Genomic DNA, 55,759 nt, shown 5'->3' with positions numbered 1-55,759 from the left:
GTCGCCCAACGGCCGCTACGACATGACGTATTTGCGCAACTATGCGGTGCTCAACGTCAAGGACCGGCTGGCGCGGATCGACGGCGTCGGCGACGTCCAGCTTTATGGCGCCGGCGACTATTCGATGCGGGTCTGGGTCGATCCGCAGAAGGCGGCCGAGCATGGCCTGACCGCGAGCGACATTGTGCGGGCGATCCAGGCGCAGAACGTCGAGGCCGCCGCCGGCGTGGTCGGCTCCTCCCCGAACGTCAGGGGTATCGACCTGCAAATGTCGGTCAATGCGGAAGGACGGCTCGCGAACGAGGAACAGTTCGGCGACATCGTGGTCAAGACCGGCACGCGCGGCGAAGTCGTGCGGCTGCGTGACGTCGCGCGCATCGAGCTTGGCGCCTCCGAATACGGTCTGCGCTCGCTGCTCGACAACAAGCAGGCGGTCGCGATCCCGATTTTCCAGGCGCCCGGCTCCAACGCGCTGGAGATTTCCGATCACGTCCGCGCCACCATGGCCGAGATCAAGAAGAACATGCCGGAGGGCGTGTCCTATCAGATCGTCTACGACCCCACCCAGTTCGTGCGCTCCTCGATCGAGGCCGTGATCCACACGCTGCTGGAGGCAATCGCGCTGGTGGTGCTGGTCGTGATCCTGTTCCTCCAGACCTGGCGGGCCTCGATCATCCCGCTGCTGGCGGTGCCGGTGTCGATCGTCGGCACGTTTGCGGTGATGCATCTGTTCGGCTTCTCCATCAACGCGCTCAGCCTGTTCGGCCTCGTGCTGGCGATCGGCATCGTCGTCGACGACGCCATCGTCGTGGTCGAGAACGTCGAGCGCAATATCGAGGGCGGGCTGTCGCCGCGCGACGCGACCTATCAGGCGATGCGCGAGGTCTCGGGCCCGATCATCGCGATCGCGATGGTTCTGATCGCGGTATTCGTGCCGCTCGCCTTCATCTCGGGCCTTACCGGGCAGTTCTACAAGCAGTTCGCGCTGACGATTGCGATCTCGACCGTGATCTCGGCCGTCAATTCGCTGACGCTGTCGCCAGCGCTGTCGGCGCTGCTGCTGAAGGGCCATAACGAGCCGAAAGACCGGCTGACGATCATCATGGAGAAGAGCCTTGGCTGGTTCTTCCGCGGCTTCAACAAGGCGTTCACACGCTCCTCGGAGAATTACAGCGGCACCGTCACCAAGGTGATCTCGGGCAAGGCCGCGGTGATGGGCCTCTATGTGATCCTGGTCGGCGTGACCGCCTTCCTGTTCCAGCAGGTGCCTGGTGGATTCGTGCCGGGCCAGGACAAGCAATATCTGGTCGGCTTCTCGCGCCTGCCCGATGGTGCCGCGCTCGACCGCACCGAAGAGGTGATCCGCAAGATGAGCGACATCGCGCTGACCCAGCCCGGTGTGGAAAGCTCTGTCGCATTCCCCGGCCTGTCGATCGCCGGATTCACCAACTCGTCAAATGCGGGCATCGTGTTCTCGACGCTGAAGCCGTTCGACGAACGCAAGAGTCCGGCCCTGAGCGGAAATGCCATCGCGGCCGATCTCAACAAGAAATACGCTGGGATCCAGGAAGCCTTCATCGCCATGTTCCCGCCGCCGCCGGTCAACGGCCTCGGCACCATCGGCGGCTTCAAGCTGCAGATCGAGGACCGCGCCGGTCTCGGTTATGACGCGCTGAACGAAGCGACCAAGGCGTTCATGGCGGCGATGCAGAAGGCGCCGGAGATCGCCGGCGTGTTCTCGAGCTTCCAGGTCAACGTGCCCCAGCTGTTCGCCGACATCGACCGCACCAAGGCGCTCCAGCTTGGCGTGCCCGTAACGGAGGTGTTCAACACGCTCCAGATTTATCTCGGCTCCTACTACGTCAACGACTTCAACAAGTTTGGCCGTACCTACTCCGTCTATGTCCAGGCCGACGCGCCGTTCCGCGCGCGTGCCGACGACATCAGGCAGTTGAAGGTGCGCTCGTCCTCCGGCGACATGGTGCCACTGTCGGCGCTGCTCAAGATCCGCCAGAGCGCGGGGCCTGAGCGCGCGATCCGCTACAACGGGTTCCTGTCGTCCGACATCAACGCGGCCGCGGCGCCCGGCTTCTCGTCGGGCCAGGCCCAGGAAGTCGCGACGCGGATCGCGGCGGAGACGTTGCCGCCCGGCTTTGCCTTCGAATGGACCGACCTGACCTATCAGGAATTCATCGCCGGCAATTCCGGCTTGTGGGTGTTCCCGCTGGCGATCCTCTTGGTGTTCCTGGTGCTGGCCGCGCTCTATGAGAGCCTGACCCTACCGCTCTCGATCATCATGATCGTGCCGATGGGCCTGCTCGCGGCGATGTTCGGCGTCTGGATCTCCAAGGGCGACAACAACGTCTTCACCCAAATCGGCCTGATCGTGCTCGTCGGGCTCTCGGCCAAGAATGCGATCCTGATCGTCGAATTCGCGCGCGAGCTCGAATTCGCCGGTCGCACGCCGATCCGGGCCGCAATCGAGGCGAGCCGGCTGCGGCTGCGCCCGATCCTGATGACGTCGATGGCGTTCATCATGGGCGTGCTGCCGCTGGTGCTCTCCACCGGCGCCGGCTCCGAGATGCGGCGCGCGATGGGCGTTGCCGTGTTCTCCGGCATGATCGGCGTCACCGTGTTCGGCCTGTTCCTGACGCCGGTGTTCTATGTGCTGCTGCGGACCGTCACCGGCAACAAGCCGCTGGTGCATCATGGCAGCGACATCAGCGCGGCGCCGGTGCAGGAGCTACGCCACGAGGGCGCGGGGCACTAGATCAGGGAAATCCCCGAGATCAACAACAGAACGAGCACGGTCTTGCGAAAGACCGTCTCGTTGACCCGGTGAAAGGCGATCACGCCGAGCGCAGATCCTGCAAAGAGAGCCGGCAGGCTGATCGCAAGGTCGACGAAGACCTTTGACGACAGATCCTGGTGTCCGACCAGCAGCGCGATCGCGAAGACCTGCATCGCCGCAATGAAGGGCTGCACCAGGCCACGCTGCTCGCTCTTGGGCATGCCGCGCATGTCGCACCAGATCGTCGGGATCGCGCCGGGCATGGCCGTGAGACCACCGACCAGCCCTCCTCCGAACCCGATCAAAGCGACCCAGTGTCTGCCGACCGCTTCCCCCGCTGTCACCAGCGTTGGCCGCAACAGCATATAGGCCGCATAGAGCGCGACGATGACACCAAAACCGCGGCGGAGCAGATGCGTGTCCGTGCTCTGCAACAGCGAGACAGCGATGGGCACACCGATCAATCCGCCGACGATCAGCAGCAGGCTGCCTTCCCAGCGGATGCTGCGCCGGAGCGCCCACAGATTGGTCGCCTGCACGCCGATGCTGCACGCCATCATCAGCGGCACGGCCTCCAGCGGCTGAAACACCCGCAGCAGAATGGCGCCTGCCACCGCGGAGAACGCGAAGCCCGAGAGCCCCGAAACGAAGGCGCCTGCAAACACGGCGACACTGAGCAGAAGGCTGGTTGCGATGTCAGGCACGATGCATCCTCCCGGATCAATCGTAAGGCGATTGTGGGACCGGGACCTCGGCGCTGCCGGTGCAGAGCACGGCGTCGCCTTGATACACCTGCGACGGCGAGGCCGGCTGCGCGTGCGACCGCTCCAGCATCGCGAGCCCGAACAACTGAAGCGTGACGAGTGCTGCGGTCAGCGCGACCGCGACGATGTTGGCGTTACGCACCTTCGAACGTGGGGTGGCCGGCGGCGCGCTCGCGCGCATCAAATCCGTGGGCATGTCCTGAAATATCCTCTTCGTTGCTGACCGGACCAATTTCCTTCAAAGGCAATGTTTCGTGCGGTTGCTCCAGCAGATGGCGGTAGCGCCGCAATGCGCGCCGCGCCTCGATCTCGCGCTGCTCGCGGAACGCCGCGCCTACGCGCGCGACGATGTTGCGGAACTTGTCAGCCAAATTCGGGAACCTCGTTCGCATGACAATCTCCTCTCAACCTGCACGAGAGATTGACGGGATTCAGTTTCGCTTGCAGTGAGTTGCTTCACACAGGGATCGAACGCATCGAACAAGAGACCGTGTGACGTCTCGTAAAAGAGAACGCGTCACATCGCGTCATTCAATCGAATGACGCGCGATAACTTTCTGATGATGCTGCTGTTTGAACCTATTGCGAGCTGCAGCGACCAGCCCGCGCGCGTCGATGGCGCGTCAGTGCACGAGCGGATTGGAGAATCCGGCTGCAAGCTTGACGAGATCGGCTTGGCGGGAGACACCCGTCTTGGCGTAGACGCGATGCAGATGCGTCTTCACCGTCGTCTCGGCGATGCCGAGCGCAATCGCCGTCTCCGGCACGCCGCCGATGTCGACGATCGATTGCAGAACCCTGAGTTCCGCAGGCGTGAGTTCGAACGTGCGGTCGATCATATCAGCGCATGAGCGGCCGTCGAGCTCCGCCTTCCAGACGAACAGGGCTCCGACGGCCGAGGTGCGCTCCGCGGCGCCTTCACGCAGCACCGACGGCAGCGCGATGACATGCGCGACGTAGTGGGAACCATCCTGGGACATCAGCGAAATCTTCTGGCCCGAAGCCGCCGCCAGGGCGACCTCCCCAGCGTCGCGGAAGATCGCACGCAGGGCCGAATTTGCCGCGGCAGGCCTTGCCACCAGCCGGCCCGCGACGCGCCTTAGAAAATCATCCGCCGCCAGCAACGTCTCCGCGACCGGATTGCTGTGGACGATGTTGCAGGCCGTATCGAGCAGGATGACGCCGGCATTCAGCCGGTCCACGACATCGGCGAGCGCGGTCGCGCGCTGCTGCTTCCGCTCGATCGCCCGATTGATCATCAGGGCCCGGCTTGCATGCGGGACGACGGCCTGCATTTTCGCCCGCTTCTCCACATCGAGCATCTCCCTGCCCGGGATCACGGTCAGCAACATCGGACAGGGTGACTTCGACTGCTCCAGCACCACGTTGGCGACATCGGCGCAGCCCTGTGGCCGAAGCCATTCCTGATAGAAGCGGCCCCGGCGATACTCGTCGAAATTCACGAGATCCGGAATGTTGCGCACCTCGCCATAGCGAGGAAGCCGTGCGAGCGGATCGTATTGGGCGTAAGTCTCGGCATAGAGCTGGATGTAGTGCGGATCGACCCCGCAATAATAATGCGTCGCGCCTGATTTGCTGACCGGGTCCTTCGAAATCAGGCCGCAGGCCTGACTGCCGATGAACGCGTTAAGCATGACGACCACGTCGCCCCACAACTCAGGATGGAGACCGGCGTCATAGATGCTCTCGATCAGCTCGGAATGTTTTGGAGGTCGGGGCATCGGAAGAGCCAATGGTCAAACACGGAGATGGCGAAATGTTCTTCATGCCCGGCGGCATAGGTGAGTCATTCGCGGAAGCAAAAGGTTCAGCTCCGACCGCGATTTTACCTGTCAGTTGACGAGCGGATTTGAAAATCCAGCCGCTAGCTTGACGAGATCGGCCTGCCGGGACACGCCGGTCTTGGCGAAGACGCGGTGCAGATGCGTCTTCGCCGTCGTTTCCGCGATTCCCAGCGCTGCCGCCGTCTCCGGCACGCCACCAACTTCTACGATCGACAGGAACACGCGCAGCTCGGCCGGCGTCAGATCGAAGGTCCGCGCGATCAAGTCGCCATAGGACTGTCCGCCGAGCGACACCTTGCGCAGGAGCAGAGCCCCAACGGCATCCGCCGCCCGCTCACTGCCGTTCCGAAGCACGGAGGATAGCGGCAGGATATGCGCGACGTAACGCTCGTCGCCGGGTGAAAGCAGCGGAATCGCCCGATCTCTTGCCGCAAGAAGGGCAACGTCGCTGCGGGTCGCAAACGCTTCGCGCAGAGTCTGATTGGCCTCCGCGCTGCAGGTTACGAGCTGCCCGGCAACGGACCGGACCAAATCGTCGGCCGCCAGCAAGGCGTGCCCCGCGGAATTGGCGTGTACCAGGCGGCAGGACGCATCGAGCAGGAAGATGCCCGATGCCAGATTGTCCAGGACGTCGGCCAGCGCCGTCGCCAGCGTCAATTTCGAATCGATGGCGCGGTTGATCAGCAGCGCACGACTGGCGTGCGGGACAATCAGCGAGAGACGATGCTTCATCGCGGGATCGACCATGCGCCGGCCCGACAACACCGTCATCATCACCGGGCAGCTCGCATTCGACTTGTCGAGCACGACATTGGCCGCGTCGCTACACCCCTGCGGCCGCATCCATTCCTGGTAGAAGCGCCCGCGCCGATACTCATCGAAATTGACGAGCTCCGGAATGCTCACAATCTGGCCGTGTGGCGGCAGCACCGTCAGCGGATCGAACTTCGAGTGGGTGTCGGAATAGAGCTGGATGTAGTGCGGATCGGCCCCGCAGTAATAATGAGTGACGCCGAACTTGCTGATCGAATCCTTGGAAAACAACCCGCAGGCCTGTCCGCCGACGAAATCGCGGATGCCGGTGACGACGTCCTTCCATAGCGAAGGATCGAGCCCCGCATCATAGATGGACTCGACCAGTTCCGGCAGCTTTCGAGGACCGTGCATGGCTGTGAATGGCCTGAGTGATAATATCACCAAGCGTACCACAACCACCGCACGCGGCATCCTCCGATCGGAGGAGGCGCCGGCCGGGCGGATCGTGCCCGGCCGGCGGGCGTCGCGTTCAAGCCGCCAGGGCTGGGTGCCGGCTCAGAACGCGACGCGAACACCTCCCCTCGCTGTGCCGGTGCGGCTCTGGTCGGACATCATCATGCCCTCGACCGCGCCGAACACGGACACGTTCCTGATCGTGCGGTAGTCGAAGCCGAATCCGGCGACGGCGCCGACCGTGCTGCGGCTGCCGGGCGTCACGAAGGACAGGCTCTGGCCGAGCAGCACCGTGTTGATGGTGGTGTCGCCCACACGCTGAAGCGCGATGACACCGCCATGGATGTTGGCCTTGAGCTCGCCGCCGGCCAGACTCGTCACCCGGGAGAGATCGACCTCGCCGCGCTCCTCGAAGTCCTGGAGCGTGCGGGCGCCGACCGAGAGCCCCTGCGCCGAGCCGGTTTCGCTGTAGCCGTCGAACCGGCCGGCGACGTAGCGCAGCCGTGCCGTCGGCGTCAGCAGATAGCCGTTGCCGATCTCGAGCTTGGTGCCGTAGGCGACCTCCGGGCTGATGTACCAGCCGCTGTAGTTCGCACTCGCCGTCTCCATGCCACCGACCGCAGCATTGTTCAGCACAAGGCGGCGCGATCTGTTGTCGGCATTGCCGCCCTGGATCGTGAAGTCGAAGAACTGCGCGGCCCATTCGAACCGGCTGTAGGCGCCGACGAAGACATAATTCGTATCGACCGATTGCGAGTTGAGAGCCACCGAGAGACCACCCTGCCCGCCGCCGAGGAAAGCGCCGACCAGCCAGTTCGGCCGCACCTTGCGATCGACGCCGATGGCGCCGCCCCAGGCGGTCGAGCTCGCGCGCAGCGTTGACGTGGTTTCGTCCTGGATGCGCTGGCCGCCAAAGCTGTTGGCCCAGACCGTGATCGGCGCAGGATTGGTCCAGAGGCTGCGCGGCGCCTTGGTGAAGGGACCGGCCTGCGAGGTCTCGGGTGCGTACGCCATCGCCATCATGTTGCTGCCGGCTGGGCCGGCACCGCCGTTCAGGCGGCCCTGCACCAGAGAGGACACGCCGCCGGTGAAATCCATCAACGTGCGGTCGGTTTGCGCCAGCGCGGTGGGGTCGAGTGTTGCAAGTGTGAAGCCGGAGACGACCGACGGACCGTTGAAGCCGCCCCCCGACGTGATGGTGTTGATGGTGCCGTTGAAGTTGGCGAAGGTCGGCAGCGTCACACTCGTCAGCGACGATACCTTGCTGCTCGGCGCGAGATTGACGTTGACGACGTCGTTACCGGAGCCGAAATCGACCACGCCGTTGATCTTCGAGCCCGGCAACAGCGTCAGCGTGTCGGCCGCGTTCGACAGCTTGACCGCGGTGCCGCCGGTGCCGGTGATCGTACCGGAGTTCGTGATCGTCGCCGCATCGCCCGAGAAGATGCCGATGCCGCCGATGATCGCGCCGGCGTTGTAGATGTTGCCCCTGCCCACCGTGACGATGGCAGTTCCTGCGGTGGCCTGAATGAGACCGGTGTTATTCACGGTGGCCTGGTTTGCATTGATGCCTTGACTGAATCCGGTAATCGTTCCGGAATTGTTGACGGTCGCCGCGGCCGCGCTGATCGCCTGGATTCCGGTTATTGTCCCTGAATTGTCGAGATTGAGCGTGGTGGCGCCCACGCCGACACCGGAGATTGACGAAATCTGGCCCGCGTTGGTCAAGTTGAGCGTCGGGACGGAGATCCCGATGGACGTGCCATCGATCGTGCCGCTGTTGACAATGTTTGCGGTCAGGCCCGCGCGGATGCCATACGTGCCTCCGCCGATCATGCCGGCGTTGGTGATCGTCGCGGTGTCGTCGGCGAACACGCCGTCGACGGTGCCGGAAATCGTTCCGGAGTTCACCACAACGGCCATCCGACTGGATATGGCTACGCCATCAACGCCGGTAGCCTGGATGATCCCGCCGACGGTGTTGGTCACATTGGCGGAGTTCGCGCCCCGGATGCCGAATGCCGGTGCATCGATCAGGCCTGAGTTCGTGATGGTGACTGCGTCAGCGGACACGCCGACACCCCCAAGATTCATCGCGCGGATGGTGCCGTTGTTGGTGAGGGTCACGGAGTGGGCATCGATCCCGAAAAAGCCATTGCCTAGAATCGTGCCAAGATTCTCGACCGTGCCGAAGCTGAGAACCAGGCCGTCGTTGCTACCCGTCAACGAGGCGCCCTCACCTATCCTGTAGGTGTTGCGCATATCGTTCACGCTACCGTAGCCGTTGGTACCATTGGCATTCAGGGTGGCCCCCGTGCAGACGACGGTTGCATCGTTCACCGGTGCCGCCGGTGTGCATGCGGCTTCCGCGGGCCCGGTCATAATCCATGGCGCTATCATGAGCGCAGTCGCGAAGACCCGCAGCAGACGGTGGCCGACGGTCGCCAGAAGCCTTCGTTTCATTTTCGTCCCCCGGTCGAGGCCCTGGCCCAGTGGGCATGCAGACTTGTTGCGCCGACCTCCTCCGATTGGAGGAGGACGGCGCGGCGGCCTCTGAATCGCCAAACGCCAAGGTAGAAAGACACCCTTCATCCGACTTGGACTGATACGACCGGATCACGGCCCAGAACGAACCGAACGCGTTTCGCTGGGAAGTGGTGCTAAGTTGCGACACCACCCGCACTGCTCACACCTGGTCCCAGCCCGCCCTCTCCGTGCTTTCGGCCCACACCGCGGCGCGATAGATCTCGCGCCCGCTGTTGTCCCTGACGCGAATCCAGGCGTCGCGATCACGCAGATCGTCACGCCAGACGAACAGATGCCGCGCCATCTCGTCAGCAACGACGATGGTCGCCTTGGCATGTTCGAACACCATGCCGCCCGGGTCGATCTTCACGACATTGCCGACCAGGAGGTCGAAGAAGAAACGGCGCATTCAAGACTCCGGCTTCGAACGCCGGCGCCGCACGTCACGCTGCATCATGATCTACTCCGCGCGCCAGAAGACGTAATCGGCCGAATACGGCACGCTGCGATAGGCGCCTGCCTGCGAACACGATCCCCTCGCCATCCCGCCTTGCGTGTTGATCCGTTGGACGTGGGTCACGCCGTAGAACAGGCCGTTGCCGGTCTGGGTGACGGCGCCGAATTTGAGCCAGGGAAGATCGTCCTCCGTGCGGTCCGCGGCGCGCGCCACGATCCTGGCTTTGACCGAGCTGCCGTCCTTGTGCTCCCACACCAGCGTGCGTGCGTCGACCGTCTCCCAATGCAGCGCGGCATAGTGGCGCCCGACCGAATTGTCGCCATCCATCAGCGTGGCGGCAGGCTCGCGCGCCTGCCAGACGAGCTGGTTCGCGCCGTCGGGCAGGCACTCATAGATCTGCGCGCCCTCGGCGTGGAGCGCGGTGCCGGGAATTTCGCCGGCAACCCTGATCTCATCGGGCGTTGCCGCCAGGACGGACGATCCCTGCAGCAGGCTCGCGAGAACGAGACCGCGAACCCATGCCCGCGCAATGGTCACGACTTGTCGATCAAGGATCATGTCAAATCCCTTTCGCCTGGGTGAAATGGCAGTTGATTGGAATTCAGCCGGAGCCCGCTACAACGCCTCGCCGCTCCTGACATTGCTTGGCGTTGCACCATAGGCGCGCCGGAAGCAGCGGTTGAAATAAGAGAGATCGCCGAAGCCGACGTCGTAGGCGATCGAGCTCACCGGCCGCTCGGCGAAATCGGGCTCGCGCAGCATGCGATGGGCACGCTTGAGGCGCTGGTCGGTCAGGAAGGACGAGAAGGTCTTGCCGTCGGCCTCGAACAGACGCTGGAGATAGCGCGGGGTCACGCCGAGCTCATGGGCAACACTTGCCACTGAAATATCCTGCTGCCAGCAATTGTTGACGATGATGAATTTCGCCTTCTGGAGACGCGCCGCCTTGATACCGCGCCGTCCGGTCGATTCCCGGGCGTGATCCGTGGCGCCGAGAACGAGCGCCAGGAGATCGTGCAGATGTGCGACGCCGAGCTGCCGCATCGCAGGATTCGCCAACGCCTTCTCGTGCACCAGCGCCATCGCGTAATCAACGAGTAACCGAAGCCCGGTGGCGCGCGCCGGGATGACGCGCATCACCGCATCGTCGACATCGACGATCATCGGGGCCAGCACGCGTCTCGGCACGCGTAGTGAGAAACCACTTCCCAGCGAGAGACGCTCGAAGGTCGTGACGTCCTCCGCGCTCGTCAGGACCGCCTCTCCCGCCTGAAGCCTCAGATCGTGTCCTCGCTCGGATATCCCGAGAACGCCGGACCTGTTCACGATCAGGGCGAGACTGTCGTCGCCATCCGCAACCAGCTGCTTGGTGCGAATGACCCGCGCTCCGCATAATCCCCCGGCCAGCAACTGGGCTTCCGGCAAGACGTGGGACGTGAAGCTCGCCGCGGCCGGCTTTCCCTCCCTTGGCTCGACCTCCGCCTTCAGCACGCCGCGGCAGTAGAATTCGCGCAGGAGCGGCACGCGCTCGTCTTCGGGAATGTGGTCCGTTGAAACACTGAATATGGAAAATTCATCCTTGGCGCTCACTGCAATCTCTCTCCAACCAACGAGCAAGCCCGGCCATGCGCCATGGTCCCGTCACGCGCGCGTTCGCTACGCGTCGCGCGTTGTCTTCGTGGCGTGAACGGCCCTTCGCATTTCGGGTGTGGCGCATATACGAAAGTATCAAATGACACGCGTCATACGTTCGGAGGACGGACGGATCTTGCTCATCACAATGGATTGAGATTGCGCGGCGGCGGGTTTCGCGATGTGAACTGGATCACACCGCGTCGTTGCCGCCGCCGGTTCGCTGAACGAACGGCGCGGCAAAGCCGGCGGCGATCTTGACGAGATCGGCCTGCCTGCCGGCGCCGGTCTTTTCGAACAGCCGGCCGAGATGCGTCTTCACCGTCGTCTCGGCGATGCCGAGCTTGGCCGCAATGTCGGGAACGCCGCCGATCTCGACGATCGCCATCAGCACGCGCAATTCGGACGGCGTCAGCCGGAATGCTGCGGCGATCGCGTCGGGCACGAGCGATGAGACCATCGTAGCCCTTTGAACGAAGAGCACGGTAGCCGCAATATCCCGCGGCAGATTGCGTTCCCGCTTCAACGAAAAAGCGTGGAGCAGATAATGGTCACCGTAGGCCGACGTCACGAGCTCGATCCGGCGACGGCCGGTCGCATGAGCTCCTGTATCCGCGACGATTTCGAACAGGCTGCGGAATATTTTGTCGGCCTGGGTGTTACGGGCCACGATCCTGTCGCCGACCATTGCGAGAAGACTGGCGTCGGCGAAGAGCTGACGGCATGCGGCGTTGGCATGGACGACCCGCCCCTCCGCGTCGAGCAGGCAAATCGCCGTGCTCAGCCCGTCCAGAACATCGGCAAGATCGTCCACCGTGTGCGAGCGCGCCCTGATCTGACGTCCCATGATCCTGGAACGCTGGATGTGAGGCGCGAGCAGCCGCATGCGCTCGCGCATCGCCTCGTCGACGGCCCCGCGGGACCGATGCCGCAACACCTGCAGGATCGTGGTACGCGCGTTGGATCTCTCGAGCGCGACGGTTGCGAGATCAATCGCGCCCTGCGGTTCCAGCCAGTCGCGATAGAAACTGGTCGCCACGAAGTCCGCATGAGGCATGATGTCGGTCACGCCGACGGTCTGCTCCGTAGCGAAACCGAGATGGCGGTCGAGGAGCGGATCGAGCTCCACATACTTGTCGCGATAGAGCTGGAGGAATCGAGGGTCCGCGCCGACGTGCTGGTGGATCTCGAGCGAGAGCCTGGCTTCATCCCTGGACAGGATGGTCGCGGCGCATCCGCCGACGAAATTCGAAACCTGCTCCAGCGCCGCGCTTCGCAGCGCTGGATTGACCGCCGCATCGTAGATCTCGCCAACGACGGACGAAAAGCGGTTTGCCTGGAGGATCGTCATCGGCCGGACGAGGCGATCTGCGTGTTGCCCCGGGGACGGATGGCGCTCGCGATCCGGGAACTGTCGACGGCGACGGGCCGGTCAACCGTCGCCTTCGACGAGGAAAAAACGCAAAAGCGAAATGCTGGAATATCGAACATCGTCCTTGCGTAACGTCAACCGCAGGATGCGGCTTGGACGTTTTCGCCAAACACTAGGATAAATACGAACAGCGATCGGGCTGCGTGTCGTGGATCACGCGCGCTCGCCGCGGCGAGGTCTTATCGGTGCCAGATATTCCCGACCTCGCGGCGGGCGACAGCAATTTACTTCCGGTTCTCCTCGCAGAATTTCAGCGCGGCGAGCGCCTCGCCGGCGCGCGGGACCTGCATCTCGATGCTGTCGTCGTCATCATCCTCGAAATCGAGCGTCAGGCGCTTGGCCTTCGACAACCGGTCCATGATCGCCGGATCGAATTCGAAGATGCCTCGCACGGTGGTCTTGTCCATGACCTCCCACTTCGCCTTCTTCATGATGTCGGCGTCGTCGGTGCCGACATCGGCGCGGAGGATCTCACCGACATTGTCCCACTCCCAGCCGTCATAGATCATCACGATCACGATCGCCTTCTCGGAATAGGTGATGACGATGACGTAGTCGCGGTTCTCGTCGTCCTTGTCCTTGTAGCCGCGACTCGCATTGCAATGCGTATCCTGCGTGCGCTTCTCGATGGTCCAGTCGCCGACCTTGGATTGTTGCGCAAGCACGGGTCCGCTCAAGACGCCTGCGAGCATTCCGGCGACGAGAAGAAATCGTCTCATGTCAGCCTCCAGCGTGTTCCCCACGCCGAGATGACCACCTCCGCCGGCGGCCCGCAAGGGTTTCGGGCGCCGGGCAACGCCTATGGCGAACGGTCCGTGCTCTCCCCCCGCCGCGGCACGATCGCGATCGGAGTGAAGGTGTAAACCTCCTCGCCGTTCTGGTTGAACATCGTCCATTTCACCAGCGCGATGCCCTGCGGCTTCGACTTCGACGGCGTCAGGCTCATGACCTCACCGACCAGATGCAGGCGGTCATTGGGCCGCACCGGAATGGTCCAGCGCAGACCGTCGACGCCCGCGCCGATCAGCGGATGCGGACCGAACGGGCGGGTCTGGATCGCAAGGTTCATGGCAATCGCAGCGGTGTGCCATCCTGACGCGGCGAGCCCCTTGAACAAGGTCTCCTTGGCGGCCTCGTGATCCATGTGCATCGGCTGCGGATCGAACTCGGCCGCGAAGCGCTTGATGTCGGCCTCGGTGACCTCGACCTCAGGCGATTTGAACCGCATTCCGACGGTGAGATCGTCGAACCACTCGACCTGCGCCATGATTTTGCCTCGCAATGCGATTGCCGCCCGCCGGGAGCGCGCGGCGAAAGGGATGGATTGGACGGCGGATGTAGCGGCTTCGCGGTGCACAAACCAGCCCCCCGGGTTCCCGCGAAACCCGTTTCCCAGAACGACGAAACACGCTTGAAACAGATGGCCGTTTAAGTGGTTGTTAAAATAAATACAGGGACGGCCACCATGCAATTCCTCCTGGAACTGATCTACGAATATTCCTGCTGCCAAAATCTCGTCGCCCAGCCGGTACGGGAGACTGAGCTATGATCGAGCTGATCTCCGCCCTGCTCGTCCTTTGCAGCATCGGCGTCTTTGCGGCGCATGCGCTGGATGCCTATCGCACCACGCATTGGTGAGCACTTCGCCCCGCTAGAACGGCCGCCGGTAAAAATGCTCCGAATGCGTTGCCGGCGGAAAGCGGTTGGCAAGCGCGAGCGCGGCCTTTTCCTCCGTCTCGAGCGCGATCTTCTGCGCCAGCATCACGTCGCCCGGCACGAGAAATCCTGACGGGACGAAGCACCAACCCATCGTCGCGATCCCGGCATCGTCGATCTCGTGGACGTTGGCGGCGGTGCCATAGTGGATGCGATACCTCTTGCCGGTGTCGCAGCCGATCACATCGAAATACCTGTTCTGCTCGAACTGCGCGCGCTGCGCCGGTGACAACCATTCGGACAAAAGCCGGCGGCCGCGCGCATCCGGCGTATTCTCGCCGAAGAAGCGTCGGTAGAGTTCGCGCAGCGCATGCAAACGCGCACGCGCGGGCGCGCGGAACCACAGTGCCGCGAACATGAGCAGCTCAGATCAACCGCCGACCAGGCGGGGATAGAACAGCGTTTCCTGCGCGGTCGGGTCGAACGATTTGATACGGGTCACTTCGCCGGGCCCGGTGCGGAAGGCGGCGGTGAAGCCGGCTCCGGTCAGCTCCCGAAAACGCTGTTCGGCCCGCGCCAGCGCTTCGGCATTGCCAGGATCAAACTCGTGGCGGGTATCGCCAGTTTGGTCCATCACGATCTGGGTTGCCATAGTTGAGTCTCCTCATGCCCAGCCCTGAATCGATCAAAGCAAACCTCATGCCGTCGGTTCCTGATGGCAACAACTTTCTCGCACCGGCGCATCACGCCTTGCTGAACTCCTCAGCGCGACGCCGCCGCTCCGCCCTCATCGATCTGCCGCCCCATCAGCGCAATTGCCTTCTGGTACACGCCTGCCGCATTCCAGGCCTCGATGGCGGAGAAGTTCGGCTCGCCCGGCTGGTAACCGGCTCCCGCCTTCCAGCCATGGGCCCGCAGGAAATTCGCCGTCGAGTTCAGCGCATTGGCGGCAACCTCGAGATTGCCGGTGCCATAGGCCAGAATGTTCTTGGGCATGAACTGGGTCTGGCCGACCTCGCCATGCATGGAGCCGCGGGTCGCGCCTGACAGCGTGCCGCGGTCGATCAACTTCAGCGCGGCATAGAGCTGGTCGGTGAAGAATTCGGGACGGCGGCAATCATAGGCAAGGGTTGCAATGGACGAGAGCATGTTCTGGTTGCCGCGCTGGCTGCCGAAACCGGTCTCCATGCCCCAGATCGCAATCAGCGGACCGGGCGGGACGCCATAGCGCTGCTGGATCGAGGCGAACAAGGCGCCTTGCGAGTTCTTGAGCTGCCGCCCCTTGGCGACGATGGTGGTGGCACCGCGCTTGGCGAGGAACTGATCGAGCGACAGCTGGAAGCTGCGCTGGCCGCGGTCGGCCGCGATGGTGGCGCTGGCGTAGTTTGTCTGCATCAGGGCCGAGAGCGCGGTCTGGCCGATACCCTTCCCCTGCGCTTCCGCGCTGAACTCGCGCTTCCAGGCCTCGAAACCCGCCGGCGAGCTGCCGCATGTGGCGGCGTGGGCGGCGGGCGCCAGAGAGAGAAGCAGCGCAGCAGCGCCAATCATGGCCGTCGCAACGGTCCTGCCCTTGGTCATTCCTCGTTCCTCTCACTTGACGTGCGCGACCGGCTCGCGCGGGCGCATGATCCTACGTCGGCCCTGATGGCTCAAGCCCTACCAGCCGCTTTGGATGGCTTGACACCGGGAAGGTCGCCTACCCTTCACGGTCCGTTCCGAGCAGGAAATCGACCATGATGCTCTGGTGCTGCTGATACATGTCGGTGCCGGTCCCCGTGACACAGCCGAGCTTGCGGGCGGCTGCTATGAAGGGCGAGATTTCCGGCTTGGTGATGACGCAGCCGCAATAGGCCGACGGCGCGAGCCGCGTGACATCGACCGGCAGCGGGTCGCCGTCCCTCATCCCGGCGGGTGTGGCGTTGGCAACGAAATCGAAACCCGAGGGATCGGCGGAGCCGGCCAGCGCACGGCCCTTACCGAGCTTGTTCAGCTGCGCGATCAGAACGTCGCGGCGCTCCGTCGCTGCGTCGTGGATGGCTATCTCGCTGACACCGGTCTCGACCAGTTCGAGTGCAATGGCCGAGCCCGCGCCGCCCGCCCCGACCAGCAGCGCACGCATACCCTTGGGATCGATGCCCTTGGCGCGCGCGGCGCCAACGAAGCCTAGTCCGTCGACCATGTCGCCATGCCATGCGCCGTCGGCGCGCCGGCGCATCAGGTTCACGGTGCGCAGGAAATGTGCCCGCTCTGTCGCGCTGGCGCAGGCCTGGTAGCAGGCGAATTTGTGCGGGATGGTCACGACGATGCCTTCGAGGTTCTTCAGCCGCCCCGCCACCGAGAGGAAATCAGGCAAATCCACCGGTGCCACCTGAACGGGCACGAGAATGCCGTCGTGCCCCCGGGCGGCAAAGGCGGCCGATACGCCCGCAGGCGAGCGCACCTGCGCGATGGGATCGCCGACAATGACGTAGAGCCGCGTCGCGCCCGTTGGTGCCGGGATCATGCCGCTCAAGACGGGACCTCGGACGTCAATTCCAGTCCGTCCAGATTGCCCTCCTTGCGCCATTTGTCCAGCAGCCGCAGGAACGCCACCGGTCCGCGCCAGTACTGGCTGTTTCTCGCCGCGATCGGATCGAACACGCCTTCATTGTTGTAATAGCCGGGCGTGCATTCGGCGAGATAGGTCTGGCGGCCAATCGCGGCCTTGACGACCTCCTCGACCCAGGCGTTCTCGGCAGCGAGCGTCGGCTCGAGCGTTTTGGCGCCACGTTTGCGCGCCTCGGCGATCACATAGGCGATGTGCTGCGACTGCTCGTCGATGATGTGCGGAAAATTGGCGCTCTGGCCGGCCTGCACCGTGACGATCAGGAAGCAGTTCGGAAAGCCGCGGCTATAGAAGCCGTGCATCGTCTTGACGCCGCCCTGCCAGCGCTCGGACAGGCTCATGCCGTCGCGGCCATAGACCTCAAAGCCCATGCGGCGGGCGTAGTCGGTGCCGACCTCGAAGCCGCTGGCATAGATCAGGCAGTCGAGTTCATAGGCCTTGCCGTCGACGACGACAGCGTTCTCCGTGATGCGCTCGACGCCCTGCCCTTGGGTGTCGACGAGATGCACATTGGGGCGATTGAAGGTGTCGAGATATTCGTCGTGGAAGCACGGCCGCTTGCAGAACGCCTTGTACCATGGCTTGAGCGCCGCCGCGGCCGCCTCGTCCTTCACCACGGCGTCGACGCGCGCGCGGATCTCCTCCATCTTGCGGTAGTCGGCCTGCTCGATGACCTTCAACGCCTCCGCCATCGAGGTCACCGGCTGCGGTTGGCGACGCGGCGCCAGCAGGATCTCGCCGAGCAGGCCGGTCCAGCCGTCCTGTACCAGATCCTGCTCGAACGGCTCGCCCGAAATCACGGCGGTGAAATTGTCCATGCGCTCACGCTGCCAGCCGGGCTTGAGGCTCTCCGCCCAAGCCTGATCCGTCGGCCGGTCGTCGCGCACGCCGATCGCCGACGGCGTGCGCTGAAAGACATGGAGCTCTTTCGCCGAGCGGCCGAGATGCGGCACGCACTGCACGGCGGTGGCGCCGGTGCCGATGATGCCAACGCGCTTGTCGGCAAGACCGGTAAGACCTCCCTCGGCGGTGCCGCCGGTGTAGCCGTAATCCCAGCGGCTGGTATGGAAGCTGTGGCCCCTGAAACTTTCGATGCCGGGAATGCCCGGCAGCTTCGGGCGGCTCAGCGGTCCGCCGGCAAGAATGACGAAGCGTGCGCGGATGCGATCGCCGCGATCGGTCTCGACCAGCCAGCGCGCCTCCTGCTCCTGCCATTCCATCCGCGAGATGACGGTCTGAAACAGCGCGCGCTCGTAGAGACCGAAGTGACGACCGATGCGGCGGGAGTGCTCGTAGATTTCCGGTGCCCGCGCATATTTGCGCACCGGCATGTAGCCGGTCTCCTCCAGCAGCGGCAGATAGATGTAGCTCTCGGTATCGCAGGCAGCACCGGGGTAGCGATTCCAGTACCAGGTGCCGCCGAAATCGGCGGCCTTTTCCACGATACGAAAATCCTCGATGCCGGCCGCGCGCAGACGCGCTCCACAGAGCAGGCCGCCGAAGCCGCCGCCGACGATGAGCACTTCGGTCTCTTCGCTGACAGCAGCGCGGGTAAATCCGGGATCGGCCCAGGGATCGTCGAGGTAACGGCCGAAATCGCCGGCTACTTCCACATATTGCGCTTTGCCCTCGGCGCGCAGACGGCGATCGCGCTCGTCACGATAGCGCGCGCGGAGTGCGGAAATATCGACCGTAGATTCGCCTTCTGTGCGGGTCTTGTGTCTTTCCGCTGACATCCATTTCCTCCACGGCAGGCGCTGCTTCACCGGCAGCTCACCATACGTTAGCCCCGAAAAAGTGACGCGTGCAATCACATCCCGCGCTTTTTGCGTGAACGCCGCGTGACGTTCCGCTAACCTCGCGCGCAAATCACAAGCATACGCGACGCAACGACGTGGCGATCCGGAGGAAACGATGCAGGGATTGATGATGGACATGCCGCTCCTGATCAGCGGCCTGATCCAGTATGCCGCGGACTATCACGGCGAAGCCGAGATCGTCGCGCGCGAGATCGAGGGCGACGTCCATCGCTATACCTATGCGGATGCCCATCCGCGCATCAAGCGCATGGCGCTGGCGCTGAAACGGCTCGGCATGAAGCAAGGCGACCGCGTCGGCACACTGGCCTGGAATACCCACCGCCATTTCGAGATGTTCTATGCGGCGCCGGGCATGGGCTATGTGCTGCACACCGTCAACCCGCGACTGTTTCCCGAGCAGCTCGTCTACATCATCAACCACGCCGAAGACCGCCTGCTGTTCATCGACCGCGCCACGCTGCCGATCGTCGAGGCGATCGCGCCGCAACTGAAGACCGTCGAGGCTTACGTCGTGATGTCATCGCGCGAGCGGATGCCCGAGACCAGGCTCGCCAATGTGCATTGCTACGAGGAGCTTCTCGACGAGGAGAGCGACGCCGGCTTCACCTGGCCGGAGTTCGACGAAAAGTCCGCCTCCACCATCTGCTACACCTCGGGCACGACGGGCAATCCGAAGGGCGTGATCTATTCTCACCGCGCCGCGATCCTGCAGACCATGACCTGCTGCAATTTCGACTTCCTGCCTGGCCATGTCGAAGGCGTGCGCGAGGTGATGATGCCGATGGCGCCGCTGTTCCATGGCAATGGCTAGAACATGCCGTTCACCGCGCCCTATACCGGCTCGAAGCTGGTGCTGCCCGGCCGCAACTACGAGCCCGACAAGCTCTATGAATTGCTCGAAGGCGAGAAGGTGACGCTGTCGGCGGGCGTGCCGAGCTTCTGGCTGATCCTGCTCGACTGGCTCGACCGCACCGGCAATAAATTCACGACGCTGCGCGCAACGCTGTCGTCGGGTTCGGCCCCGCCGCGCGCGATGGTCGAGAAGCTCAAGCGCGAGTACAATGTCGACTACATCCAGGCCTGGGGCATGACCGAAGCCCTGGGCTGCTCGATGCCGGGCTTGCGACCGGGCTCAGAGCATCTCGGCGACAAGGAGAAGTTCGACCGGCGCCAGGTCTCGGGTCGCGCCTGTTTCGGCACCGCCTTGCGCATTGTCGACGATGCCGGCAATGAGCTGCCGCGCGACGGCAAGACTGTCGGCCATTTGCGCGCGCGTGGTCCTTGGGTCGCCTCCGGCTATATGAAGCTGGAGGAAGGCCTCGACCGCGACGGCTGGCTGATCACCGGCGACATGGCGGTGATCGACAGCCAGGGCCACGTCACCCTCACCGACCGCTCCAAGGACGTGATCAAGTCCGGCGGCGAATGGATCTCATCGATCCAGCTCGAGGATGTCGCGCTCTCCCATCCCGACGTCTTGCAAGCCGCCGTCGTCGCCATTTCACATGACAAGTGGCAGGAGCGTCCCCTGCTCCTCGTCGTCCGCAAGAAGGGCGCGACCGTCGACGGCAAGACCCTGCTCGACCACATGCGCCCGAAGATCGCGAACTGGTGGATGCCGGACGCGGTCGAATTTCTGGACGAATTCCCGATGACCGGCACCGGCAAGGTGCTCAAATCGGCGTTGCGCGACAAGTTCAGGGAGTATCGCGTCGCATAAGCCTCGACACAATCGCGCGCTGCGCTCAAGGAGACGAAAGATGCTCTACCCGATGTCGCCCAAGGTCGTCGACCTCAAGCGCAGGCTCGAAAGCTTCATGGATCGGCACATCTACCCGAACGAGGAGCGGTTCTATCGCGAGGCGGAAGAGCTCGGGCCCTGGAAAGTCTATCCCGTCGTCGAGGAGTTGAAGCCGCTGGCGCGCGCGGAGGGTCTCTGGAACCTGTTCCTGCCGGAATCGAGCCACGGCGCGGGTCTCACCAATCTCGAATATGCCCCGCTCTGCGAAGTAATGGGCCGCTCGCACCTTGCGCCCGAAGTGTTCAACTGCTCGGCGCCCGACACCGGCAATATGGAGGTGCTGGAGCGCTACGGCACGAAACAGGACAAGGAGCGCTGGCTGAAGCCGCTGCTCGCAGGTGAAATCCGCTCCTGCTTCGCCATGACCGAGCCTGCGGTGGCCTCATCCGATGCGACCAATATCGAAAGCTCGATCGTGCGCGACGGCGACCATTACGTCATCAACGGGCGCAAATGGTACACGACCAATGCGACCGATCCGCGCTGCAAGATCTGCATCTTCATGGGCAAGACCGATCCTGACAATCCGGACCGCCACAAGCAGCAATCCATGATCCTGGTGCCGATGGACACGCCGGGCATCGAGGTCAAACGCCCCCTGCCCGTGTTCGGCTTCTACGGCGTGCCCGACCGCGCCTCGGAAGTGATCTTCACCAATGTGCACGTACCCAAGGAGAACATGCTGCTCGGCGAAGGCCGCGGCTTCGAGATCGCGCAGGGCCGCCTCGGCCCCGGCCGCATCCACCACTGCATGCGCCTGATCGGCCTGTCCGAACGCACCCTCGAAAAGATGTGCCGCCGCGTCCGCAGCCGCGTCGCCTTCGGCAAGCCGGTCTCCGAGCAGACGGTGACGCAGGAGCGCATCGCGGAATCCCGCATCATGATCGAGCAGGCGCGGCTGCTGACGCTCAACGCTGCCTATGCGATGGACACGGTCGGCAACAAGGTCGCCAAAGCCGAAATCGCGATGATCAAGGTCGCCGTGCCCAACATGGCCTGCCAGATCATCGACTGGGCGATCCAGGCGCACGGCGGCGGCGGCACGTCGAACGATTTTGGTCTGACCCAGGCCTATGCGACGGCGCGGTTGCTGCGGCTCGCCGACGGACCGGACGAGGTGCACAGGAACCAGATCGCACGGTTCGAGCTGAAGAAATATTCGAACGCGTGACTACTGTGCGTGAGGCGCGCTGTTCCCTTCTCCCCTTGTGGGAGAAGGTGGCGCGAAGCGCCGGATGATGGGTATCTATCCGCGCGCACGAATTGAAACGATCATCCGCGGAGACATACCCCTCACCCAAGTGAGTATGTGTCTGCGAGCGGAGATGCCCTCTCCCACAAGGGGCGAGGGCGCAATCATGCGCAGTGCCCTCGCTCAGCCTAGTTCAACACCTCGACCGTCGCCGAACGCCCCGCAACCAGCGCAGTCCCATCGCGCACCGGATCCAGCGCGATCCGCACCGGGACACGCTGCGCCAGCCGCACCCAGCTGAAGGTCGGGTTGACGTTCGCCAGCATGCTGGCGCCCTCCGCACGATCGCGGTCCTCGATGCCGGCGGCGATGCTCTCGACACGGCCTGACAGCGTGACCTTCTCGCCCATCAGGCGGACCTGCACCTTGTCGCCGACACGGATGCGCGCCAGCTTCGTCTCCTCGAAATAGCCTTCCACATGCAGCGTGTCGGTATCGACCAGGGCCATCACGCCCTTCCCGGCGGTGACGTAGGCGCCGGGGCGCAAATCCATGTTGGTGATCACGCCGTTCACGGAGGCGTGGACCTCACTGCGGTCGAGATTGAGCTGGGCGACCGCGCGGTCGGCAACGGCGGCATCGAACGACGCCTTGGCCTGCAACTGTGTCGCCAGCACCTGCTCCTGCTTCTGCTGCGACACCGCGTCGGTCGTCAGCGCGCTGTAGCGCTTGAGATCGGCATTGGCCTGATCGAGGGTTGCCTGATGACCGGCGACCGACGCATCGGCCTGCCGCAGCGCCAGCGCGAAGCGCTCGCGGTCGATCCGGAACAGCACATCGCCGCGGCGGACTTTCTGGTTGTCCTTGACCAGTACCTCGGTGACGAAGCCGGAGACGTCAGGCGCGACCTGCACCACGTCGGCGCGCACACGACCGTCGCGGGTCCAGGGCGACTCCATATAGTAGACCCAGAGCTCGCGGCCCACGCCGAGCGCGGCGACGACGGCAAGGACGGTCAGCGCGAGGCGGGCGAACCAGGCAAAATTCCCCTTCATGAGAGATACTCCGAGAGATAGACGACGCCGCCGAGCAGGCAGACGAAAATGGCGAAATCGAACAGCGCGCGGTGCCAGACCAGCCGGTAGAGGTCGAAGCGCTGCATCAGCCGGCGCAGAAGCGCGCTGAGAACGTAGGCGACGATGATCCACAGCAGCAGCGCCGGCACGAGCACGCCATAGATGTCAATCACATATCTCATGCCGCAACACTCTCTGCGCGTGGCCGGTAAGCGGGCGCGTCTGGGAACAGGCCGCGCCTTATGCCGACGAGACCGATCAGAGCGTCTTCACGCGCGCTGTCGTTCGGATCCTTCACCGCATGGGCCAGCGCGCGGTCGATGCTTGCCAGCAACTCGATCGGCATGCCCTCCCCCGCATAGCTGCGGCAGGCGATGGCGAGCCGATCGAGCATGTCGTCGATGACGGCTATGGTGGATGCCGCCAGTCCATAGCGCGCGCGCCGCAGGTCGATGATGTTGATCCCGATACGCAGTTGCACGAGGCTGTCCGCGTCGCGGCGGTCGCTCTCCGAGAGAAACGCGATGCGCTGCACCAGAAGTCCGAGTCGGTGCAGCATCAGGCCCGCGAACTCCGCCCGGTCGCGCTTGCCGCGCCGTTCGGCAGCGATCGCGATCGTCTTCCAGCTCGACAGCACCAGGCGATTGGCGATCCACTCGGCACCCACCCCGCGCGCGATCCGCGTCACGATCTCGGCGATGAGGACGCCGACGAAGAAGGCGACGGCGGAATTGGCGTAGGACGCGAAATCCGCGCTGTAGGTGGATTGGATCGCGAGCAAAGTCGCGGTGTTGGCCGCGAGCGCCATACCGGTGCCCGCCGTGGCGGGACGGCCGATCAGGAAGCCATAGAGCAGGAAGGTCGGCGCCAGCGCGACGATCAGGACCTCGAGATGGGAGATCGCAGGTACCAGCGCGAACAGATAGACCGCGACGACGACGATGGCGACCAGCGACCACAATCCAAAACTGCGGATGAAGCGCGCGGGCTCGTCCTGGGCGGCGAAGAACGAGCAGGCAACCGCGGCCATCATGGGCGCCGATGCACCGTCCGGCCAGCCGGTGCCGATCCAGAACGCGCAGCAGATCAGGATGGCCGTGGCGGCGCCTGCCGCCGACCACAACGCAAGGCCGCGATCCCGGTGTCGCACGGGCGCGGCACCAGCTTCGGAATGGAACGCCAGCTCGAGTGCCGAGACGTTGCGGTTCTCGGCGATCGCCTCGGTCAGCTCTCGGCAATCGCGCGAGAGGTCGACCAGCTCGCGCAGCCGCGACAACAGGCTGGTGGTGATGATCCGCTCCCAATCGGCGCTGTCGTCGAGCACGGCCTGCCGCTCCGCGATCATGGCGCGGATTCGCTCGGCCGGCTGCCGTGCACTGACGTCGCTCGCGATCCATTGCGCGACGTCTTCCAGAAGACGTTTCAGCTCAGGTTGCCGTCGCAGGGCCTCCTCCCCCAGCGCCGCCAGCCGATCCTCGAGCGAGGCGATCACCGGCAGCAGCATCAACATGCGCAGCCGGATTTCGCCGAGGCCATTGACGGCATTGCGATCGGTCAGGCGGTCATAGGCGAGATGGGTGGAGAGCGTGTCGATCTCGACGATGTCGGTCGCAAGCTTGAGGCGTTTGCCGCGACGGGTGTCGCCAGTGCCCTCGCGCAGCAGCACGACCTGGCTGAGGCGGCGTGCATCCGCCAGCCAGGTGTCGACGCGGTGAGCGACCGCAGGCGCGACGCTGCGGGGAAATATGATGGTCGAGACCAGGCTGGCGCAGATGATGCCGAGCGAGATTTCCTCGAGCCTTGCCACCGCGGTGTCGAAGATGGCGCCAGGCTCGGACACCGAGGGAAAGCCGATCAGCGCCACCGTGTATCCTGCCAGCATGAAGACATAGCTGCGCGGCGTGCCGTCGAGCAGCGAGAGATAAAGACAAAGCCCGACCCAGAGCGCGATGGCGAGGCACAGCAGTTCCGGCGCGTCGATCAGGTTCGGCACCAGCGCAACCGTCATGGTGGCGCCAACCAGCGTGCCCATCACACGGAAGAACGCCTTCGAGCTGGTCGCGCCGGCCAGCGGCTGCGAGGTGATGTAGACGGTTGCCATCGCCCAATAGGGCCGCGGCAGGTCCATGGCGAGCGCGATGACAAGCGCCAGCATCGACGCGGCAAACGTCTTCAAAGCGAAAACGAGGTCCGCGTGGCGGACCAGGAACGGCTCTTCCGCACGCATGGCTACTTCGCCTCGGAAAGCGTCTTGGCTTCATGCAGGCGACTGGCCCGCTGCTCGATGCGCTGGAGCGTCTCGAAGGTTATCGCAAGTTCGTCCGCGCCGATATCCTTGAGCAGGCTTGCCCGCACCCGCCGCAGCACACGGTTGGTCTCCTCGACCTTGGCCTCGCCCGCCCTCGTCAGATGTAGCGTTTTGGCACGCCGGTCGGTCGGATCCTCGCGGCGCTCCACCAAGCCCTCGGCCTGAAGCAGGTCGACCAGCCGCACCAGCGACGGCCCCTCGATGCCGAGCTCGTCGGCGAGCACGCCCTGGCGCAAGTTCTCGCCCTGACGCGACAGCAGCAGCAGCGGAATCGCGGTCGCATAGGACAGGCCGTGATCGGACAGCGCCTGGTCCGCCTCGCGCCGCCAGACACGGGCCAGGCGCGCGATGAGCCGGCCGATTTCGCCGTGGATAAAGCCTTGCGAGGGTGCCATGCAATTTAGATAGGACACGAACTATTAGCCTGCAACTATATAAGCCGGCGTGATGCGATCGATCACGCAAATGCGAACGAGGATGACGCTGGATGGGCCCGGGTTCCGCGACGGAGGTACGACAGACGATAGCGCGCGAGAACGCGCTGGCGCTCGTCCCGACCTTCGTCGTCGTGGCGGTGGACGCCACGGGAATGGGAATCATCCTGCCGCTGCTGCCGTTCTATTCGCAGCGGCTCGGCGCCACACCGTTCCTGATCGGCGCGCTGATCTCCGCTTACGCCGTTTGCCAGCTCATCGCCGGCCCTATGGTCGGCATGCTCTCGGATCGCTACGGTCGAAGGAAGGTTTTGGTCGTCAGCCAGATCGGGACCTTCATCGGCTTCGTCCTGCTCGCGCTCGCAGGCAATCTGACGCTGGTGTTCCTGGCGCGCATCATCGACGGCCTGACATCGGGCAACATCTCGGTGGCACACGCTTATGCCGCCGAGCACAGCGCGCCGGCAACCCGCAAGCAGGCGCTCGGCATGACCAGCGGCGCGATCGGAACCGGGCTTCTGCTCGGCCCGGCCCTGTCGAGCTTTCTCGTCCACTACGGGCAGACTGCACCGGTCTGGGCCGCGGCCGCACTCTCCCTGATCAGCATTATCGCGACCATCGCCCTGCTCCCGCCCGATCACCCGGCCTCCGAGCCGCTCTACCAGCACCGCGTGCCGGAGCCGACGCTGACCCGCAGCCTGCTCGACATGCGCTACGCCTGGCGGCTGCTCGGCCTGCTCATCGTGTTCTTCTTCGTCAACTCGATGTTCCTGTCGCAGATCGGCCTGTTCCTGGCGGCGCGATTCTCCTTTGACGGTCATCCCTTCGGTGCGCGCGAGCTCGGCTGGATGTTCGCCTATGCCGGCTTCATCAACATGGTGGTGCAGGGTCTCCTGATCACCCGCGCGAACTTGATCGCCTCCGATCGCAGCATCGTGATGGCGGCGTTCGCCTGCATGGGTCTTGGATTTTCGGGGCTGGGATTTGCGGGATCAGCGGCCGGCAACAACATCAGCCTGCTCGCAATCGAGCTGACGCTGATCATCGTCAGCACCATGTTCGCCCGCAGCACGCTGACGGCGGAATTGTCGCGCTCGACCGCGATCAACCGCCAGGGCATGATCATGGGCCTCAACCAGTCGCTGATGTCGGGCGCGAATATCAGCGCCCCGCTGCTGAGCGGCGCGCTGATCGGTCATCGGCTGTTCGTCTCGTGGGCGCTTGTGATGGCCGCCATCGCCGCGATCGGCGCAGCGCTGGCGGGCCAGCTCCTCGACACGCCGCGGGCGCACTAACGCCCTCGCCTCAGTTCACCACATAGACCTCAGGATCGGCGCTGGAGCTCGGCCTCTTGAAGGCGTTGCGCAGGGCTGACGACATCGGGACGTTGTAATTGAGGCCGTTCGGCGGCGTCGGCGATTCCAGCCACTTCCTGTAGAGCACCTCGATCTCCGGGCTTGCGTAAAGCTCCGCGGTGGCGCGATCGGCCAGCGCCTTGAACGGCGCGTCTTCCCGCCGCAACATGATGCCGAAGGGCTCGGCTTTCGAGAACGTCTCTTCGCTGATCATGAACAGGGCCGGCTCCTTCGACCGTGCAATCGCCACTGCAAGCTGGACGTCGTCGAGCGCGTAGACCTGCGCGCGGTCGGTCTCAAGCAGCAGGAACGCTTCGGCCTGATCCACGGCCGGCATTATTTTGATGCCGAGATTACGCTCGGTATTGACCTTGGCGAGCTGGTTCAGGTTGACCGACCCCGCCACCGCCGTGACCGCCTTGCCCTTGAGATCGTCGATGGTGTTGATCTTGGCGGCCTTCTTGGCCGCAAACCGCGTCGCGCTGAGGAAATGCGTGTTGGTGAAGGCGACCTGCTTCTGGCGATCGGCATTGTTGGTGGTCGCCGAACAATGCAGATCGAGCGTGCCGTTGACCATCAGCGGAATGCGGTTCGACGAGGTCACGGCGAGATAATCGACGGCAATGTCGGGCATGCCGAGCTGCTTCTTCACGGCATCGACGATCTTGAGGCAGATGTCCATGGCAAAGCCGACCGGCTTCTGGTTGCCGTCAAGATAGCTGAAGGGGACCGAGGCCTCCTGGTAGCCCAACGTGATCTTCCTGGTCTCCTTGACCTTCTGGAGCGTGCCCGACAGGTCTTCGGCTGAAGCTGCGCCTGCAAGACATGTCAGGGCCAGGAGAACGGTGGGAAGACGCATTGAGGGCTCCTTGAGGGTTATCGGCGGCGCCGGCGCGCAGCCGCGCACGGTGTAGCCCAGGGCAGCACCAACCGCCAGACAAGGTTCCGCCTAACAGCTATCGCGGTTTTATATCGGCCGGAACAAAGGCGGCGTCGCGCCCTATTCGCAGGTGAGCTGCTGCTCGAACCAGCCGGATAGCCGCTCCGACACGGACGGCCACATCCGCTGAAAGCTTCCGAGCTTGCAGACGTTGGCGCGGTACATCGCCCGTAATTCCTGCTCGATCGCCGGCAGGTCAACGCCCACGCAGACCCCGTCCCTCGCGATGGTCTTGCCGGCGACGACGACCTCCTTCACCAGGGACGCATTGCCGCGCGCGAACAGCAGCGCCATGGGGTCGACGGGCATGATCCGGTCGCGATCGAGACGATCGAGATCGATCACGACGTAATCGGCGGGGTTGCCGGCGACGAGTTCACCGCTCCCTGGCGCGCCGGTGGCGCGACGCCCATTGCGGACAGCAAGAGCGAACATGTCGGCCGGCGTCCATGTCGCCTTGAACCCGACGCCGCCGTGGACCATCTGCACCAGCCGCATCTCGCGCAAGATGTCATCGTCTTCGTCGAGCGCCAGCCCGTCGACGCCGACCGTGATTGCGCAGCCGCATTGATGCGCGGCGGCGATCGGCGCGAGCCCCGAGCGCAGATGCATGTTCGAGCTGAAATTGGTGACGATGCGCGTGCCGGAGGCCGCGATCATTTCCAGCTCGTCCGGCCGCGCGTGGATGCAGTGCGCCAGCGTCAGCCGCTCTGAGAGGAAACCGATATCGCGCAGCCAGCGCACCATGTCCGGAAAATGCCGGTCAGCCCAGGCGCGCTGATACACGGTCTCCAGCAGGTGCATGTGAATGCGACGGCCGGTTTTCTCCGAGTTCTCGGCGACGGCCTCCAGCAGCGGCTTCGAGCACCATTGCACGCCGGCGGGCCCGAGCTGCACGTCGACCATCGGTCCGGCGATAGCAGAGGCAATCGCGTCGGTCAGCTCGATATACGCCTTCGGCGACATCGGCGCGCGGACGAAGAGGTCTTCGACGGTCTTGCGGTCGTCGCTGGGAAGTCCCGCGAGCATCGGCTCTGCATCGCCATAGACGATCGGATTCTGGTCGCGCACCGCGAGTGCAAAGGCCATGCGGATGCCGACATCGGAGGCGGCCCTCGCAATCGCCTTGGCCTCGTCGAGCAAAGGTATCGTTCCGCTCGGACGGGTGTAATGCACCATCATGGAAGCGCAGCCGGCCTTGGCCGAACGAGCCAGCGCTGAGGCTGCGGTCAGATAAGGATCGACCGGCGTGCCGAGCGCCGTCCGCAGGATCCAGCTTTCGAGTGGCATACCCATAGCGCCGAAGGACGACGCGGTGGCGCGGGCGTGGTCATGGGCGTTGACGAAGGCGGGAATGACGAAGGAGCGCGGGCCGCTGGCCGCCCCCGCTCCTTCCAAGACGTCGGTGATGACGCCTTCGTCGTGCCGCAGCATGACGTTGTCGCTGACACCGCGATCAGGGCCATGGAACAGGCTTGTTGCCGAAATCTCCGTGGCCATGACCGTCGCTCCAAACTCAGTTGGCGGTGTACACCAACTCCCGCTCCGCGCGCGGCGGCAGGAACTCGCGCGAGAACACCTCCGCCGGCGTCGGCGCGCGGGCGAGCTGATAGCCCTCGACCACGATGCCGATCGCACGCGTCATGCGGTCGTCCTTGATGTCGCCGATGCCGATCTCCTTCATCTCGGGCGAGACGATCAGCTTGTCGAAGGAATATTGCAGCCGGCGTTTCTCCACCGCGACGTCGATCAGATTGTCGTAGTTCAGCGCCGCCTTCATGCCGGCGTTCTGGTCCTTGGCGACCGCGATCGCACCCTTGTTAATGGCGCGCACGAGGCCCGCGACCGCCTTTGGGTTCGACGCGATCAGCTTCTTTGAGACCATCACGCCGTTGGAATAGAGATCGAGACCGTACTCGCCGAACGAGAACCATTTAAAATCCTTGTCCGGGTCCTGGCGGTTGAGCACCAGGTTGAAATAGCTGGTGATGTTGAAGACGAGAGCGGCGTCGATGTCGCCCTTGATCAGCATCGGCTCCTGGAGGTTCGGGGCCATATTGGAGATCTTGATCTTCTCGCCGTCGAGCCCGTTCTTGCGGGTGAACACCGGCAACAGCCGCGTCGTCGGCGTGCCCTGCGCGCCGCCGAGGATGTGGCCCTCAAAGTCCTTGATGGTGTTGATGCCGCTGGTCTTCTTGGCGACGATCGCAAACGGCGGCTGGTTCCACATCATGTAGACCATGACGGGTGCCTCCTGCGGCTTGGTCGAGGCGTTCTGGATGATGGCGTTGATGTCGCCGAAGCCGGCATCATAGGCACCGGACATCACGCGTGTGACGGTGGCGCCGGAGCCCTCGCCCTGGTCGATCACGACGTTGAGGCCTTCCTCCTTGAAGAAGCCGTTGTCCTTGGCATAGAAGAACGCGGCATCGCTGCCTTGCGTCTTCCAGCCCAGCGTGAACTTGATCGTCGTTTCCTCGGCCGTGGCGACGCCCGCGGACAGGGCCAATCCCAGCAGCGCGACAGTTACTTTTCTCAACATCGAGACCTCCTCAAGCTTCGTTGCGTGACGGTTCAAGAATTCAGGTGGCGATCACGTCGTTCTTGCGCGTGGCCCAGCCGGTGACGCGCCCTTCGATCAGCGAGAACACGACGTAGAGCGCGACGCCGAGTGCGGCGAGCACGAACAGGCTGGCGAACACCAGCGGCACGTTGAAATTGGAAGACGCAGTCATCATGACGTTGCCGAGGCCGCGGTTGGAGGCGACCGTCTCCGACAGCACCGCGCCGACGAAAGCGTAGGAGATTGCGACCTTCAGGGATGCGAAGAAGAACGGCATGGTCCTGGGCAGGCCGACATTCCAGAGGATGTCGAACTTGCTGGCGCCGAGCGCCTTCAGTACATCCTCAAGCTCGGGCTCGGTGGTGGCAAGGCCCGTGGCGATATTGACGACGATCGGAAAGAAGCAGATCGACAGCGCGGTCAGCACCGCCGGCACCGTGCCGGAGCCGAACCACAGCACGAAGATCGGCACCACAGCGACCTTGGGGATCGAAGAGAAGCCGATCAGTAGCGGATAGCAGGTGTCATAGGCCGTCTTCGAGACGCCGATGATCGCACCGAGGACAACACCGAGCGCGACGCCGAGCACGAAGCCGAGCATGGTGGTCCCGAGCGTCTGTAAGATATGCGGCCACAGCACCGGAAGGCGCTGGTACAAGGTCACGAACACTTGCGACGGCCGCGGCAGCACCAGATCGGACATGCCCGTCATCAGGCAGAACAGTTCCCAGGCGACGAAGAACAGCACGATCAGTCCAGCGGACCAGGCTTTCTGCCTGACGTTGACCCCGAACATCATGAGGCCGTCCCCTGCTGGGCTACGCTGCGCGCATCCTCGATGAAGGCGCGCAGCTTCTGGTTCAGCGCGACGAATTCCGGCTCGAACGTCATGGCCACCGTGCGCGGCCGCGCGAATTCGACGCGGCTGTCGTCGAGAATGCGGCCGGGGCGCGCGCTCATCACGCAGATGCGGCTGGCAAGGAAGCCGGCCTCGCGCAGATCGTGCGTCACCAGCAGCACCGTCGGCTTGTGCGTCATCCAGAGGTTCTGGAGGATCGCCCACAGCTCCTCGCGGGTGAACTGGTCGAGTGCGCCGAAGGGCTCGTCCAGCAGCAGCATGCGCGGCTCGTGGATCAGCGCGCGGCAGAGATTGGCACGCTGGAGCATGCCGCCGGAGAGCTGCCAGGGAAAATGGCTGCCAAATCCCTTGAGGCCGACCTGCTCCAGCAGCGCATTGGCCTTGTCGCGGTATTCGGTCTTGCGCAGCCTGCGAAAATTCGAGCGGAACGGCTCGACGATCTTGAGCGGCAACATGATGTTCCGCTCGATCGTCATCCACGGCAGCATGGTCGGATTCTGGAACGCCATGCCGACGCGCAGCGCCCGCGCCGCGACCTCGCGGCCGCCGACGATAACGACACCGCTGGTTGGCTGCACCAGACCGCTGACCAGACGCAAAATGGTCGATTTGCCGCATCCGGACGGGCCGACCAATGCGACAAACTCACCGTCGGCGATCCGCAAGCTGGTCGTCGACAGAGCGGGCACCGCCCGATCGCCGCGCCCGAAGGTCACCGACGCCTCGGACAACTCGATGGCGGTTGCGACTGCACCGTCGGGAACGGGCCGGCCGTCAAACTGATCATTGGGTTGCATGCGCATCACAGCCAAAGTGCATGCAAGCTGGATGCCAGCCTTCTACGTCCGCAAAATCGGTGATTTGGCCAAATGATCGGCCAGACGATCGGATTTCGAATTAGGCAACCTGGGCGCCAAACTGCATGCAATTGGAGCGCTGGATTGGCGCAGGCCTGTGCTAAAGAGAGCCTTCGACCCTCCCCTCAAGGATTCGCCGATGGCGGCGCGCCCCAAGACTTCTGAATCATCGGACAAGGTCAGCGTAATCTGCCGTGCCCTGCGGCGCGCGATCATCGAGCAGGCGCTGGAGCCCGGCGCAAAACTGCCCGAGGACTCGCTCGGCGAACGTTTCGGCGTCAGCCGCACCATTGCGCGCCACGCGCTGGGGCAGCTCGCGGCGGAAGGCCTGGTCGAGCTCCGCCGCAATCGCATCGCCGTGGTTGCGACGCCGAGCTGGCAGGAGGCGCGCGATGCCTTCGACATTCGCATCCAGCTTGAAGGCCTTGTCGTCCGCCAGCTCGCGGGCAAGCTGACCAAGGCGCAGATCGCCGAGCTGAACGCCCATGTCGATGCCGAGGACCGCGCGCGCGGCGGCACGGATCCGGTCTCGATCCGGCTTGCCACCGAATTCCACATCCTGCTCGCGCAGATGACGAACAGCCCGATTTTGGTGCGTTATGTCAGCGAGGTCGCCTATCGCTGCTGTCTGACGCTGTCGCTCTATAGCCGGCCGCATTCCACCGAATGCGCCATCAACGAGCACCGCGCCATCATCTCGGCGCTCGCCAAGGGCGACGAGACCAAGGTGATGGAATTGATGCACCATCACCTGGATTCCGTGGCCAATCGCGCGCTGGTGGCCCCCACTCCGCAGCGCGGACGCGATCTGCTCGATATCCTCGCGCCTTATGCCGACGAGGTGACGAGCGACCGCGTCGTCAAGCTGCCGAAAGTGGCTCGCAGAGGTTAGGCCTCAATGCCGCGCTGGACCAGAATGCGCTCGGCACTGTCGTTCCAGACGTCCATCTTCACGATCTGCCCGCCCCTGACGACGAAGCGATCGACATAGCGGTTGCCCTCGAACGGCGTGCCGTCCATCCACTCGCCATAGAGCGTGCCGACGCTGTAGACGACGGTCTCGTCCGCGCCCGGGCAGACGTCGAACCGGTCCATCTTCTTCTTGACCCAGCGATAGCGTTTTGCGTTGAAGCCGGTCGGCCCGCGCGGATGATCGAACTCGCGCCCGCCGGTGAACGTGATCGCCGTGCCCGGCTTCATATAGGCGGCCGCGGCGTCGGGATCGGGTATCATCGAGGCTGTGAGATACGCCTCCACGATCTCGGCGTCGGTCATCGGGCATTCGGCTTTGGCAGGAGCGGACATGGGTGGGTTCTCCGAGGTGCCGGCATTCTACAATTCACGCCTCAAACTGCATGCACATTTTTTGAACAATTTGGCGGCAGAACTGCACACAATCTGGAGCTGCCCGCTCCCGAAGCTTCCGCTAGGCTATCACAGCTGAATTCGATGCCATGACCCCCCAGAGCGCCCTCGACCTGATCTTCCGCAACGCGCTGTTGCGATCATCCGCCGCACCCGTCGACATCGGCGTGAAGGGCGGCCGCATCGCCGCGATCGAGCCCAAGCTCGCCTGCGAGGCCGTCGAGGTCGATCTCGGCGGCCATCTCGCCCTGCCCGGCTTCGTCGACACCCACATCCATCTCGACAAGGCCTGCCTGCTCGGACGCTGCGGGCACAATCACGGCAGCGTCTCGGAGGCGATCCGCGCCGTCGCCGGGATGAAGAAGGATTTTACCGTCGAGGACGTCTACGCGCGCGGATCCCGCGTGCTCGAACGCGCCATCGTGCACGGCACGACGCGGATGCGCACCCATGTGGAGATTGATCCGCGCATCGGCCTGCGCGGCTACGAGGCGGTGAAGTCGCTGAAGCACGACTACGCCTGGGCGATCGACCTGTCGCTCTGCGTCTTCCCGCAGGAAGGCCTGACCAACGATCCCGGCAGCGACGAGCTGCTGGTGCAGGCGCTGCGCGACGGCGGCGAGGCGATCGGCGGCTGTCCCTATATGGACACCGACCCGAACGCACATCTCGAGCGCATCTTCAATCTCGCCCAGGAATTCGACGTCGACGTCGATCTCCATCTCGACTTCGATCTCGATCCCTCCTGGTGGCATCTCGACGAGGTCTGCCGGCAGACCGAGCGGCGCAACTACGGGGGACGCGTCGCGATCGGCCATGCCACAAAACTGTCGGCATTGCCGCCGGAGCGGATGAAGGCGGCCACCGCGCAGCTGGCAAAGGCCGGCGTTGCGGTCACCGTACTGCCCGCGACCGATCTCTATCTGATGGGGCGCGAGGCCACCCACAATGCACCGCGCGGACTGACGCTCGCGCACAAGCTCGCAGGCGACGGCGTGCTGTGCTCGGTCGCGACCAACAATGTGCTCAATCCCTTCACGCCCTTTGGCGATGCCTCGCTGCTGCGGATGGCGAATTTCTATGCCAACGTCGCGCATGCCTCGGTCAGCGACTTCGATACCTGCCTCGATCTCGTCACCGAACTTCCGGCGCGGCTGATGAATCTCGGCGATTACGGCCTCAAGGTCGGCAATCCCGCCGATCTCATCGTGCTCGATACCAGGGACAGCCGTTTTGCCATCGCGGAACTGCCGGATATCCTGATGGGGTTCAAGAGCGGCCGTCAGACGTTTGAGCGACAGCGGCCCATGCTGTTCTCACCACGGAGCTGAGAGGCGCCGCCAATCGACCAACGGAGGAACCGGATGACCTTCGACACGATCTTCCTCAACGCGCGCTTCGACGGCGGGTCTCGACATCACATCGCGGTCAAGGGTGGTCGTATCGCCGCGATCACGTCCGTCGACGAACGCGCTGCCGCCAACGAGACAATCGATCTTAGTAACGCCCTCGTCGTTCCCGGTTTTGTCGAAGGCCATATCCATCTCGACACCAGCTTCTATGGCGATGCCTGGCGCCCGCACAAGCCGTGCACCAACGGATTCAACGTGCATGAGCGCGTCGCCTTCCAGGCGCAGAACATGGCCGAGGCCGCGCCGATGGATGTGCGTGCGCGCAACCAGCTCGATCTCTGCATCGCCCACGGCACCACGCAGATGCGCAGCCATGTCATGGTCGACGGCTCGGTCGGCCTGAAATCACTCGAGACGATTCTTCGCGTACGCGAAGAGTACAAGGGCCTGATCGACATCCAGCTCGTCGCCTTCCCCCAGAGCGGCATTCTGGCGAGCCCGGGCACGCCGCAATTGCTGGACGAGGCCGTCGGGCTCGGCGCCGACCTCGTCGGCGGGCTCGATCCCGCGAGCTTCGACCGTGATATCGAAAAGCATCTCGACGTCGTGTTCGGCGTCGCCAGCAAGCACGGCGTCGATGTCGACATCCACCTGCACGACATCGGCACGCTCGGCGCCTTCGAGATCGAGCAGATCGCGGCGCGGACCCGCGCGCTTGGCATGGAAGGCCGTGTCGCGGTCAGCCATGCCTACGGGCTCGGCGATATCCCGGCGGATTACCTCAAGACGATCGCGGACATCCTTGCCCGCTCCGGCGTCGCGATCATGACCAACGCACCGGGCGCGCGGCCGTTTCCGCCGATCCTCGCCTTGCGCAACGCCGGCGTCACCGTGTTCAGCGGCAACGACAACATCCGCGATTCCTGGTGGCCTTATGGCGACGGCGACATGCTGCGCCGGGCGACGACGCTTGGCTATCGCTCCGGCTTCAACATCGACGCGGAACTGCGCGTCGCCTTCGACGTCGTCACCGCATCAGGCGCCAAGGCGCTGCGGCTCGAGGGCTATGGCCTGCGTGTCGGCGCCAAGGCCGATTTCGTCACGCTGACTGCGGAACACGTGCCCGAAGCCGTCGTCGCGGTGCCGCAGGGGCGTTCCGTCTACAAGGACGGGCGGCTGGTCGCCGTGAACGGCAGGGTTGTGGGAAAGTCCGGCTGATATCGCTCACATCCGTTCGATTTTACCGCTCGTCGTTCCAAAAATCCGAATCCGGTACTAATCCGGATAGTAGATTGTCTCCGATTCCCGATAGGTGCGCGCATTGCAAGTCCCGCGGCGCCGGTCATAGTAGGACCCGCACTGATGTCTGCATTCAACGGGGAAGCATGGACGTGTTCAGCGCATTCAGTAGCATCGACTATCATTCCATTCGGGCCTCCACGCCTGCCGAGACAGCCGTCAAGCGATTGAGCGGCATCGGCGAAGTCCTGTCGGGCCTCGACATCTCGGCGATCCGCACCCAGGACGACATGGCCCGCGCGCTGTGGACGCTCGATACCGCCGACAAGTGCATCCGCATGATCCTCGTCGAGTTCCGCAGCGAGCGCACCACGGAAGTCGCCCGGGAAGCCAAAAGCCTGATCGACTTGATCGAACTCGCCCGCGACGAAATCTCGGGCTATCGCGACGGCAGCAGACTCCTGAGCTGAACGCGTTCAGCGTCAGCGCTTGACCTTCGCCAGGATACGGTCCGCCTCGATGCGCCAATCGGCGCTGCGGGCAAACTCCTTCGTTCCCTTCGGTCCAAACAGACCTTCATCGGCGAGATCCGCAACCCAGGCCTGACGCTCGGCCGTGCCCTGAGCCGACCACGGCGTCAGCCCCGCCTCGCGCACGGTCTCTGCGACCTCGCGCACCTCCTCGGCACGGCGGCGGCCGTGCTCGATCACACGCTGGAAGAAATAGGCGCCCTGCCTCTCCCAATTGATCGCAGGGAATGTCTCCGTGAGTGACGCCAGCACCGCGTCCTCCACACCATAGGCGCGTGCGGTGGTGAAGCTCTCGATGACCATGGCCTCGAGGCCCTTAATCATGATGCTGCGGCACATCTTGACGGCCGAGGACACGCCGAGCTTGTCGCTCGCGACTTTCGCGGCAAAGCCGATCGCGTTCAGCAGCGGCTCCAGCTCGCGCGCACCGGGGCCGCCGAGCAGCAGCGGCACCTTGATGCGATAAGGCGGCACCGAGGTCATGACCGCGCCCTCGACATAGCGCCCGGCAGCGCCGTCGATCAGCGCCGCCGCGCGCTGCTTGGCCCCTGGAGACGCCGAATTGAAATCGAGGAACCAGGTGCCCTGATTGATCGCGGCCGCGCAAGCCTTTGCCACCGGCACGGCCTGGCTCGCCGTGACCGCAGAGATGATGAAATCGGACTTCGCGGTCAGCTCGGCGTGAGAGGCCGCCAGCGCAACACCGAATTTCGCCGCATGCTCCTTCAGCGGAGCGCCCTGCTCGCCACCGAGCTTGATGTCGAAGGCTGCGACCTTGATGTCCTGCTGGCGCAGATCCTCAGCCAAAATCCTGCCGACCTCGCCATAGCCGACCAGCCCGATCTGCCAGCGCCTGGGATTATCAGCCATCAGTTCAATCCTCGTGTCGTCTCGTCGAAGAGCTCCTCGACCGCATAGCGGCGCGGGATCAGCGCCTGCTGGAACGCATAGTCGACGATCAACTCCAACGGCTTCCTGTTCGCCTCGATGCCGAACGGAATGAGGTCGGGCGTTGCAGCTGGCCCCATCTGCTCTTTGTTCCGCTTGAGCAGATCATAGACGCCTGCAACCACGTCGGGATGCGATTTCGCGAGTTGCTCGGTCACGACCACGAGATGATTGACCGGGACGACACCCCGGCGCGCGTACCACTTTGCGGCCTCCGCAGCGGGATCGGGGAACAGCGATTTCAGCTTGGGATCGTTCGAAGTCTCGCCGAGGACGGCGTCAACCTCCCCGTCGAGCAGCATCTGCAGGACTTTCTTGTCCTTCGGCGCACGCTCGGTGGTGTCGACATATTCGGCGACATGCGGGTCCTCGAACGTCACCCATTCGATCTTGTCGAGATTGACGCCGTAGTCGTTGGCGAGAGTGCCCCTGATCCAGGCGCCGGTCGTGGTCGTGAAGGAGCGGATGCCGACGCGCCTGCCTTCCAGATCGGAGGGCCCGAGCGTTCCATGCGCGGGATTGTACAGCGCATAGGAATGCTGGAAGCGGCCGAGCATGGTCGCCGGCAGCAGCACCAGCGGCTTGCCGTGCGCCTTTGCCATCAGATAGGTGACGATCGCCATCTCGCAGACGTCGAAGGCCTGCTCGCGCACCATCGGCTTGAATGCCGTGTTGGTCGGCGTGTACTCGATGAAGTCGAGATCGAAGCGGTCGGAACGGAGCTCGCCGCTCTTTACCGCCAGCACGTGAGGGTGACTGCCGAGCACGGTCTTCAGCTTCAGACGATCCATCCGCCCGCTCCGCTTCTCTTGTCCCGCTCAGACGTCCTCGGGATTATCGACATAGACGAGCCCGGCTTTCGCCAGCGCTTCGCGCATGCTGTACATGTCGAGGCCAAGTTCGCCCGAGCCCAGCCGCTTGCGCTTGCCGCCTTCATCCGCATTGCGCTTCTTCGCCTTCTCGGCGACCTCGGCCGCATGGCGCTTCGGCACCACCACGACGCCATCGTCGTCGGCCACGATGATGTCGCCGGGATCGACGTTGACACCGGCGCAGACCACGGGGATGTTGACCGAGCCGAGCGTCGCCTTGACCGTGCCCTTGGCCGAGACCGCGCGCGACCACACCGGAAAATTCATCTCGTGCAGCGCTTTGACGTCGCGGCAGCCGGCGTCGATGATCAGCCCCTGCACGCCGCGGGCCTGCAGCGAGGTCGCGAGCAGCTCGCCAAACATGCCGTCGGTGTTGTCGGTGGTGCAGCCGACGACGAGGATGTCGCCCTTCTTGCACTGCTCGACGGCGACATGGATCATCCAATTGTCGCCGGGCTGCGCCAGCACGGTGACGGCGGGACCGGCAATCGACGCCCCCGCCCAGACCGGGCGCAAATACGGCTTCATCAGGCCGAGGCGGCCATAGGCCTCGTGCACGGTCGAGACGCCGTACTCCGCCATGCCGGCGGGATCCGCACGCTTGATGTTGCGAACGACGACGGGCTTCATGCCAACTCCTCCGCAACCGTCGGGAACAGGCGCTGATAGGCCTCGCCATAAGTCATGGGCACGCCGGTGTTGCGGCTGCCCTGGATGCCGCGGTTCAGCGCAACGCGTTCGTAATAGCCCCACAGGTGTTTTTGCGCGGCGAGGATCTGGAACGCCTCGTACTTCTCCTTCCAGACCTCGTCGATCTTGAGGAGCAGGTCCGGCTTGTAATTGCATTGCTCCGGCTGGTGCGGCTCGAACAGGAACACCGGCGGCGCGGAATATTTGTACTGCGCGCCGGGCTTGTGGCCCATGGCCTGCGCGACCACACGCGTCTCCTGCGCGAAATGCGCCGCGTTCGGATGGTCGAAATTATAGGGGTCTTCCAGCGCATGCGTCAGCACGAAGCGCGGATTGAGCTCGCGGTAGATGTCGACCATCCGGTCGAAATGCGCTTCCGTCAGCTTGAGCGGATAGTCGCCGCAGTCGAAGAACTCGATCTCGGCACCGAGCAGCTTTGCGGCGCGCTCCGCCTCGTCCTTGCGGCCGGCCTTGACCGATTCCAGCGTCGCGCCCTTCTCCTTCCAGGCGAACTGGCTTTCACCGCGCTCACCGAAGGACATGCAGACGATCTTCATGCGATAGCCCTTCTTCGCATGCAGCGCGATGGCACCTCCAGCGCGCCAGACGAAGTCGCCGGGATGGGCGGTGACCACGAGACCTGTTTTCATGGGAGAACTCCCCTCTTTCGTTCGTCAACATCATAAGCCTCCCGCCTCATGCAGGAAGCCAATTCATCAGGTGGCGACGGGCGCTGGCTCCTCGCCGTCGAGCACGCACCTCAGGCGCTCACTGTCGAGCGCCCCTTCCCATTTGGCAATCGCGATGGTCGCAACCGCGTTCCCGATCAGATTGGTCGGCGTCAGGCCCTGCGACATCAGGCGGTGGATGCCGAGCACCAGCGCGACGCTCGTCACCGGAATGGAGCCTGTCGCCGACAACGTCGCCGCCAGCACGACAAAGGCCGCGCCCGCGATCCCCGCCGCGCCCTTGGAGGTCACGAGCAGGATCAGCAGCAGCTCGATCTGCTCGGCGAGTCCGAACGGCGTATTGGTTGCCTGCGCCAGGAACACCGAGGCGGCGGCCAGGTACAGGCAGGTGCCGTCGAGATTGAAGGAATAGCCGGTCGGGATCACCAGCCCGACGACGCTCTTCTCGCAGCCCGCCTTCTCCAGCTTGGTCAGCATCCGCGGCAGCACCGTCTCGGACGACGTCGTGGCGATGCAGATCAGCAGCTCTTCCCAGATGTAGCGGATCAGCTTGAGCAGCGAGAAGCCGCAGAGCCGCGCGACGGGGCCGAGCGCCACGATGATGAAGATCACGCAGGTCAGGTAAAAGCCGCCGAGCAGCTTGCCGAGCGAAGCCAGCGAGCCGACGCCGAACTTGCCGACCGTAAAGGCGATGGCCCCGAACGCGCCGATCGGCGCCGCCCACATCACGAAGCCGACGACGGCGAATACCATCTTGGCGGCGATGTCGATCAGGTGAACCAGCGGCGCGGCGCGCTCGCCGAGCTGCACCAATGCAAACCCGCACAGCACAGAGATGAACAGCACCTGGAGAATGTTGCCCTCGGCAAAGGCGCCAATGAAAGTGGCCGGCACGATATTCATCAGGAACGGCACGAAGCCGATGACGCTGGTCTGCTTGACGTAGGGCTCGATCGCGCTGGCATTGATGCTGGCGGGATCGATGTTCATGCCGACGCCGGGCTTGAGCAGGTTCACCGCAACGAGACCGATGATCAGCGCGATCGTGGTCATGATCTCGAAATAGACGATCGCCTTGACCGCGACACGCCCCACGCGTGCCATGTCGGCCATATGCGCGATGCCGTGCACGACGGTGCAGAAGATGATCGGCGCGATCAGCATCCGGATCGCCTTGATGAAGGCGTCCCCGAGCGGCTGCATCTTGGCGCCCGCCTCCGGGCTGACGATCCCAAGCGCGATGCCGGCCGCCATGGCGATGAGCACCTGGATCCAGAGCTCCTTCCACCAGGCACGCCCGCGCGGCTTGTCGATCGCGAGCGTCGTCATTGGTCGAACTCGAACAGGCGCGCGGGATTGTCGACGAGGATTTTTTGCTGGAGCTCCGGCTCCGGCGCGAACAGCGGGATCAGGTCGACGAGGTCGCCGTCATTCGGCATCGCCTTGACATTGGGATGCGGCCAGTCGGTGCCCCAGATGATGCGGTCGGGCGCGGTCTCGACGATTTTTCGCGCGAACGGCACCGCGTCGGTAAAGGGTGGTCCTGCCGAAGACACCCGCTCGGAGCCGCAGATCTTGACCCAGCATTTCTCGTCGCGCTGCATCAGCTCGATCAGGATCTTGAACGGCAACTGGTCAAGCCCCTCCGACGCCTTCACCCGGCCCATATGGTCGATGGTGTAGCTCAGCGGCAGCCTTGTCAGCATGTCGGCATATTCAGGCAGATCGATCGCGTCGAAATGCAGATCGATGTGCCAGCCGAGCGGCGCGACCATCGCGATGATTCGGTCGAACACGCGCTTGTCGGGAACACCGCCGAGATGGCGGACGAAGTTGAAACGGCAGCCGCGGAAGCCGCCCTCGTGCAGCACGCGAAGCTCACGCTCGGTGATGCTGTCGTCGATGTTCGCAACCGCGCGATAGGCGCCATTGCTTTGCGCAATGGCATCGAGCGCGACCGTGTTGTCGGTGCCGTGCACACTGGCATTGACGATGACCGCGCGCTCCACCCCAAGCTTGGCATGCAGGATACGGAAATCCTCCAGCGGCGCATCCGGCGGCGTGTAGGAACGGTCGGGCGCGTAAGGGTATTTCGCGCCGGGGCCGAAGATGTGGCAATGCGCGTCGCAGGACAGCTTTGGCAGCTTGAACTTCGGCATGCGCGTGTTCGGATCGGGCGGCGGAATGGTCGGCGTGTACATCATTGTCATCAGCTGAACTTGAACAGGCGTGCGGGATTGTCGACCAGCAGCTTCTGCTGGACCTTTGCGTCGGGCGCGTAGAGCGGGATCAGGTCGACGAGGTCGCCATCGTTCGGCATGATCTTGACGTTGGGGTGCGGCCAGTCGGTGCCCCAGATGACGCGATCGGGCGCGTTGTCGATCAGCGCCTTCGCGAACGGCACCGCGTCGTGGAACGGCTTGCCGGCCGCGGATGCCCGTTCGAGGCCCGTGATCTTGACCCAGCACTTCTCGTCCTTCTTCTGGAGGTCGAGCAGCGCGGTGAAGCCGGGATCATCGAGCCCCTTCCCGGCCTGAACCGTGCCCATGTGATCGATCACGTAGGGCGTCGGCAGCGCGGTGAGAACAGGCGCGAATTCGGCGATCGTGCCAGGCTCGAAATAGACGTCGATGTGCCAGCCGAGCTCGGCGACGCGGTGCACGATGCGCTGGAATTTTGTCATATCGCCGACGCCACCGAGGCGCTTGAGGAAGGCGAAACGGCAGCCGCAGATGCCGCCCTTGTCGAGCGCCGCAAGCTCCTTCTCGGTCATCTCGTCATTGACGTTGGCGATGCCCTTGTAGGCGCCCTCGCTCTGGGCGATGGCATCGGTGACGACGCGGTTGTCGGTCCCGTGCACGGTGGCATTGACGATGACGCAGCGCTCGACGCCGATCTTCTGATGCAGGCTGCGGAACGTCTCCAGCGGCGCATCGGCCGTATTGTAGGGGCGTTTTTCCGCGAAGGGATAACGCGACGCCGGCCCGAAAATGTGGGTGTGGGTGTCGCAGGACTTTGGCGGGAGCTTGAAGGACGGCGTCTTGGGATTGGGATCCGGCGGCTCGATCGTCGGAATCGCCTTGGATTCGGCTTTGGGCTCGGCCGATTGCGCGTATGCTTCGCTCGCGAGCGCGGCACCGGCCAATCCAGTCAAGAGATGCAAACACTCACGCCTGTTCATTTCCTCAACACCCTGTCACATGGTCCGCTTGCGAGCGAAAGCGCTGTTAGGCGCCTCCTCCCGGCGGTTTCTTTCAAGTCTTGCTGCTGACGACTGGCCGCCGCTTCGCCGGTGCGGCCTGATCGAGCGCCGGCGCCTGGAACGCGGCAACGGTCGCCTGCACCAATTGCTCGATGGCGCTGGCGGCATCGCTGCCATCGGCCTCGCCGCGCGACAGGCGCGAGACGCGGTCCGGTGTCACCAGCGAATAATAGAGTGCGCCGAGCAGGAAATGGCTGCGCCAGACGATGTCGGTGCGAGGGACATGCGGCAGGCTATCGTGAACCGCATCGATGAAGGCGTGACTGGTGTCGTCAAAGGTCTGCGCGATGATTTTTCGCGCGACCTCGTTGCCTTCGGCCGACATCACGGCACGCAGCCGCGTGAAGCGCGCCCCGCCGCCGGCGAGATCGCTGCCCGAAGTGAAGGCCGGCACCACATAGGCCCGCACGATCGCCTCCAGCCGATCCTGGAGATCGCGCACCCGCTTGGCGGCCGCGAGCAACTCGGAACGGCGCAGGTTCATCGGCCCGCAATGACGCTGGTAGATCTCCAGCAGCAGGCCGTCCTTGGTCTTGAAATGATAGGTGACGCTGCCGGGATTGGCGCCGGCCGCCTGTGCGATGTCGCGCACCGACACGGCATTGAAGCCGTTGGTGGCGAACAGCTCCTCGGCCGCAGCGAGGATTGCCTCGCGCATGTTCGGCTTACGAGCCGTTTCCTTGCTGGTGGGCTTGCGTACCATGTGATTTGTACTATCGTACAAAAGATCAGGTCTCGTCAACAAAAACCATGGGCGACGTCCGGGACGGCTCAGAGACCGCCGCAGCGACGGAAATGCCCTCAAGGAGTGCTGGGAAATGTTGGGTTTGAACACAATGATCGGCCGCCTCGCGGTCGGTGCAGGCTTGCTGCTGGCGGCGAACACCGCGCAGGCCGCTGACAACTATCCGAGCAAGCCGGTCCATATTCTTGTCCCCTATGCGGCCGGCGGTGCGGTCGACGTGCTCGCGCGCACGCTGGGCCAGGCGCTTGCGAAAACCTGGGGTCAGCAGCCAGTGATCGACAACCGCCCCGGCGCCGGCGGCATCGTCGCGTCGCAAGCACTGACGCAGGCCGCGCCCGACGGCTACACGCTGATCCTGGTCGCGAGCGGCCATCCGCTCAACCAGTTCATCTATCCGAGCGTGCCCTATGACACGTTCAAGGATTTCACCGCGATCACCGAAGTCGCCTCCTCGCCGCTCGCGATCGTGGTGGCCAAGGACAGCCCCTACAAGACGCTCGGCGATCTCCTGGCCGCCGCCAAGAAGGAGCCGGACAAGCTGTCCTACGGCATCTCCGGCAACGGCACCTCGGCGCACCTCGCGGGCGAGCTGCTGAAATACATGTCCGACACCAAGATCGTCGCGATCCCCTACAAGGGCGGCGCGCCCGCGCTGACCGCCGTGATCGCCGGCGAGATCCCGCTCAGCATCAACCCGCTCGCGGAAGCCATCGGCCAGCTCGAAGGTGGCCCGGTGCGCGCGCTCGCGGTCACTTCGGCCGAACGCTCCAAGGCCCTGCCTGATGTCCCGACCATCGCCGAGGCCGGCGTACCCGGCTACGACGTCTCGGTCTGGTGGGGCGTGCTCGGCCCGGCAAAAATGCCGCCGGAGATCGTGGCCAAGCTCGAGACCGACCTCAAGGCAGCATTGCAGGACCCGAACGTTCTCTCGACGCTCGGCAAGATCGGCGCAGCTCCGGTCGGCTCCTCCGCCAAGGATTTCGACGCCTACATGCACGCCGAGGCGACCAAATGGGAGCCGGTGCTGAAGGCCGCCAACATCCGCGCGCAGTGAGGCTCTCCACATGAGGACCTCTTCTGGACGCTTCACCCGCACCGCCCTGCTCGCGGTCGCAACCATCGGCCTGCTCGGCGCGCCCGCACGCGCCGATGGCGAAGCAAAGCTGCTGGCGCCGAGCGGCACCTTGCGCGTCGGCATCTATCCGGGCAGTCCGACTTCGATGGTGACAGATGCAGCCGGCAAGCCGCACGGCCTCGCCTACGATCTCGGCGGCGAGCTGGCAAAACGGCTCGGCGTTGGCATCGACTATGTCAGGTTCCAGCGCGTCGCCGACATCGTCACCGCGATCCACGACGGCCAGGTCGATTTCACCGTGACCAATGCGACGCCGGCCCGCGCGGGCGAGGTCACGTTCACCCAGCCTGTGCTGGCGATCGAGCTCGGTTTTCTCGTCCCGGCGAATTCGCCGATCGGCAAGATCGAGGATATCGACAAGCCAGGCGTGAAGATCGGCGTCACCAAGGGCTCGACCTCAGAACGGACGCTGCCCGCAAAATTCAGGAACGCGACCATCGTTCCCGCCGAAAGCGTCAAGGTCGCCATCGCCATGTTCGGCCGCGGCGAGATCGACCTTTACGCCACCAACAAGCCGACGCTGTTCGAAATGTCCGACCAGATGCCGGGCGCACGAATTCTCGACGGCAATTGGGGCGCCGAGCATATGGCGATCGCGATCCCCAGGGGGCGCGAGGACGCCCTTCCCCTGCTCAACCGCTTCGTGGCGGAGGAGCAGTCCTCCGGCGCGCTGGACACGATCCAGCAGCAGGCGGGCCTCCGCGGCGCGACCAAGGCGACACGCGAATAAGTCTCAATTCGCCGCCTGCTCCGCGGTCCGCCAGACGATGTCCGGCGGATCGCGGAAAGCGAAACGAACGAGATGCCGCTCGACAACGCCTTCGACCTGCGCGAGGAGGTCTGCATTCTCGGCCTCGGCCTTGAGCGTAAGCTTGTCACCCGCAGCCTCCAACCGGCACGTCCCCATCGAAAACGGGATCACGCCCTGTTCCGGCGTGAACTCCACCGCCAGCTTGTGCGCAAAGTGCTTGCAGAGCTGCTGGAGGTAGATGGTGGCCCGCTCGGTGGTGACCTCCGCCACTGAATGATTCATGGTGGCCCTTTCAGGCAATTTGGTTCGACACTCGTCTTGCCGGATCAGCCAGGCGGCCTGTATCTTTCCAGCAAGCTATTCGCAGCCAACGATGCCGTGAGAGATCGCCGAACGATGCTGCCGCCCGTTGACGTTACCACGCGCCCGGCTGAGCGGGCGGGCGCGCAACCGCGGTGCCCTCACCCGAGCTCGTCAGGACATTGGCGGGCACGGCGCCGTAGGCCTGCCGCGCGGACGCCTGCTTCGTCGTGGTCTTGGCCGCAACGCCCGCCTTGGTCTGGCCACTCTCGGCGAAAGCGGCGGGCGCTGCGAGCATCGCCGCCGCGGTCAGCGTCAAGGTCACATATCGCTTCAACATCGATCGTCTCCATCTTGGGCAAAGGACTTCCCGCTCGCGCGCTGGCCCACAGCGCGCGTCGGGTCCGTTTCACAAACTAGCCGGCCGGCGATTGCCGGTCATTTATCTTCCTAGAAAGATACATCGCAACTATCTTTCTGGCAAGACATCTGCGCATGAACTCTTCGTAAGGAGGCCCGTCCATGACCGAACCGCGCTATCCCGCGGACAAGCTCCTCGCCATCAAGAAAAAACATTGGCCGGAATCCGTCACCCCCGTCGGCGAGATGATGGTGCGGGTCTATCGCCTGAACAGCCTGATGCGCGACAGCGTGGCGGAGCGGATTGCCGCGCACGACCTGTCCCTCATGGAGTTCGAGGTGCTGATCACGCTCCGCGGCGTCGCCCCGCCCTACGAGATGATTCCGACCGAGCTTTATCCTGCGATCCTGATTTCCTCGGGCGGGCTGACCAAGGTGCTCCATTCCTTGCAGCAGCGTGGCCTGATCACGCGGGCGGAGGGCACGGCTGACAAGCGCAGCAAGCCGGTGCGGTTGACAGCCAAGGGGCGAACGCTCGCCGAACGCGTCATGGCGGAGGTTCTGGAGTCGGGCGAGGAGATGATTCTTGGCGGGCTTTCCGAAGCCGAGGTCGAACGCGCCACGCGGCTGCTGCACAAGCTGCTGGTGACACTTGAACCTGCGAACGACTAGCATTCGCTGGTATTGCTGCGATGCGCGTCAACTCCATTTGCTGCAAATCAACGCAACAACATGGAGAAAGCGTCATTTGTCTTCGGCGCCGTGTTGGGCAACCAAAGCGGCGCATCACCGGAGACCGAGAATGAGCAAGTCCGTCCTGTTGACATTGCATCGCTGGATCACGCTGGTGTTCGCCCTGCCCCTGCTCGCGATCATCGCCACCGGACTGATCCTGTCGTTCGAACCGCTGGTGCAAGTGAATGGCATCAACGGTCCGGCGATCGACGCCGGGCGCGTCGTCGAGCTGGTGAAGCGATATGATCCGGACGGCAAGGCGCGCGGGCTTTCGATCAATGCCGGCAGCAGCCGCATGACGCTGCAAGGCGCCGGCGCCCCGGCGATCGACCTCGCAACCGGCGAGCCCGCGGCTGCGGGCTCCAGCCTCTCCGATCTCTTCCTGTGGGCGCGTGTCACGCATGAACGGTTGCTCGGCCAGGCGTGGCTGGTGACGAGTTCGACCGTCGCCATGGTGCTGCTGATGGCGTTCGGCATCCTCATGGGACTGCCGCGGCTGCGCAACACGCTTTCCGGCTGGCACAAAGGGATTGCCTGGTTCGCGCTGCCGCTGATCCTGCTGAGTCCGATCACCGGCCTATGCATGGCGTTCGGCCTGACGTTTCAGAGCGCTCCTGCGCCTGCCGGCGGCGGACGGCCGGTCGCGCTGCCCGACGCCATTCGCATGGTCGCAGACTCGCACGAGTTGTCACACGCGATCTCGATCGGGGCGCGAGGCGGCCGCATGATGGCGCGGATCTACGAGGACGGCGAACTGCGCGCCTATGCTGTCAGTTCATCCGGCGTCGCGCCGCTGCCGCGCAACTGGCCGCGGCTGATCCATGAGGGAAACTGGTCGGCGATGATCGCATCGTCCTTGAATGTCGTGATCTCGATCGCGCTGCTCACCTTGCTCTCGACGGGCCTGCTGATCTGGGCGCGGCGCAAGCTGCGCAAGCCGCGCACCCGCCCCAATCGGCAGGCTGATGCCCCGATCGCCGGAACTGCGTAGTCGGACCAGACCCGTATTCAAGCTCAATTGCGCGCGTTCGCCCGCATTTTCTCCCGGGCGGCGGGACGCAGGACTTCGGTGTCGTCGCCGCCTCCTTGCGGGATCAGGATCGCACGCTCGCGCGGCAGCGCTTCCGGCATCGCATCGCGGATGAAGGCGATGAGCTTCTCACGCATCTCACAGCGCAGATCCCAGGATTGCGGCGCATTCCGTGCGCTGACCAGCGCGCGAAGCTCGATGGTCCGCGAATCCGCGTCGATCACCTGGAGATTGACGACCGTGCCGTCCCAAAGCTCGGACTCCTTCACCGCCCCTTCCAGCCAGCGCCGGATGCGCGGCACATCTGCGCGATAGTCGACGTGGAGCGCGATGACGCCGATCAGGGACGCGGTGTCGCGCGTCCAGTTCTGGAACGGCTTTTCGATGAAATAGGACAGCGGCACCACCATGCGCCGCCAGTCCCATAGCCGGATCACGACATAGGTCGCGGCGATGTCCTCGACCCAGCCCCATTCGTTCTCGATGATGACGGCATCCTCGATCCGGATCGGCTGGGTGATCGCGATCTGCACGCCCGCGATCAGATTGCTGAGCAGCGGTCGCGCCGCAAGACCGACGATGATACCGGCAGCACCGGCGGAAGCGAACAGGCTGACGCCATATTGCCTGACCGAGTCGAACGTCATCAGCGCGGTCGACACCGTGATGATGACGATGATGATGTCGGTGACGCGCTTGAACACCCGCACCTGGGTGACATGCTTGCGCGCGACGAAGTTTTCGGTGACATCGCGAAAGTTCTGGAGATAGCGCGCCGCGCTCATATCGACAATCCGGATCGAGATCCAGCCGATCAGCGCGATGAAGGCGACCACGAACAGGCTCGTCAGCGGCGTGCGGAACGCGCTGTCGAGCGGCGCAAGCGGGAGGACGAGCGCGACCGCGGCAAGACACAGCGCCAGCTGGGCCGGGCCGGACGTCCGCTCGATGAACACGCCCAGCAGCGGAAGCCGGGTTCCGAAGGCGCGGTTGAGCAACCAGGCCGCGAGGCGATAGAACGCCAAGGCAAGCAGGATCGCGCCCGCGACCAGGCTGAGCCCAACGAACCATGACGGTATCCACCCGAACATCCTGTCGATGTCGGCCATGACGGCCTGCCAATTCATTGAAGTCCCCGCATTTCCATTCGCGTCTCAACGCGCTGCGGCGGGCTTCGCTCCCCCGCTCGGTGCAATGCAGCATCCCTCTGGTGCAACCGTCGCCGAACTGCGCTATTCCTAGGCAATCATGACTCGCCGTACCGGCAGCGCCGATCTTCCACTCCACACCGGGCGGGTTCCACCCTGGCTCGCGAGCCGCATGGCCTCGTTAGGGGCGATCGTCACGCAGGCGATCGTCCACCATTACGGCCGCGATGCCTTCCTCCAGCGGCTGTCGCATCCATTCTGGTTCCAGTCGTTCGGTGCCGTGATGGGGATGGACTGGCACTCCTCGGGGATCACCACCTCCGTGATCGGCGCGCTGAAGCGTGGGCTCGGCCCGCTTCAGGACGAGCTCGGTATCTATGTCTGCGGCGGCCGCGGCCAGCATTCGCGCAAGACGCCGGACGAGCTGTTGCAGCTCGGCGACCGCGTCGGCTTCGACGGCGCAAAACTCACGCGCGCCAGCCGGCTGGTGGCGAAGGTCGACAGCGCCGCGGTCCAGGACGGTTTTGATCTCTATCTCCACGGCTTCTTCGTTACCGCCGACGCCAAATGGACGGTGGTGCAGCAGGGCATGAACGGCGACAAGCGCCAGGCGCGCCGCTATCATTGGCATTCGGAGTCGCTAAAGAGCTTTGTCGATGCGCCCCACAGCGCGATCGACGGCCCGCAGCAGGGCGAGATCGTCAATCTCACCGACCATCGCGCCGAAATCTCGCGCGCCGCGCAGCTCGAGCTCCTGACCGATCTCGGCCCCGATCGCATTCTCACCGAATTCGAGCGGCTCACCGGCACTGCGCCTGAGCCGGCACAGGCCATGCTGCCGCACCTGATCATGCCCGCGCACCACGACGTCCGACCGAAGGACGTGTTCGCGCGTCGCCTGCACGGCACCCTCGCGGCAGCCGCCGAGCGCGGCCCGGTCGACTTTCCGGAATTGTTGCTGACATCAGGCGTCGGCGCACGCACCGTGCGCTCGCTCGCGATGGTCGCCGAGGTCGTGCACGGCGCGCCCTATCGCTTCAACGATCCCGCGCGCTTCTCGCTCGCCCATGGCGGCAAGGACCGGCATCCCTACCCGGTCCCGATCAAGGTCTATGACGAGACCATCCGCGTGCTGAAGGGCGCGGTCCAGAACGCCAAGCTCGGGCGCGAGGAAGAGATGCAGGCGATCAAGCGTCTCGACGACCAGGCACGGCGGCTTGAGCGCAGCGCGCACGGTCCCTCCGTCGAGGCCTACATCGCCGGCGAGCGTGAAGCCTCGCCCGATCTCGACGGCCGATCCGCGTTCGGCTGGGAGCGCGACATCGTGGCGTCAAGGACGTCGACGGGCTGACTGTCCGCTGCCACGACAGGCAGTTTTGCGATGGCACGCATCCCCGGCCGCCTGCGCCAATGAACTTGCGCGGGATCGACGGCGAGACCGAGTTTCGGCCAGCGGGTCAACAGCGCTTCCAGTGCGCAAGCCGCTTCGATCCGCGCAAGCTGGTGGCCGAGGCAGAAATGGATTCCCGTTCCGAACGAGATGTGGCGGTTCGGCTTGCGTTCGAGATCGAGCCGCTCGGGCCGGTCGTGCACCGCCGGATCCATGTTCGCCGCAGCGAGCATGACCATGACACGGTCGCCTTTCTTCAGCCGCACGCCCGCAAGCTCGATGTCCCCCCGCACATAGCGCGGCTTGGAAAACTGCACCGATGACACGAAGCGCAGGAACTCCTCCACCGCGAGCCCGACGCGGCCCCAATCCTCCTCCAGCCAATCGCGCAAGCCCGGATTCCTGAGCAGCTCGTAGACCGAGCCGCTGATCAGATGCGTGGTGGTCTCCGATCCTGCCGCAAGCAACAGGAACACCATCGACACCATTTCGTCCGGCGTGATCTGGCCGCCCTCGCGCTCGACCTGGACCAGCTCGGCGATCAGGCCCTCACCGCCTTGCACACGCGCGATCTGCAGCTGCTGTTCGAGATAGGCGCGCATCTTGCGGAACGCGAGCAGCAGGCGGAAGAAGCTGACGACGTTCGTCAGCGACGACATCTTGTTGGCCCAGGCGATAAATCGCGGGCGATCGGCCGCGGGCAGGCCCAGCAATTCGCAGATCACCGACACCGGCAGGATGCGGGCGTAACGCTGGACGAGGTCGGCGGGACTGCCGTCGGCAAACAAATCGTCCGCCAAGCCGTCGGCAATGGCGCGAATGCGCGGCTCCATCGCCACGATCGCGCGGCGACGGAAGGCCTCGTCCACGATGCTGCGCAGCCTCGTGTGATCAGGCTCATCCATCGTCAGCATGTTCCTGGCGATGGTCGTGACGAGCTTCGGCATCCACCAGCGCAGGCCGGCAACTTCGCCATCCTCCTTGCGCAGCGTGAAGCTGGTGCCGTCCTTCAGGACCTGCGCCGTCGCGTCATGGGTCGTGGTGATCCAGACATCGCCGACCAGAGGAAATCGCGTCGCAACCACGGGGCCGGACGCGCGCAACGCCGCGATCGCCTTGGGCGGATCGCGGAAGAAAGCCTCGCTGGTGAAATCAAGGCGCGGCGTCATGGAATCACCGGAGTGGTTGGTGGCGCCTCAACCAGATGGTGCGCGCGCGGCGGCTCGCAAGAGCCGGAACCGGCGCGATGACAGGAGTGCCTATTCCCGCCCCGGCGGACGCGGGCCGGTCTTGCGCTGCTGCTGATTGGTATAGGCGTCCCAATGGCTCCAGCTGCCATTGCTGAGGCTTTGCAGGTCGGTGCCGAGCGGCCTGCGCGTGCGCTTGTCGTGGTCGGCAATCGCGCGCTCGGACTGCGCGATCTTGCGCTTGAGGTCCCCGAGCGCCTTCTGGGTCTGGCCGGTCCGCTTCGACGAGGCGATCTCGCCCATCGTGAAGCGCGCGGTCTCGAGCGCCTTCAACTCGGCGCGGTTCTTCTTCAACTGGACCCGGTGCCAGGCGATGTTGCTGTCGCTGTCCGCAACCATGTGGGAACTCCGCTGATTCGCTCCCACAGTGTATCGCGCGCCGAATCGGCGCCGCAACGCCCGCCGGGCGGCGAAACTACGGTCTTATTGCGCAGGATGTCCGGGCTCAGCGCTCGGCAAAGGCCTTTTCGACCACGAACTGGGCCGGCTCGCCGTGATTGCCCTCGACGAAGCCGCGCTCGCCCAGCAGCACGCGGGTGTCGGCGACCAGCGCCGGGCTGCCGCAGATCATGACGCGGTCATGGGCGGCTTCCAGCCCCGGCAGGCCGATATCGGCGAACAGCTTGCCCGAGGTGATGAGATCGGTGATGCGGCCGCGGTTGCGGAAGGGGTCGCGGGTCACGGTCGGGTAGTAGATCAGCTGGTTCTGGATGTACTCACCGAGCATCTCGTCCTTCGGCAGATGTTCGGTGATCATCTCGCCATAGGCGAGCTCCTTGACGTGACGGCAGCCGTGCAGCAGCACGACCTTCTCGAACCGCTCATAGGTCTCGGGGTCCTTGATCACGCTCAGGAACGGCGCGAGGCCCGTGCCGGTGCCGATGAGATAGAGGTTGCGCCCCTCCTCCAGATTGTCGATCACCAGCGTGCCGGTGGCCTTGCGGCTGACGATGATCTCGTCGCCTTCCTTCAAATGCTGGAGCCGCGAGGTGAGCGGGCCGTCCGGCACCTTGATCGAGAAGAATTCGAGGGTGTCCTCGTAGTTGGCGCTGGCGACGCTGTAGGCCCGCAGCAGGGGCTTCTCGCCGACCTTGAGCCCGATCATGGTGAATTCGCCGTTACGGAAACGGAAGGTCGGGCTGCGGGTGGTCTTGAAGCTGAACAGCGTGTCGGTCCAGTGGTGGACGCTCAGAACGCTTTCCTGATTGAAATTGCTCATCTCACGCTTCCTTGCGGTTCCGAGGCGGTCAGCTATGCGTCATTAGTACACAATCATTCGTACACAAATGAATAATCCGACTTGATCCCGCGGTCAAGGCTGCCCAAGATCGGAAGCGTTGCAGTTAAGGACAAGGACCCCCTTCCATGGCGCATGACGCACCCCAGGCCACCGGACCCTCGAAGCTCGTGATCCGCAATATCGGCCTGATCCTGTCCGGCGCGCTGGAAAAGCCGATCCTGGACGGCGACACCATCGTCGCCGAGAACGGCAAGATCACCGCGATCGGCCGCTTCAAGGACGTCAACACCGAGGGCGCGACCACCATCGTCGAGGCCAACGGCACCACCGTCGCGCCCGGCCTGATCGACAGCCACGTCCACCCCGTCGCCGGCGACTGGACGCCGCGGCAAAACCAGATCGGCTGGATCGACAGCAATCTGCATGGCGGCGTCACCACCATGATTTCCGCCGGCGAGGTGCACATGCCCGGCCGCCCGCGCGACGTCGTCGGCCTGAAAGCCATGGCGATCTTCGCCCAGCGCGCATTCTGGAATCTGCGGCCCGGCGGCGTGAAGGTTCATGCCGGCGCGCCCGTGATCGAATGCGAGATGGTCGAGGAAGACTTCAAGGAATTGGCCGCCGCCGGCGTCAAGCTGCTCGGCGAAGTTGGCCTCGGCGGCGTCAAGGACGGCCCCACCGCGCGAAAGATGGTCGGCTGGGCGCGCAAATACGGCATCCAGAGCACCATCCACACCGGCGGCCCCTCGATCCCCGGCTCCGGCCTGATCGACAAGGACGTGGTGCTGGAGGCCGACACCGACGTGGTCGGCCACATCAATGGCGGCCACACGGCGCTTCCCGACGACCAGATCCGCTGCATCTGCGAGGGCTGCAAGCGCGGCCTCGAGATCGTTCATAACGGCAATGAACGTTCGGCGCTGTTCACGCTGCGCATCGCGCGCGAAATGGGCGATCTGCACAGGGTGATCCTCGGCACCGATGCGCCCGCCGGCTCCGGCGTGCAGCCGCTCGGAATCTTGCGCATGGTCTCGATGCTGTCCTCGCTCGGCGACCTTCCGGCCGAGCTCGCCTTTTGTCTGGCCACCGGCAACACCGCGAGGATGCGGCAGCTCGATTGCGGCCTGATCGAAATCGGCCGTTCCGCCGATTTCGTCATCATGGACAAGGCGCAGCACTCACCCGGCAAGACCATCCTGGAGAGCGTGCAGCTCGGCGACCTCCCCGGCATCGGCATGACCATCATCGACGGCATCGTGCGCACCCAGCGCAGCCGCAATACGCCGCCTGCGGGGAAAGTGCCGGAAATCGTGGCGAAGTGACGCAGCTTTGGAGGCTTTGAACAAGTCTGCTGCCTGCTGCGTCTAACGCAGGCAGCCCTCGGCGGCGGCAGTTCATTGCTGGACCATCGAGGGAGTCATGAGGAACTCTACGCGGATAGCCGTCGGCGTTGCTGGCGCGGTCGCGGGTTATGTCGCGACCTTTGTGCTGTTCTCCCTGCTCGATTTCGACAACCGCGCGGACCCGATCACATCGGGTCTGTTGGGGCTGTTCTTCTACTCCCCCATCGGCGCGATCGCCGGCGCCATGCTCGCCAGCTGGCTGGTGACGCGTTCGGGCAAGGACGCAGGCCATGGGGGCGTCGCGCGCAACAGCCTGAAATCGCTCGGCGTCGTCGTCCTGCTCTGCGCCGCCGGTATCGGCATCTACATGGCCTACGCCTATGCAACCGCGACACCCCTGGCTCAATCCGAACGCCAGCAATCCCCTGCTCGTGTTCGAGGTGCGTTTCCCGTCCGGCGTAACGGTGCCGACGTCAGCGCAAGGCATCACCGTCGAATTGCAGACCGACCTCAACATCATGCCGGGCGAGCTGACACCGGTCCCCTTCCATCGCGATGGCGATCAGCCGGTCATCGCCGGCGAAGTCGAACTCGCCTTTCGGACCTCGCACCGGCAGCTCGCCGTCAACATTCAGGGCCAGCCGAGCCGGATCTATCCAATCGAATTGACGGCGCGGGCGCCGCATACACCGGAGTTAGGAACGTGGCAGCGGCTCGGCGACGGCAGCGAAATCCGCTACCGGGCCAAATGGCCGGGCAAGACGTAAGGGATCAGCGCTGCTTGGCGATCTCACAACGCACATAGGTCTGGCGCTTGGCCTGGCCCACCGGGCCGTTATCCATCACCAGCCTGCCGTCCGCAGCGATGGACACCCGAGGGCTAGAGCGAAACTTCTCGCCCTCGCCTTCGCAGGCAAGCTTCATCTTCCAACCGAGCTTCCCATCCGCAGTGATCTCACTGGCGCGGCACCGCGTTTCGTACCAATAGAGACGATTGCCGCCTTCGATGCTCATGCGGTTGGCGCTGTCCTGATCGCGGCAATCCTTTTTGGTCGACGCCCAGAAGCCTTCATAGGGCTGCGCGGCCCAGGCAGAAACGCATTGGCCCGCGAGCGCCGCACTGAGACTCAAAACCATCGCAAAGCACGATGCTGCTCTCATGACGAAAAACCTCGATGATGTCCTCATCGAGGTTAGTCGCCAATCCCCGCAGCTTGTTCAACTGCCGTAGGGCGGGCAAAGGCGCGAAGCGCCGTGCTCACGATCTTTTCCTGATTGAGGAAAAATGGTGGGCACGCTTCGCTTT

General features: G+C 64.3%; 56 protein-coding genes and 1 pseudogene (1 of these 57 cut by a window edge). 15 read left to right on the top strand and 42 right to left on the bottom strand.

The features are described 5' to 3' along the window. Positions 1–2,770: the 3' portion of an efflux RND transporter permease subunit gene (locus AC1RR3_RS34735; RefSeq protein WP_492829166.1), read on the top strand. The gene continues 434 nt to the left of window position 1, outside the view; 2,770 of the gene's 3,204 nt are visible here — the last part of the coding sequence; the start codon falls outside the window, past its left edge; it ends in the stop codon at positions 2,768–2,770. Here AC1RR3_RS34735 and AC1RR3_RS34730 read toward each other — a convergent pair. The 17 genes from AC1RR3_RS34730 to AC1RR3_RS34650 all read right to left on the bottom strand — a co-directional run bounded on the left by AC1RR3_RS34730 (position 2,767) and on the right by AC1RR3_RS34650 (position 18,613). Further along, positions 2,767–3,495 carry a sulfite exporter TauE/SafE family protein gene (locus AC1RR3_RS34730; protein ID WP_492829164.1) on the bottom strand — a complete coding sequence of 243 codons (729 nt, stop codon included), beginning with the start codon at positions 3,493–3,495 and terminating at the stop codon, positions 2,767–2,769. The two genes, AC1RR3_RS34735 and AC1RR3_RS34730, sit on opposite strands and share 4 nt — an antisense overlap. A 16-nt stretch (positions 3,496–3,511) precedes the next feature. Next, positions 3,512–3,751: a hypothetical protein gene (locus AC1RR3_RS34725; protein WP_492829162.1), complete on the bottom strand. Its 240-nt coding sequence runs from the start codon at positions 3,749–3,751 to the stop codon at positions 3,512–3,514. Then, the gene (locus AC1RR3_RS34720) at positions 3,690–3,926 is read right to left on the bottom strand and encodes a hypothetical protein (RefSeq protein WP_492829160.1); all 237 of its coding nucleotides are present in this window, start codon (positions 3,924–3,926) and stop codon (positions 3,690–3,692) included. The genes AC1RR3_RS34725 and AC1RR3_RS34720 overlap by 62 nt, the downstream gene beginning before the upstream one ends. Before the next feature lie 252 nt (positions 3,927–4,178). Then, positions 4,179–5,297 (bottom strand): helix-turn-helix transcriptional regulator, encoded by a 1,119-nt coding sequence (locus AC1RR3_RS34715; protein WP_492829158.1) that lies wholly within the window; start codon positions 5,295–5,297, stop codon positions 4,179–4,181. Between the two features lie 111 nt (positions 5,298–5,408). Next, positions 5,409–6,527 (bottom strand): helix-turn-helix transcriptional regulator, encoded by a 1,119-nt coding sequence (locus AC1RR3_RS34710; RefSeq protein WP_492829156.1) that lies wholly within the window; start codon positions 6,525–6,527, stop codon positions 5,409–5,411. Between the two features lie 144 nt (positions 6,528–6,671). Beyond that, the gene (locus AC1RR3_RS34705; RefSeq protein WP_492829154.1) at positions 6,672–8,909 is read right to left on the bottom strand and encodes an autotransporter family protein; all 2,238 of its coding nucleotides are present in this window, start codon (positions 8,907–8,909) and stop codon (positions 6,672–6,674) included. Between the two features lie 346 nt (positions 8,910–9,255). Beyond that, positions 9,256–9,504, bottom strand: coding sequence for a DUF6894 family protein (locus tag AC1RR3_RS34700; RefSeq protein WP_492829152.1), 249 nt, complete (start codon positions 9,502–9,504; stop codon positions 9,256–9,258). A 51-nt stretch (positions 9,505–9,555) separates the two neighbouring features. Further along, positions 9,556–10,110 carry a DUF3455 domain-containing protein gene (locus AC1RR3_RS34695; protein ID WP_492829150.1) on the bottom strand — a complete coding sequence of 185 codons (555 nt, stop codon included), beginning with the start codon at positions 10,108–10,110 and terminating at the stop codon, positions 9,556–9,558. A gap of 57 nt (positions 10,111–10,167) precedes the next feature. Next, positions 10,168–11,142, bottom strand: coding sequence for a helix-turn-helix transcriptional regulator (locus AC1RR3_RS34690; RefSeq protein WP_492829148.1), 975 nt, complete (start codon positions 11,140–11,142; stop codon positions 10,168–10,170). Between the two features lie 235 nt (positions 11,143–11,377). After that, complete coding sequence (locus tag AC1RR3_RS34685; RefSeq protein WP_492829146.1) at positions 11,378–12,535, bottom strand: helix-turn-helix transcriptional regulator; 1,158 nt, start codon at positions 12,533–12,535, stop codon at positions 11,378–11,380. Positions 12,536–12,840: 305 nt separating this feature from the next. Next, positions 12,841–13,335, bottom strand: a complete 495-nt coding sequence (locus tag AC1RR3_RS34680; protein ID WP_492829145.1) for a hypothetical protein — start codon at positions 13,333–13,335, stop codon at positions 12,841–12,843. Between the two features lie 80 nt (positions 13,336–13,415). Then, on the bottom strand, positions 13,416–13,883 hold the full coding sequence (locus tag AC1RR3_RS34675; RefSeq protein ID WP_492829143.1) for a MaoC family dehydratase: 468 nt from the start codon (positions 13,881–13,883) through the stop codon (positions 13,416–13,418). Positions 13,884–14,267: 384 nt separating this feature from the next. Further along, complete coding sequence (locus tag AC1RR3_RS34670; protein WP_492829142.1) at positions 14,268–14,690, bottom strand: hypothetical protein; 423 nt, start codon at positions 14,688–14,690, stop codon at positions 14,268–14,270. 12 nt (positions 14,691–14,702) lie between these two features. Further along, positions 14,703–14,924 carry a hypothetical protein gene (locus tag AC1RR3_RS34665; RefSeq protein WP_008137329.1) on the bottom strand — a complete coding sequence of 74 codons (222 nt, stop codon included), beginning with the start codon at positions 14,922–14,924 and terminating at the stop codon, positions 14,703–14,705. Positions 14,925–15,034: 110 nt separating this feature from the next. Next, on the bottom strand, positions 15,035–15,850 hold the full coding sequence (locus AC1RR3_RS34660) for a lytic murein transglycosylase (protein WP_492829139.1): 816 nt from the start codon (positions 15,848–15,850) through the stop codon (positions 15,035–15,037). 118 nt (positions 15,851–15,968) lie between these two features. After that, positions 15,969–16,775 carry a shikimate dehydrogenase family protein gene (locus AC1RR3_RS34655; protein WP_492829339.1) on the bottom strand — a complete coding sequence of 269 codons (807 nt, stop codon included), beginning with the start codon at positions 16,773–16,775 and terminating at the stop codon, positions 15,969–15,971. Positions 16,776–16,780: 5 nt separating this feature from the next. Continuing rightward, entirely contained in the window at positions 16,781–18,613 is a 1,833-nt protein-coding gene (locus AC1RR3_RS34650) for a flavin-containing monooxygenase (RefSeq protein ID WP_492829137.1), read from the bottom strand. Positions 18,614–18,791: 178 nt separating this feature from the next. On the opposite strand from AC1RR3_RS34650, the pseudogene AC1RR3_RS34645 reads away from it, so the two are divergent. Beyond that, a pseudogene (locus AC1RR3_RS34645) lies at positions 18,792–20,417 on the top strand (long-chain fatty acid--CoA ligase). Positions 20,418–20,457: 40 nt separating this feature from the next. Beyond that, entirely contained in the window at positions 20,458–21,669 is a 1,212-nt protein-coding gene (locus AC1RR3_RS34640) for an acyl-CoA dehydrogenase family protein (protein ID WP_492829136.1), read from the top strand. A gap of 209 nt (positions 21,670–21,878) precedes the next feature. Here the strand turns inward: AC1RR3_RS34640 and AC1RR3_RS34635 are convergent, their stop codons facing one another. From AC1RR3_RS34635 to AC1RR3_RS34620, 4 genes are read right to left on the bottom strand one after another with little or no spacing between them, the layout of a single operon-like run. Then, entirely contained in the window at positions 21,879–22,745 is an 867-nt protein-coding gene (locus tag AC1RR3_RS34635) for an efflux RND transporter periplasmic adaptor subunit (RefSeq protein ID WP_492829134.1), read from the bottom strand. Further along, positions 22,742–22,948 (bottom strand): DUF1656 domain-containing protein, encoded by a 207-nt coding sequence (locus tag AC1RR3_RS34630; RefSeq protein WP_148749382.1) that lies wholly within the window; start codon positions 22,946–22,948, stop codon positions 22,742–22,744. The genes AC1RR3_RS34635 and AC1RR3_RS34630 overlap by 4 nt, the downstream gene beginning before the upstream one ends. Further along, complete coding sequence (locus tag AC1RR3_RS34625; RefSeq protein WP_492829132.1) at positions 22,945–24,993, bottom strand: FUSC family protein; 2,049 nt, start codon at positions 24,991–24,993, stop codon at positions 22,945–22,947. Before AC1RR3_RS34625 ends, AC1RR3_RS34630 begins: the two co-directional genes overlap by 4 nt. 2 nt (positions 24,994–24,995) lie before the next feature. Beyond that, complete coding sequence (locus AC1RR3_RS34620; protein ID WP_492829337.1) at positions 24,996–25,469, bottom strand: MarR family winged helix-turn-helix transcriptional regulator; 474 nt, start codon at positions 25,467–25,469, stop codon at positions 24,996–24,998. A gap of 92 nt (positions 25,470–25,561) precedes the next feature. Between AC1RR3_RS34620 and AC1RR3_RS34615 the strand changes: the two genes are divergently transcribed. Further along, a complete protein-coding gene (locus tag AC1RR3_RS34615; RefSeq protein WP_492829130.1) occupies positions 25,562–26,803 on the top strand; it encodes an MFS transporter in 1,242 nt (413 codons plus the stop codon). 10 nt (positions 26,804–26,813) lie between these two features. On the opposite strand, the gene AC1RR3_RS34610 is transcribed toward AC1RR3_RS34615, so the two are convergent. From AC1RR3_RS34610 to AC1RR3_RS34590, 5 genes are all read right to left on the bottom strand, one after another. Further along, positions 26,814–27,722, bottom strand: coding sequence for an amino acid ABC transporter substrate-binding protein (locus AC1RR3_RS34610; protein ID WP_492829129.1), 909 nt, complete (start codon positions 27,720–27,722; stop codon positions 26,814–26,816). A 141-nt stretch (positions 27,723–27,863) separates the two neighbouring features. After that, on the bottom strand, positions 27,864–29,303 hold the full coding sequence (locus AC1RR3_RS34605) for an amidohydrolase family protein (protein ID WP_492829127.1): 1,440 nt from the start codon (positions 29,301–29,303) through the stop codon (positions 27,864–27,866). 16 nt (positions 29,304–29,319) lie between these two features. Then, positions 29,320–30,345 carry an ABC transporter substrate-binding protein gene (locus AC1RR3_RS34600; protein ID WP_492829126.1) on the bottom strand — a complete coding sequence of 342 codons (1,026 nt, stop codon included), beginning with the start codon at positions 30,343–30,345 and terminating at the stop codon, positions 29,320–29,322. A 40-nt stretch (positions 30,346–30,385) separates the two neighbouring features. After that, positions 30,386–31,162: an ABC transporter permease gene (locus AC1RR3_RS34595; protein WP_492829335.1), complete on the bottom strand. Its 777-nt coding sequence runs from the start codon at positions 31,160–31,162 to the stop codon at positions 30,386–30,388. After that, the gene (locus AC1RR3_RS34590; protein WP_492829124.1) at positions 31,162–32,022 is read right to left on the bottom strand and encodes an ABC transporter ATP-binding protein; all 861 of its coding nucleotides are present in this window, start codon (positions 32,020–32,022) and stop codon (positions 31,162–31,164) included. The genes AC1RR3_RS34595 and AC1RR3_RS34590 overlap by 1 nt, the downstream gene beginning before the upstream one ends. Positions 32,023–32,221: 199 nt before the next feature. Here AC1RR3_RS34590 and AC1RR3_RS34585 point away from each other — a divergent pair, with 199 nt between their 5' ends. Next, positions 32,222–32,974: a GntR family transcriptional regulator gene (locus tag AC1RR3_RS34585; RefSeq protein WP_492829122.1), complete on the top strand. Its 753-nt coding sequence runs from the start codon at positions 32,222–32,224 to the stop codon at positions 32,972–32,974. On the opposite strand, the gene AC1RR3_RS34580 is transcribed toward AC1RR3_RS34585, so the two are convergent. After that, positions 32,971–33,387 (bottom strand): nuclear transport factor 2-like protein, encoded by a 417-nt coding sequence (locus AC1RR3_RS34580; protein WP_492829120.1) that lies wholly within the window; start codon positions 33,385–33,387, stop codon positions 32,971–32,973. The two genes, AC1RR3_RS34585 and AC1RR3_RS34580, sit on opposite strands and share 4 nt — an antisense overlap. 149 nt (positions 33,388–33,536) lie before the next feature. On the opposite strand from AC1RR3_RS34580, the gene AC1RR3_RS34575 reads away from it, so the two are divergent. The 3 genes from AC1RR3_RS34575 to AC1RR3_RS34565 all read left to right on the top strand — a co-directional run bounded on the left by AC1RR3_RS34575 (position 33,537) and on the right by AC1RR3_RS34565 (position 36,508). Continuing rightward, positions 33,537–34,778, top strand: coding sequence for an amidohydrolase family protein (locus AC1RR3_RS34575; protein WP_492829118.1), 1,242 nt, complete (start codon positions 33,537–33,539; stop codon positions 34,776–34,778). Between the two features lie 33 nt (positions 34,779–34,811). Next, positions 34,812–36,017, top strand: a complete 1,206-nt coding sequence (locus AC1RR3_RS34570) for an amidohydrolase family protein (protein ID WP_492829117.1) — start codon at positions 34,812–34,814, stop codon at positions 36,015–36,017. A 173-nt stretch (positions 36,018–36,190) separates the two neighbouring features. Next, on the top strand, positions 36,191–36,508 hold the full coding sequence (locus tag AC1RR3_RS34565; RefSeq protein ID WP_492829115.1) for a hypothetical protein: 318 nt from the start codon (positions 36,191–36,193) through the stop codon (positions 36,506–36,508). A gap of 12 nt (positions 36,509–36,520) precedes the next feature. Here AC1RR3_RS34565 and AC1RR3_RS34560 read toward each other — a convergent pair whose 3' ends face one another. The 8 genes from AC1RR3_RS34560 to AC1RR3_RS34525 all read right to left on the bottom strand — a co-directional run bounded on the left by AC1RR3_RS34560 (position 36,521) and on the right by AC1RR3_RS34525 (position 43,732). Beyond that, positions 36,521–37,438: a DUF1932 domain-containing protein gene (locus AC1RR3_RS34560; protein ID WP_492829113.1), complete on the bottom strand. Its 918-nt coding sequence runs from the start codon at positions 37,436–37,438 to the stop codon at positions 36,521–36,523. Continuing rightward, positions 37,438–38,307, bottom strand: a complete 870-nt coding sequence (locus AC1RR3_RS34555) for a substrate-binding domain-containing protein (protein ID WP_492829112.1) — start codon at positions 38,305–38,307, stop codon at positions 37,438–37,440. The genes AC1RR3_RS34560 and AC1RR3_RS34555 overlap by 1 nt, the downstream gene beginning before the upstream one ends. Positions 38,308–38,334: 27 nt before the next feature. Next, a complete protein-coding gene (locus AC1RR3_RS34550) occupies positions 38,335–39,018 on the bottom strand; it encodes a 4-carboxy-4-hydroxy-2-oxoadipate aldolase/oxaloacetate decarboxylase (RefSeq protein ID WP_492829110.1) in 684 nt (227 codons plus the stop codon). Then, positions 39,015–39,728 (bottom strand): PIG-L deacetylase family protein, encoded by a 714-nt coding sequence (locus AC1RR3_RS34545; protein WP_492829108.1) that lies wholly within the window; start codon positions 39,726–39,728, stop codon positions 39,015–39,017. The genes AC1RR3_RS34550 and AC1RR3_RS34545 overlap by 4 nt, the downstream gene beginning before the upstream one ends. A 66-nt stretch (positions 39,729–39,794) precedes the next feature. Then, positions 39,795–41,096: a C4-dicarboxylate transporter DctA gene (dctA, locus tag AC1RR3_RS34540; RefSeq protein WP_492829107.1), complete on the bottom strand. Its 1,302-nt coding sequence runs from the start codon at positions 41,094–41,096 to the stop codon at positions 39,795–39,797. Beyond that, positions 41,093–41,977 carry an amidohydrolase family protein gene (locus tag AC1RR3_RS34535; RefSeq protein ID WP_492829105.1) on the bottom strand — a complete coding sequence of 295 codons (885 nt, stop codon included), beginning with the start codon at positions 41,975–41,977 and terminating at the stop codon, positions 41,093–41,095. The genes dctA and AC1RR3_RS34535 overlap by 4 nt, the downstream gene beginning before the upstream one ends. Beyond that, positions 41,977–42,948: an amidohydrolase family protein gene (locus AC1RR3_RS34530; protein WP_492829103.1), complete on the bottom strand. Its 972-nt coding sequence runs from the start codon at positions 42,946–42,948 to the stop codon at positions 41,977–41,979. The genes AC1RR3_RS34535 and AC1RR3_RS34530 overlap by 1 nt, the downstream gene beginning before the upstream one ends. 73 nt (positions 42,949–43,021) lie before the next feature. Next, positions 43,022–43,732 carry a TetR/AcrR family transcriptional regulator gene (locus AC1RR3_RS34525; RefSeq protein ID WP_492829101.1) on the bottom strand — a complete coding sequence of 237 codons (711 nt, stop codon included), beginning with the start codon at positions 43,730–43,732 and terminating at the stop codon, positions 43,022–43,024. Positions 43,733–43,847: 115 nt separating this feature from the next. On the opposite strand from AC1RR3_RS34525, the gene AC1RR3_RS34520 reads away from it, so the two are divergent. Both AC1RR3_RS34520 and AC1RR3_RS34515 read left to right on the top strand, forming a co-directional pair. Further along, positions 43,848–44,828, top strand: a complete 981-nt coding sequence (locus AC1RR3_RS34520; protein ID WP_492829100.1) for a tripartite tricarboxylate transporter substrate binding protein — start codon at positions 43,848–43,850, stop codon at positions 44,826–44,828. A 10-nt stretch (positions 44,829–44,838) separates the two neighbouring features. Beyond that, entirely contained in the window at positions 44,839–45,639 is an 801-nt protein-coding gene (locus AC1RR3_RS34515; protein ID WP_492829098.1) for an ABC transporter substrate-binding protein, read from the top strand. A 3-nt stretch (positions 45,640–45,642) separates the two neighbouring features. Here the strand turns inward: AC1RR3_RS34515 and AC1RR3_RS34510 are convergent, their stop codons facing one another. After that, positions 45,643–45,942 carry a DUF2218 domain-containing protein gene (locus AC1RR3_RS34510; RefSeq protein WP_492829096.1) on the bottom strand — a complete coding sequence of 100 codons (300 nt, stop codon included), beginning with the start codon at positions 45,940–45,942 and terminating at the stop codon, positions 45,643–45,645. Positions 45,943–46,075: 133 nt separating this feature from the next. After that, positions 46,076–46,300 carry a hypothetical protein gene (locus AC1RR3_RS34505; RefSeq protein ID WP_492829094.1) on the bottom strand — a complete coding sequence of 75 codons (225 nt, stop codon included), beginning with the start codon at positions 46,298–46,300 and terminating at the stop codon, positions 46,076–46,078. Positions 46,301–46,482: 182 nt separating this feature from the next. Between AC1RR3_RS34505 and AC1RR3_RS34500 the strand changes: the two genes are divergently transcribed. Together AC1RR3_RS34500 and AC1RR3_RS34495 are read left to right on the top strand one after the other, a co-directional pair. Beyond that, positions 46,483–46,992: a MarR family winged helix-turn-helix transcriptional regulator gene (locus AC1RR3_RS34500; protein WP_492829093.1), complete on the top strand. Its 510-nt coding sequence runs from the start codon at positions 46,483–46,485 to the stop codon at positions 46,990–46,992. 130 nt (positions 46,993–47,122) lie between these two features. Then, positions 47,123–48,046: a PepSY domain-containing protein gene (locus AC1RR3_RS34495; protein WP_492829091.1), complete on the top strand. Its 924-nt coding sequence runs from the start codon at positions 47,123–47,125 to the stop codon at positions 48,044–48,046. A 23-nt stretch (positions 48,047–48,069) separates the two neighbouring features. Here AC1RR3_RS34495 and AC1RR3_RS34490 read toward each other — a convergent pair whose 3' ends face one another. After that, positions 48,070–49,212, bottom strand: coding sequence for a mechanosensitive ion channel family protein (locus AC1RR3_RS34490; RefSeq protein ID WP_492829089.1), 1,143 nt, complete (start codon positions 49,210–49,212; stop codon positions 48,070–48,072). Between the two features lie 121 nt (positions 49,213–49,333). Here AC1RR3_RS34490 and AC1RR3_RS34485 point away from each other — a divergent pair, with 121 nt between their 5' ends. Beyond that, positions 49,334–50,584, top strand: a complete 1,251-nt coding sequence (locus AC1RR3_RS34485) for a DUF763 domain-containing protein (protein WP_492829087.1) — start codon at positions 49,334–49,336, stop codon at positions 50,582–50,584. Here the strand turns inward: AC1RR3_RS34485 and AC1RR3_RS34480 are convergent. The 3 genes from AC1RR3_RS34480 to AC1RR3_RS34470 all read right to left on the bottom strand — a co-directional run bounded on the left by AC1RR3_RS34480 (position 50,485) and on the right by AC1RR3_RS34470 (position 53,089). Beyond that, a complete protein-coding gene (locus tag AC1RR3_RS34480) occupies positions 50,485–51,792 on the bottom strand; it encodes a cytochrome P450 family protein (protein WP_492829085.1) in 1,308 nt (435 codons plus the stop codon). The two genes, AC1RR3_RS34485 and AC1RR3_RS34480, sit on opposite strands and share 100 nt — an antisense overlap. Before the next feature lie 90 nt (positions 51,793–51,882). Further along, complete coding sequence (locus AC1RR3_RS34475) at positions 51,883–52,209, bottom strand: hypothetical protein (protein WP_492829083.1); 327 nt, start codon at positions 52,207–52,209, stop codon at positions 51,883–51,885. 106 nt (positions 52,210–52,315) lie between these two features. Then, positions 52,316–53,089, bottom strand: a complete 774-nt coding sequence (locus tag AC1RR3_RS34470) for a ferredoxin--NADP reductase (protein WP_492829081.1) — start codon at positions 53,087–53,089, stop codon at positions 52,316–52,318. A gap of 146 nt (positions 53,090–53,235) precedes the next feature. Here AC1RR3_RS34470 and AC1RR3_RS34465 point away from each other — a divergent pair, with 146 nt between their 5' ends. Beyond that, positions 53,236–54,432, top strand: a complete 1,197-nt coding sequence (locus AC1RR3_RS34465; protein WP_492829079.1) for an amidohydrolase family protein — start codon at positions 53,236–53,238, stop codon at positions 54,430–54,432. A 401-nt stretch (positions 54,433–54,833) separates the two neighbouring features. Next, positions 54,834–55,220 carry a hypothetical protein gene (locus AC1RR3_RS34460; RefSeq protein ID WP_492829077.1) on the top strand — a complete coding sequence of 129 codons (387 nt, stop codon included), beginning with the start codon at positions 54,834–54,836 and terminating at the stop codon, positions 55,218–55,220. Positions 55,221–55,224: 4 nt separating this feature from the next. On the opposite strand, the gene AC1RR3_RS34455 is transcribed toward AC1RR3_RS34460, so the two are convergent. Continuing rightward, positions 55,225–55,614 carry a hypothetical protein gene (locus AC1RR3_RS34455; protein ID WP_492829075.1) on the bottom strand — a complete coding sequence of 130 codons (390 nt, stop codon included), beginning with the start codon at positions 55,612–55,614 and terminating at the stop codon, positions 55,225–55,227. Positions 55,615–55,759 lie beyond the last annotated feature (145 nt).

The sequence above is a fragment of the Bradyrhizobium sp. GW821-FHT13H05 genome (assembly GCF_058804065.1).
Note: the sequence above shows the minus strand (reverse complement) of the source record. Positions and strands in the feature narration are given on the sequence as shown.

Coding starts and splice junctions, on each gene's coding strand:
- AC1RR3_RS34615 (WP_492829130.1), top strand. CDS start 25,562: ATGGGCCCGGGTTCCGCGACGGAGGTACGACAGACGATAGCGCGCGAG.
- AC1RR3_RS34515 (WP_492829098.1), top strand. CDS start 44,839: ATGAGGACCTCTTCTGGACGCTTCACCCGCACCGCCCTGCTCGCGGTC.
- AC1RR3_RS34605 (WP_492829127.1), bottom strand. CDS start 29,303: ATGGCCACGGAGATTTCGGCAACAAGCCTGTTCCATGGCCCTGATCGC.
- AC1RR3_RS34475 (WP_492829083.1), bottom strand. CDS start 52,209: ATGGTTGCGGACAGCGACAGCAACATCGCCTGGCACCGGGTCCAGTTG.
- AC1RR3_RS34610 (WP_492829129.1), bottom strand. CDS start 27,722: ATGCGTCTTCCCACCGTTCTCCTGGCCCTGACATGTCTTGCAGGCGCA.
- AC1RR3_RS34585 (WP_492829122.1), top strand. CDS start 32,222: ATGGCGGCGCGCCCCAAGACTTCTGAATCATCGGACAAGGTCAGCGTA.
- AC1RR3_RS34560 (WP_492829113.1), bottom strand. CDS start 37,438: ATGGCTGATAATCCCAGGCGCTGGCAGATCGGGCTGGTCGGCTATGGC.
- AC1RR3_RS34580 (WP_492829120.1), bottom strand. CDS start 33,387: ATGTCCGCTCCTGCCAAAGCCGAATGCCCGATGACCGACGCCGAGATC.
- AC1RR3_RS34670 (WP_492829142.1), bottom strand. CDS start 14,690: ATGTTCGCGGCACTGTGGTTCCGCGCGCCCGCGCGTGCGCGTTTGCAT.
- AC1RR3_RS34465 (WP_492829079.1), top strand. CDS start 53,236: ATGGCGCATGACGCACCCCAGGCCACCGGACCCTCGAAGCTCGTGATC.
- AC1RR3_RS34675 (WP_492829143.1), bottom strand. CDS start 13,883: ATGGCGCAGGTCGAGTGGTTCGACGATCTCACCGTCGGAATGCGGTTC.
- dctA (WP_492829107.1), bottom strand. CDS start 41,096: ATGACGACGCTCGCGATCGACAAGCCGCGCGGGCGTGCCTGGTGGAAG.
- AC1RR3_RS34710 (WP_492829156.1), bottom strand. CDS start 6,527: ATGCACGGTCCTCGAAAGCTGCCGGAACTGGTCGAGTCCATCTATGAT.
- AC1RR3_RS34480 (WP_492829085.1), bottom strand. CDS start 51,792: ATGACGCCGCGCCTTGATTTCACCAGCGAGGCTTTCTTCCGCGATCCG.
- AC1RR3_RS34665 (WP_008137329.1), bottom strand. CDS start 14,924: ATGGCAACCCAGATCGTGATGGACCAAACTGGCGATACCCGCCACGAG.
- AC1RR3_RS34535 (WP_492829105.1), bottom strand. CDS start 41,977: ATGACAATGATGTACACGCCGACCATTCCGCCGCCCGATCCGAACACG.
- AC1RR3_RS34455 (WP_492829075.1), bottom strand. CDS start 55,614: ATGAGAGCAGCATCGTGCTTTGCGATGGTTTTGAGTCTCAGTGCGGCG.
- AC1RR3_RS34595 (WP_492829335.1), bottom strand. CDS start 31,162: ATGTTCGGGGTCAACGTCAGGCAGAAAGCCTGGTCCGCTGGACTGATC.
- AC1RR3_RS34630 (WP_148749382.1), bottom strand. CDS start 22,948: ATGAGATATGTGATTGACATCTATGGCGTGCTCGTGCCGGCGCTGCTG.
- AC1RR3_RS34510 (WP_492829096.1), bottom strand. CDS start 45,942: ATGAATCATTCAGTGGCGGAGGTCACCACCGAGCGGGCCACCATCTAC.
- AC1RR3_RS34460 (WP_492829077.1), top strand. CDS start 54,834: ATGCAACCGCGACACCCCTGGCTCAATCCGAACGCCAGCAATCCCCTG.
- AC1RR3_RS34625 (WP_492829132.1), bottom strand. CDS start 24,993: ATGCGTGCGGAAGAGCCGTTCCTGGTCCGCCACGCGGACCTCGTTTTC.
- AC1RR3_RS34655 (WP_492829339.1), bottom strand. CDS start 16,775: ATGATCCCGGCACCAACGGGCGCGACGCGGCTCTACGTCATTGTCGGC.
- AC1RR3_RS34550 (WP_492829110.1), bottom strand. CDS start 39,018: ATGAAGCCCGTCGTCGTTCGCAACATCAAGCGTGCGGATCCCGCCGGC.
- AC1RR3_RS34680 (WP_492829145.1), bottom strand. CDS start 13,335: ATGAGACGATTTCTTCTCGTCGCCGGAATGCTCGCAGGCGTCTTGAGC.
- AC1RR3_RS34555 (WP_492829112.1), bottom strand. CDS start 38,307: ATGGATCGTCTGAAGCTGAAGACCGTGCTCGGCAGTCACCCTCACGTG.
- AC1RR3_RS34520 (WP_492829100.1), top strand. CDS start 43,848: ATGTTGGGTTTGAACACAATGATCGGCCGCCTCGCGGTCGGTGCAGGC.
- AC1RR3_RS34700 (WP_492829152.1), bottom strand. CDS start 9,504: ATGCGCCGTTTCTTCTTCGACCTCCTGGTCGGCAATGTCGTGAAGATC.
- AC1RR3_RS34525 (WP_492829101.1), bottom strand. CDS start 43,732: ATGGTACGCAAGCCCACCAGCAAGGAAACGGCTCGTAAGCCGAACATG.
- AC1RR3_RS34620 (WP_492829337.1), bottom strand. CDS start 25,469: ATGGCACCCTCGCAAGGCTTTATCCACGGCGAAATCGGCCGGCTCATC.
- AC1RR3_RS34725 (WP_492829162.1), bottom strand. CDS start 3,751: ATGCCCACGGATTTGATGCGCGCGAGCGCGCCGCCGGCCACCCCACGT.
- AC1RR3_RS34635 (WP_492829134.1), bottom strand. CDS start 22,745: ATGAAGGGGAATTTTGCCTGGTTCGCCCGCCTCGCGCTGACCGTCCTT.
- AC1RR3_RS34685 (WP_492829146.1), bottom strand. CDS start 12,535: ATGACGATCCTCCAGGCAAACCGCTTTTCGTCCGTCGTTGGCGAGATC.
- AC1RR3_RS34470 (WP_492829081.1), bottom strand. CDS start 53,089: ATGAGCAATTTCAATCAGGAAAGCGTTCTGAGCGTCCACCACTGGACC.
- AC1RR3_RS34505 (WP_492829094.1), bottom strand. CDS start 46,300: ATGTTGAAGCGATATGTGACCTTGACGCTGACCGCGGCGGCGATGCTC.
- AC1RR3_RS34650 (WP_492829137.1), bottom strand. CDS start 18,613: ATGTCAGCGGAAAGACACAAGACCCGCACAGAAGGCGAATCTACGGTC.
- AC1RR3_RS34570 (WP_492829117.1), top strand. CDS start 34,812: ATGACCTTCGACACGATCTTCCTCAACGCGCGCTTCGACGGCGGGTCT.
- AC1RR3_RS34530 (WP_492829103.1), bottom strand. CDS start 42,948: ATGAACAGGCGTGAGTGTTTGCATCTCTTGACTGGATTGGCCGGTGCC.
- AC1RR3_RS34545 (WP_492829108.1), bottom strand. CDS start 39,728: ATGAAAACAGGTCTCGTGGTCACCGCCCATCCCGGCGACTTCGTCTGG.
- AC1RR3_RS34485 (WP_492829087.1), top strand. CDS start 49,334: ATGACTCGCCGTACCGGCAGCGCCGATCTTCCACTCCACACCGGGCGG.
- AC1RR3_RS34590 (WP_492829124.1), bottom strand. CDS start 32,022: ATGCAACCCAATGATCAGTTTGACGGCCGGCCCGTTCCCGACGGTGCA.
- AC1RR3_RS34600 (WP_492829126.1), bottom strand. CDS start 30,345: ATGTTGAGAAAAGTAACTGTCGCGCTGCTGGGATTGGCCCTGTCCGCG.
- AC1RR3_RS34660 (WP_492829139.1), bottom strand. CDS start 15,850: ATGACCAAGGGCAGGACCGTTGCGACGGCCATGATTGGCGCTGCTGCG.
- AC1RR3_RS34640 (WP_492829136.1), top strand. CDS start 20,458: ATGCTCTACCCGATGTCGCCCAAGGTCGTCGACCTCAAGCGCAGGCTC.
- AC1RR3_RS34695 (WP_492829150.1), bottom strand. CDS start 10,110: ATGATCCTTGATCGACAAGTCGTGACCATTGCGCGGGCATGGGTTCGC.
- AC1RR3_RS34490 (WP_492829089.1), bottom strand. CDS start 49,212: ATGAATTGGCAGGCCGTCATGGCCGACATCGACAGGATGTTCGGGTGG.
- AC1RR3_RS34715 (WP_492829158.1), bottom strand. CDS start 5,297: ATGCCCCGACCTCCAAAACATTCCGAGCTGATCGAGAGCATCTATGAC.
- AC1RR3_RS34495 (WP_492829091.1), top strand. CDS start 47,123: ATGAGCAAGTCCGTCCTGTTGACATTGCATCGCTGGATCACGCTGGTG.
- AC1RR3_RS34500 (WP_492829093.1), top strand. CDS start 46,483: ATGACCGAACCGCGCTATCCCGCGGACAAGCTCCTCGCCATCAAGAAA.
- AC1RR3_RS34575 (WP_492829118.1), top strand. CDS start 33,537: ATGACCCCCCAGAGCGCCCTCGACCTGATCTTCCGCAACGCGCTGTTG.